The organism is Yersinia alsatica, assembly GCF_902170305.1.
In the GTDB taxonomy this organism is placed as follows: Bacteria; Pseudomonadota; Gammaproteobacteria; order Enterobacterales; family Enterobacteriaceae; genus Yersinia; species Yersinia alsatica.
In genome coordinates this window covers 1-57,671 of sequence record NZ_CABHWW010000007.1, presented here as the reverse complement: position 1 = coordinate 57,671, position 57,671 = coordinate 1, and the positions used below count along the sequence as shown (strand labels likewise).

Genomic DNA, 57,671 nt, shown 5'->3' with positions numbered 1-57,671 from the left:
CAGAATTTATGGCGCGGTTACCTGCAACGTTACCCATAACAGTGGTGCGTAATAAAGCCGATATTACAGGTGAAACCTTGGGTTTAACCGAAGTGAATGGTCACTCACTAATCCGCTTATCAGCACGAACTGGCGAAGGTATTGACCTGCTGCGTAACCATTTGAAGCAGAGCATGGGCTTTACCAGCAATACAGAAGGTGGTTTCCTGGCTCGTCGCCGTCATTTGCAAGCACTGGAAACAGCCGCACAGCATCTGGTACAGGGCCATGAACAGTTAGTAAGTGCTCGCGCCGGTGAGCTACTGGCTGAAGAACTACGTTTAGCACAACAATCGTTGAGTGAAATTACCGGTGAATTTAGCTCGGATGACTTACTGGGGCGCATCTTCTCCAGTTTTTGTATCGGAAAATGAGTGTGACGCCACAGAGCCAACACAGATTATCGCTAATTTTGATAGTCTTGCTCTCTGGGTCTAAACAATTATACCCAAAGAACTTAGAGTGGCAGGCAGCAAGCCTCCTGCACTTTCAAGGATAAAGGGTATAGGCGCTCGAACACTTAACTCTATCTATAAATTGAGGTATCCATGATTATAAAACCACGTGTACGCGGCTTTATCTGTGTGACTGCTCATCCGGCGGGCTGTGAAGCCAACGTCAAAAAGCAAATCGACTACGTCACCGCAGAAGGCGCAATCGCTAATGGCCCAAAACGAGTATTAGTGATTGGTGCGTCAACTGGATACGGGCTGGCAGCTCGCATTACAGCAGCATTTGGTTGTGGTGCCGATACTCTGGGCGTTTTCTTTGAACGTCCTGGTGAAGATGGCAAACCAGGTACCTCTGGTTGGTACAACAGTGCCGCGTTCCACAAATTCGCGGAACAAAAAGGCCTGTATGCGAAAAGTATCAATGGCGATGCTTTCTCTGATGAAATTAAGCGCCTGACTATCGAAGCTATCAAGCAAGACTTGGGTCAGGTTGATCAGGTTATCTACAGCCTGGCCTCACCACGCCGTACTCATCCGAAAACCGGTGAAGTGTTTAACTCCACACTGAAACCAATCGGTCATGAAGTGAAGTTCCGTGGTCTTGATACTGATAAAGAAGTGATCAAAGAAGCAGTGCTGCAACCAGCAACTCAGGCTGAGATCGACAATACCGTAGCCGTCATGGGCGGCGAAGACTGGCAGATGTGGATTGATGCACTGCTAGAGGCTGGCGTGCTGGCTGAAGGTGCGCAAACAACCGCCTTTACCTATCTGGGCGAAAAAATTACCCATGATATCTATTGGAACGGCTCCATTGGCGCAGCCAAGAAGGATCTGGACCAAAAAGTTCTGACTATTCGCGATAGCTTATCTGCCCATGGCGGCGGCGATGCTCGGGTTTCAGTACTAAAAGCGGTGGTGACTCAGGCCAGCTCCGCCATTCCAATGATGCCGCTGTATCTGTCACTGTTATTCAAAGTGATGAAAGAGAAAGGGACTCACGAAGGTTGTATCGAGCAGGTGTATTCACTGTATAAAGACAGCCTGTGTGGCAATGCGCCACATATGGATCAAGAAGGTCGTCTGCGCGCTGACTACAAAGAGCTTGATCCTGAAGTGCAAAACCAGGTACAGCAGCTGTGGGACCAAGTCACCAACGACAATATTTACCAGTTGACCGATTTCACTGGTTATAAGACCGAGTTCTTAAATCTGTTCGGTTTTGCTGTTGATGGCGTTGATTATGAGGCTGATGTTAATCCTGCGGTAAAAATCCCTAATCTGATTCAGGGCTAATTAACTTCAAGCTTTATTATCAGAAAACCCGCTGTGCCCTGTACAGCGGGTTACTCACTCTCTCATTATTGCCTTTCGTTATACTCTTCTAATACCCAATCACAAATCTCTTATACCCATAGTGGATAAGCTAAGGTCATTTTCTTCGTTTACGGATCATCCCGGCAATGTTTGAATAATTTCATTCTTAGTTATTCAGTTTATCGCTAACAGAATAGCCCAGCCTGCAAAAAAATAAGTTCTTATTTAAATATAATTATACAGGGAAATTATGATGAAGATGCGCTCATTGGTGATACCACTATTCAGTTTAATTATTTTAACCTCAGTGAATGCCCATAGCGAAGAGAAGAAAATCATTAAACTGGGGTTTAATCCCGGTCCCTATAAAGAACAATTTGAGCACGGTGTGGCGCCTTATTTAATAAAGAAAGGATACAGTATTGAATATAAAGATTTCAATGATGGTATTCAGGTAAATAATGCCGTCAGCACCGGTGAGATTGATGGGAATATCATGCAGCACCCGATTTATCTACAAGCAATAAATGATCGGCTACGCATTGATAACACGGGTATTGTTCAGGTACCAACCCCGCCAATGGGGCTGTATTCAGCTAAGCACCAAAAGGAGGATAAACCCAAGGAGGGCGCGTGGATTTCAGTTCCTAACCAGCCATCAAATGAATACCGTGCAGCACTTTTACTGCAATCTATTGGTTGGATAAAATTAAAGGAAAAGATTGATCCAGTGACTTTCTCGCAAAAGGATATTACAGAAAATCCGCACCATTTAGTCATCAAAGAAATGGATAATGCTCAGCAAGTCAGAGCGTTGCCTGATGTCGATTTTGGTGCTATTCAAGGCAATTTTGCAGTCTCTAATGGCATAAAGCTCACTTCTGCCCTGCAACTTGAAAAACCCACCACTCAATTTGTTAATGTGGTCACTGTTGCCGGAAAAAATAAGAATGCAGAGTTTGCCAAAGATATTATTGCTGGCTATCACTCACCTGAATTCAAAAAATACATTCTGGAAAACGAAAAGTATGCCGGTTATATGCTGCCTGATTATCTGAAATAGTGGAATAACCTGATGATTGAGCTTCAGCATATTTTCAAAACCTTTGAACGTAAAGATATCAAACTCCAGGCACTTAATAATGTCAGTTTAACCATCGACGATGGCGATATATTTGGCATCATCGGTTACAGCGGAGCGGGAAAAAGTACATTACTGCGGATGGTCAACGCCCTGGAAAGTCCAACCTCGGGAAATGTCGTGATTGATGGGAAGAATTTGCATGACTTTAGTTCTGAACAGCTTAGGCTGCTGAAAAAGAACATTGGCATGATATTCCAGAACTTTAATTTACTGGAATCAAAGACAGTTTTTAAGAATGTCGCTATGCCACTTATTTTATTAGGAAAAAACAAAAAATTCATTCAACAGCGGGTGGCTGAACTACTGGATTTCGTCGGGCTGGGAGATAAAAGTCATAGCTTTCCTAATGAGCTATCAGGCGGTCAGAAGCAGCGGGTCGGTATTGCACGCGCGCTGGCAACCAATCCCTCAATTCTATTGTGCGATGAAGCCACATCATCACTGGACCCGCAAACTACCGCCCAAATATTGTTATTACTGAAGAAGATTAATCAGCAATACAATATTACCGTGCTGCTAATTACTCATGAGATGTCAGTCATTCAAAAAATATGCAATAAAGTGGCTGTTATGGAAAATGGCCAAATTATTGAACAGGGTTCAGTATTAACGGTTTTCGGCCATCCAACTCATCCCACCACGATTAATTTTGTTCGTACCGTAATAAAAGACAGCTTACCGGAGAGTGTGAAAAAGCTGCTGGATAAGAGCCATGCCGGGCGTCAATTCAGGCTAGCCTTTATGGGGAATATCGCCACACAGCCGGTTATCAATCAGTTAATCAAGCAATATGATGTTGGCGTCAATATCCTATTTGCCAACATGTCAGAGATACAGGACACCACGCTGGGCCATATGGTGCTGCTATTAACCGGTGAGGACCACCGGATTGATAGCGCCGTCGCTTATCTGGCGGAAACCGGAATTGATATACAGGAAATAAATTGATGATCGAAACCGCTATTACTCTGGAGCAATTTATCCAAGCACTGCATGACACTTTGGTGATGGTCAGTATTTCATTGGTGATCGGTTCTCTTATTGGTATTCCTTTGGGTATTTTACTGGTCGTGACCCGCCCGGGAGGGCTAATTAAGAATCGTGTTTTCTACAATATTCTTAACCCTATTATCAATATCATCCGATCCCTGCCCTTTATCATTTTGATGGTGGCTATCATCCCTCTCACTCGCCTGATTGTGAATACCACCATCGGGACGCCGGGAGCGATTGTGCCGCTGATTATCTTTATTGCGCCTTATATTGGTCGGCTAGTAGAAAACTCATTGCTGGATGTTAACCCCGGAATTCTGGAAGCAGCAAAATCGATGGGAGCCACTCCGCTACAAGCTATTTGGTATTTTTTGCTACCAGAGGCACTTTCATCACTTATATTGGCGCTGACCACAGCAACCATTGGTTTAATTGGCGCGACAGCGATGGCCGGTACTGTGGGGGGCGGCGGGATTGGTGATTTGGCTATCACTTATGGCTATCAGCGCTTTGATACTTTCGTAACGGTGACCACCGCCATTGTATTAATTATTACCGTGCAGTTAATCCAATCATTGGGGAATTTATTTGCCCGTAAAATTCGCCGTGAGTAATTAAAAAACCCCTTTTGCTAAACAAAAGGGGTTTCGATTTTTTTTAGCCTCAAGACTATATGATATTAAACCTTAAAGCCGCTGATGACAGTTTCCAATTGCACGGTTTGATCCTGCATGGCTTGCGCTGCCGCAGCCACTTGTTCCACCAGCGCCGCATTTTGCTGAGTTGAGTTATCTAACTGACTAATCGCCAGATTAACCTGCTCAATCCCCAGACTTTGTTCCTGACTGGAGGCCATGATTTCATTCATTAATGCCGCCACATTGGAGACGCCGCTCATCAGGTCATCCATCGTGGTGCCAGCATCTGCCACCAAGCCAGTACCAATCGCAATATCAGCCACTGAGTCTTCAATCAGCTTTTTAATTTCACGGGCGGAAGTGGCAGAGCGCTGAGCCAAGTTGCGCACTTCAGAGGCTACAACGGCGAAACCGCGCCCCTGCTCGCCCGCTCTGGCTGCTTCTACTGCTGCATTCAGTGCCAGAATATTAGTTTGGAAGGCGATGCTATCAATCACACTGATGATATCGACAATTTTCTTCGATGAATGATTGATTGAACCCATGGTATCTACCACTTGTTTCACCACTGTGCTGCCTTTTACCGCAACAGTGGAAGCATCCATCGCCAGTTGGTTGGCGTGGCTGGCGTTATCCGCATTTTGTTTCACGGTACTGGTCAATTCATCCATTGAAGCCGCAGTTTGCTCAATGGAACTGGCCTGATCTTCAGTTCGGGCCGATAAGTCCAGATTACCACTGGCAATTTGACGTGACGCCGAAGCAATCGCCAGACTGCTCTCGCCGACCTGCCGCATCATTTGCTGCAAATAGTCGATAAAATCATTGAAGCTCTGGTTAATGGCGTTGAATTCCGGGCTAGTGCTTTGCGGCAAGCGCTGAGTTAAATCGGCCCCACCCGCAGACAGCGCGGTGATATTCTCTTTCAACACGGCTAACCGTTTCATAAAGACACGGATAGAGAACACCAGGAACAACAGCAATAACAACATGATAGGGATCTGCACTAACCCCAGGTGCAGCAGAATACTGTGGCTCTGTTTGACCAATAAACTAGTGGGCAAGTCAGTGACTAAATACCACGGGCTATTGGCAATCGGGCGGATAAACAGGGTGTGAGAGGTTCCATCGACATCAAATTCACTTTCCAGTGATTGTTGATCTTTCATCTGCGCCAGTAACCGCTGTGTCTCTGCGGCCATCGGCAAACTACCGGCAAAGTCTGACAGATTTTTTAACTCGGCTTTGCCATCGGCTAAGGCGCTACTACCAACAATCTTGCCATCAGCTTCAACAATCAGAATGGTGCCATTCACTTTCTGTTCCATCTCTTTAACCAGCCGGTTAAAGAAACCTAATGTGACATCAATGGTTGAAACACCATAAACATCGTCACCTTTATAAATCGCCATCGCACAGTTAGTTCTTGGCTGCGGGCTAGCATCATCCTGATAAGCTTTAGCCCAGGCACAGAAGCCTTTAGGCGCATTTAAGCCCTCTTTATACCAAGGCTGTTCAAAATAATTTTGCGATTCCGGTGAGTTCCAATGGGTGTTAACCGTTAACTTATTTTCTCCATTGCGAGCAAAAAACGTGCTGAATTTAATTACCCCTTGCTCACGCTTATTCGGTAATGGCCAAATCCCACCACCAAATACATTACTGTCACCATACTGATCCACTAACCCAGGTAATAATTGGTCGATGGTATTACTGTCCATTATGGCAACAGCCTGCGTAATACTGCGGGCTTGTGCTTCTACCTTATTCATTTGCGCGGTTATGGCTGTCGCGATTTGGTCAACGCTATTGCCAATAATGGTGCTTTCAGATTGCTTGAGTTGTGGTGTCACAAAAAGCTGAATAACCACCACGGTGATTATCAGCAAGAAAATGAAAAACGCACTAACGAGTAAGGTGAATCGGGCTTGAGTGGTTTTTAGCATTATCGTGTCGCTCAATGTAAGAGAGCTGGATAGCTCCAGATCTATTAACGGCATTTCGCGTACAGACTTGATAACGGGAAGAAATGATTTTTCCGTTCCTCTCCAGGGATCACAATTTCAGTGTAATAAATCTGCGAAAAACACTGATTTAAGTGAAATTTAAAGGGGTAGCACGATATATAGTCATTGTTTTGTCGTGCAGTCTTGGCCTAATCTTGATGAAGAACGATACTATTTTTTAACGCAACGGGAGTATGTCATGTCACAGCAATCCCTTAAAATTGTTACCCTGCTGGGTAGCCTACGTAGTGGTTCCTACAACGCCATGGTGGCACGCGCGCTACCAAAATTAGCACCTGCGGGTGTCACGATTGAAGCACTGCCTTCTATTCGCGACATTCCGCTTTATGATGCTGACGTGCAACAGGAAGATGGGTTCCCAACCACAATTCAGGCCATTGCTGAGCAAATTCGTCAGGCGGACGGGGTTATTATCGTGACACCGGAATATAACTATTCGGTGCCCGGCGGATTAAAAAATGCCATCGACTGGTTATCCCGTTTACCTAACCAGCCACTGGCTGGCAAACCGGTTGCCATTCAGACCAGCTCGATGGGGCCAGTGGGAGGCGCACGTTGCCAATATCATCTGCGCCAGATTTTGGTCTTCCTCGACGCAATGGTAATGAATAAACCTGAATTTATGGGTGGTGTCATTCAAAGCAAAGTCGATGAGCAAGCCAAGGAATTAGTTGACCAAGGCACATTGGATTTCCTAACCGGCCAGCTTTCTGCCTTTGCCACCTATATTGATCGTGTTCGCGTAAAATAGCGGATTCCCAACCGCCCCTCACTGCCCGATGGGCGCTGGGGGTTTCCTCCACCCACTCACCCATGTTATCAATAGCCACCTTCTCTGTTGTGGATACCCTTGACCGATGGCCATTAAAATCATGCTCTGGCTTATCTTGACCCTGATATCCACATTCTGGCTGGGTTGGTTCGGGTTGAATACACAACAAGCGGAGCGGGAAGCCGAATTTCGCACCACGCATCGCGAACTGAGCCAGCAGTTAGCTCAGCAGCAGGCTATTTTGTTTTTGGCGCTGGAACCGAGCCAACTGGTGCAATTGCAGCGCCACTTTCCTCAGTTAGTGGCGATAAACCAAACACCCGCAGACCAATCAAAAGCCGGTCAGCTAACCTTGCAAGTTCAGGGGGGCGATTACCGCTTATCTAACTCCTACAGTGGCAGCGGTTTACAGGTTAACGGCCAAAAACTCCTGCAAGTGGTGGGCTTACCGGCTAATTTTGACAGTTTGGTCTTACTCTATCAGCAGCATCAATTGGCGGTTCTGGGCCATTCATCAGCCAAAAGCTTCTGGCAGTGGCAAAAGCCCTTAGGAGAAGGGGAACAATCTTTCACCTTAATCGGCCATGCCACTCCCGTTTGGCGTGATTTACCTTGGTTGACCGCCCTACTGCTTTCACTGATCGCCGCCGCAGTGCTGTATGGCTGGCATCGCTGGCAACAGTTGGCGCTGTATCGCGCACATGCCGAGCAGCGGGCTAAATTTGCTGATCAAGCCAGACTGAATGCCATGGGGGAAATTGCGACCGGCATCGCCCATGAATTAAACCAGCCACTGACCGCGACGCTGACCTATAACCAGACTGCGCTAAGGTTATTACCGCCGCAGGATGAGAAAGTTACGCCATTGCTGGTGGCTTCAGTTGAACAAATCAAACGGATTGCCGCTTTACTGGATCGCCTGCGCACCTTACTCAGCCGTGGGCAGGTAAATTTACAACCGGTGATAGTGGCAGACATCTGGCGGCGGGTTAAGGTGCTTTTGAACCATGAAATTGCCGCAGCTAACATCATAATATTAAATAATATTCCGGCTCATTTGCCGCCCCTTCAGAGTGACCCTTTATGGCTAGAGCAGGTTCTACATAATTTACTCAGCAACGCCATTCACGCAATACAGCAATCCCCCAAGCCAACCGTCTATTTTACTGTTAGCCAGCAAGCCAAACAGTGGGTTATTCAGATTGAAGATAATGGGCCGGGACTAAGTCAGCAGCAACTGGACAACCTGTTTACGCCTTTCTATACCACCCGTGAAAGTGGGCTGGGATTGGGGCTAACCTTGTGTGAAACATTGGTACAGCGAATGGGTGGTGACATAAAAGCAGGGAACAGTGTGCATGGCGGAGCCAGCTTTACCCTGACTTTTCCTCTGATTATCGGGAGCACGCATGACAAAACACATTTATCTGGTTGATGATGATGAGGGCGTACGTGCCGCATTGACCGCGTTGCTCACCACCATGGGCTGGGAAGTTAAAACATTCAGCGGCGGCCAAACTTTCCTCGATACTTTGGCCGTGACTCAACCAAGCTGTGTACTGCTGGACATTCGTATGCCGGGTAAAAGCGGGATGACGATATTAGAAGCCATTCAATCTCGTGATAGCACCCTCCCGGTCATCATTATGACCGGGCATGGCAATGTTGAATTATGCCGCCGGGCTTTCAAAGGTGGCGCGCTGGAATTTTTAACCAAACCCATTGATGCCGATGTATTAATTGAAACCGTCAGTATGGCTCTGGAGCAGCATGAACAGGCGCTAGCTGCCCAGCAGCAACAGGCAAGTTATCAACAACGGCTCAACCAACTTTCCGCGCGCGAACGAGAAGTGGCGGCCCTGATTATTCAAGGGGAAACCAGTAAACAAATCGCCCACCTTTTGTCACTGTCACCACGCACTGTGGAGGCGCACCGCGCTAACCTCTTTGCCAAGTTGGAAGTGAGCTCTCTGGCGTTGCTTATTCATCATTATGCGCCCCTGATAGCCAGTCATTCATCACTGATGATAGGTAGATCTACGGAGTAAAACGGGTAGTTAGCCGAATGTTTTTTCACCACTTTTCGCCGTAGGATGGCGACACAGTGATGAAATCACTTCGCTAACAATAAGGATTTTATATGATCAAGCCTATTGCCCTGACCTCCGCCTTATTCATTGGCCTGATAACTCAAGCCTCTGCTGCGGGTTTAAACACTGAACGCAATCTCTCTCTGGCGCTGGCCACTGATTTAGCCAGCCGCACCCTCGCAATTTGCCAGGCTGATGGCTATAACGTTGCGGTAACCGTGGTGGATCGTGCGGGCATCATCAAAACCGTGCTGCGCGCGGATAACGCCGGGCCACATACCGTCAAAGCCAGTGAGCAAAAGGCTTTTACCGCGCTATCGACCAAGACGCCAAGTGGACAAGTGATGGAAAACAGTCAAAAAACACCTGCGGCCAATAACCTGAAAGATATTCCCGGTTTCTTGCTGTTAGGTGGCGGAGTGCCGGTGAAAGCAGGCGACGAAGTGGTTGGTGCGATAGGGGTTGCCGGTGCGCCGGGTGGTCATCTGGACGCACAATGTGCCACCCAAGCATTGGAAAAAATCAGTGCTCAGTTGAAAGCATAAGACGATAGATAAAGAGTTTTAAGTAAAACGCCCCCATCCTCGGTACTGAGAATGGGGGCGTTTTTACAATGCATTGCTAATCATGCACGATTAATGATCAACAAAAGCAATTTTCAGCACAAACAGTAGCGCGACCACCACTACACATGGGCTGATTTCACGCCAACGGCCAGTACCCAACTTCATCAAGCAGTAAGAAATGAAGCCCAGCGCGATCCCTTCAGTGATAGAGAAGCTAAACGGCATCATCACCGCAGTGACAAATGCCGGAACAGCTTCAGTCAGGTCATCCCATTTCACGCGGGACAGGCTAGAGGTCATCAGCACGCCAACATAAATCAATGCACCGGCGGCGGCATAGGCAGGAACCATCCCAGCCAGCGGAGAAATAAACATCACCAGCAGGAACAAAATCCCGACCACGACTGCGGTTAAACCTGTACGGCCACCCACAGACACGCCGGAAGAGCTTTCGATATAAGCAGTGACTGACGAGGTACCGATAAAGGCACCGGCAACAGAGCTGATGCTGTCCACATACAGCGCTTGTTTCATGCGCGGGAACTTACCTTTATCGTCGGTCAAACCGGCCTTATCCGTCACACCAATCAATGTGCCGGATGAATCAAACAGGTTAACCAGCATGAAGGAGAAAATAATCCCCGCCATACCGATATTCAGTGCGCCGGCTAAATCGACCTGTCCAACCACAGAAGTGACACTTGGCGGCATGGAGAAAATACCGGAGTAATGCACATCACCCAGTGCCCAGCCAATTAAGGTTGTCACCACAATAGAAACCAGCACCGCGGCATGAATATTGCGTGATGCCAGTACCGCGATAATAAAGAAGCCCAGCGCCCCCAGCAGCACACTGTGCGAAGCCAGATTACCCACCATCACCAGCGTATCCGGGTTGGCAACGACGATCCCGGCATTTTTCAGCCCCATCATGGCAATAAACAGACCAATACCGCTGGTAATCCCCACCCGTAGGCTCAATGGGATGTTAGCAATCATCCAGTAACGGATGCGGAAAATGGTCAGCAAAAGGAAACCGATTGCGCCCCAGAAGATAGCACCCATGCCAACTTGCCATGAAATACCCATCGCGCCAACCACGACAAAAGCGAAGAAAGCGTTAAGCCCCATCGCTGGTGCCAGCGCGACTGGCAAGTTAGCCAGTAAGCCCATAAAGATACTGCCAAATGCGGCGATCAGGCAGGTGGTGACGAATACTGCCTGCACATCCATCCCGGCAACCCCTAAAATCTGTGGGTTGACGAACACGATGTAGACCATGGTCAGGAAGGTCGTGATGCCCGCAATTAATTCGGTCCGTGCGGTTGTACCATGTTGTTTCAGTTTAAAAACACGTTCGAGCAGCCCCTGCTCAGTATCAAGGTTTGGTTTACTCATTCGAGGAGTTCCACAGAAGGGAGTGATAGTTGGGGATATCCTATAACAAAAAAACTGTTGTTTAGAGCGAGATCACCGTCTTTTTGGCTATTTTTTATCTGCCCTGTTGCGCAACAGATCCCCTTGAGTTCCCCTGGTTTTATTCAACTTATTGAATTTTATTCATTTGGTATTAGTTATATTGCTAGTAGGGTGATTATTTATCGCATTCTGGGGCAGGATGGTTAAAGTGAGGTAAGCCGTAATTTAGACAATTCGTGATTTATACCATTAAAGGATGAGATGTGTGAGCCAGATAGAATGCGTTATGTTCGATTGCGACGGAACCTTGGTCGACAGTGAAGTTCTGTGCTGTCAGGCATACGTTGTGATGTTTGCCCATTATGATATTCACCTGTCACTGGAAGAAGTGATTAAGCGTTTTAAAGGCGTAAAGCTCAATGAAATCGTCGCGCTGGTTAGTCAAGAAAATGGTCTGGATGAGCCGATAGATGCGCTGGAGAAACTCTATCGAGCGGAAGTCGCCCGTTTGTTCGATGCGGAGTTGCAGCCTATTGCCGGTGCCAAGGCGCTGTTAGAGCAAATTACCTTGCCGGTTTGCGTGGTTTCCAACGGGCCAGTAAGCAAAATGCAGCACTCCCTTGGCCTGACTGGTTTATTGCCTTTCTTTGAAGAAAGGCTGTATAGCGGCTACGACATTCAACGCTGGAAGCCAGATCCAGCACTGATTTATCATGCCGCCGAAGAAATGCACGTTGCCGCTGAGCACTGTATTTTAGTTGAAGACTCGGCGGCAGGAACCCACGCTGGAATCGCGGCAGGTATACCGGTGTTTTATTACTGTGCCGACCCGCACAATCAGCCGATTCACCACCCACTGGTCACCATGTTTGATGATATGCAGCAATTGCCAGAGTTATGGCGCGCCAGAGGCTGGCACATTACTCGCAACTAATTATCGCCACATATTGATGACGCAGGTATATAACACCGGCGTCATCAGTAAGCTAGCGGGGCGCCAGTGCTGATAAGGGTTTATTCTATAAAACCAAGTTTGAATACTTCCTTACCTGCCAAAGACTCTAAATTTGGTCGCTCTGGATAAAAGGGCAATAGCGGGAAGAAAACCGAGCCACCAATAATGCTTCTGCTGCTCGAATCTTTAGGGCGCAATCCCCAAATATTCTGATACGTCATCGGCACCTCCTCTCCATTAACCGTAGCGTTACCGATATACAGCATAATGTGGCCCTTAATATAAATCAGAGTGGTAAAAGGTTTACCGTGATCTTTTAGATACTTTATTCGCTTATTAAGTGGCTGTTTGCTGAGGTCAACCACTCTGATTTCTTGTATCTGTTGTGCCGCATTTCTGGGTAGAAATAGACCAAAGGGCATCATCAGGCTGCGTATTTCTGCTGAACAGTCATTATAAAAATTATAATTTCCCCAACCATATGGCCTGCCACTCATTGATTTCATTAAAGTTGCTATATTGGCGGGCGTCATTTTCCACGGCATGGCGGTGAATTGATCTTTTTTCAGGGTAACCCAGTTAATTTCCACATGGCTATCACCTTTTCGGACTGGAATGGCGACCTGATAACCACCTGATTTCTCACTTCTGAAAGGTAGGATAGTCCCGGGACGGGCAGTAAAATAGAACTTTTCACCTTGATGCACAGATACGGGCTCTTTGATAACAGCGCCCAGGTTTTTCTCCGCCAGTGATATCCATTCAGCAATAAACTTCGGCCCCACAACAGCGACATCATCACTTTTTACCCATCCCGTTACAGTGGGAGAGGTAATGTATTTCCAGTTTTTATCCTGGCTGGTGGCAAAAATATAAATGGGAGTGCCGGGCCTGACCGAAGAATCCTGCAAGTTATCAAAAGGATATCCCTGCCCCGCCTCACGAGGGTCATCATAAGCCGGATCGTCCGTTGGTAACATTCTCACTAACGTCTCTCTGAGAGTGATACCCCGGCCTGAAGGGTGATAAATGCCATCAATATTGATATCGGCATTATTTCTCACCGTCTCTTTCCAGACGGAAGAGTTCACTCTGAAATTTTCACCATAAGAAATACTGTCTTTACTCAGAAACTCTTTTATTATTTTATCATTCTTAATTATGACAGAATCACTTCCACTCAGAATGGATGATATATAATAGGGATTCCAAGGAGAATGATCCTCTTTATTCATTCCGAAATAATGCGATTTTAAGTTAGCGAAATTTCGCGTCTGAGCCGCTCCATCCATAACCGGAATGTTTATTTTCTCCGATTTGGGGGATATCCATTTATCAATAGATTGCGAATAATTATCCATCGGGAAAATAGCCTTGGTTGGGTCAACATAATCTAATCCCTCCGAATTTTTAGTGGTAACAGTGCCGACTTCCAAGCCCTGTGGCTCTTTCCCGGTCAAGGAACAAGAGACAAGACAAATAGACATCAGTAAAAGAAAATAAATTTTCATTGCTGCATCCCTGTAATGTAAAAACCAATTTACCTTACTATAAGAATTTTCTGGGCAACGCAAATTCTATTCTTATTTCATTTAGCTAATATTTATTTATCAAGTGAAATTCACAAAAATGATAATCATCATGGAAATTATTATCTCCATGATGATTATCATTTATTAAAATCTGGTAGCATTTCTTAGATAGGCATTACTTTTGAATTGCCGGTTAATAACCGTTTGATGGTATTTTGCTTCTTAATTACATGTTGTGGGCTAAACCGACGATTAAGGCCATTTGCCAGCAGATCCAACGCCAGACATAAGACAAAATAGATAAGTGCCACAAACAGGAAAACTTCCATCGGGTAAACCATGCTGCGATTATTAACCTGAGTGGCCAAAAACGTCAGTTCATTGACCCCGACGATATAAGCCAATGAAGTATCTTTAATTAAGGAAATCCATTGATTAATAAATGACGGCACCATCATGCGCAGTGCTTGTGGCAAGATCACAAACCACAATACTTGCCAGCGATTGAAGCCTAGCGATAGGCCTGCTTGCCATTGACCCGCCCCGATAGCGACAATGCCTGCTTTTACTGCATGGGCTAAGTAGGCTGAAGCAATCAATGCCAGCGCGCACACCACGGTAGTGATTTCTGGGATATCCACACCAAATACAATTGGCAGCAGGAAGTAAGTCCAAAAAATCAGCATTATCACCGGAATTGCCCGGAAAAAGCCTAAAACAGCAGCTAAGATGCCAGCCCAAACACCGCGAGACATCGCCAGCAAGACCCCAAAAAGAGTGCCTAATATAGCCGATGCGACCCCAGCCATGAGGCTTATCAGCAAGGTTAATGCCGCGCCCCCCAAGGGGCCATCAGGGAAAGTCCCCCACAGCAGATAACGCCAGTTATCGGCGATAATGGTAAAATCCATTTCAGTGCCCCCTGATTGCGGTTCGCTGTTGACGCCACATACCCCAGGCTTCAATCAGCGCAATAATCGCGATATACAACACTGTTGCCACACCAAATGCCTGGAATGTCCGCAATGTTTCCGTCTCAACCTGACGTGATGCATATGAAAGCTCGGCCACACCAATCGCCATGGCTAATGATGAATTTTTAATAATATTCATGTATTGACCAAGCAATGGCGGCAGCGCGATTTTCAGTGCTTGTGGCAAGACGACATGGCGCATGGATTGCCACCCGGTAAGCCCCAAAGCATGGGCAGCATATTTTTGCCCTTTTGCCACTCCGCTAATCCCAGAGCGCAACTCCTCAGCAATAAATGCCGTGGAATAAAGCGTTAGCCCGATAAAACCGGCTAAAAACTCAAATGAAGGCCAGCTCAGAGTTAACCCGAACACATTGATTTCATGGGGAGTATTCAGCCAGGGTATCCAAGAGGCGGGTAAAAATTGACTCGCCGCAAAGTACCAAAAGAACAGTTGGATTAGCAGCGGAGTATTGCGAAATAGCGTGCTGTAACCAATAGCAAACCACTGCAACGCTTTGAGCTCACTGTCTCTGGCCGCCGCCAGCAGAAAACCCAAGAGTGTGGCAGCGACCACCGTGCAGGCAGAAATCCACAATGTCAGTAGAAATCCGTCCCACAACCAGCTGAGATATTGCGGGGCCAGCAGCCAATCAGTGAGATGATGTAGATTCATATTTTCCTATCAGCTTTAAAGCAAACAGCCCCGCATTATGATGAATGCAGGGCTTATGTCTTCTCATTTCAACACTGATCACGCTTTAGGCTGTTGATCCAATGGCGCAAATTTAAAGTCGCCACGTGGCTGAGCTGCGTTGGTTGCCGGGCCAAACCAGCGGTCATAAATCTTCGCGGCTTCACCGTCTTTTTCCAGCTTAACCAGTGTCTCATTCACACTGGCGGTTAAACGATCTTCACCTTTAGGAATACCGACACCTTGATACTCTTTGGTAATGCTGAATGGCGAGATTTCAAAATCAGCTTTTTGTGCCTCTGGCAGATTACCCAACAAACCCACTAATTTGGCATCATCTTGAGTGATTGCCTGCACATTCCCATTACGCAGGGCAGTAAATGCCAGCGGCGTATCATCATAGGAAATAACTTTAGCTGTTGGATAATGCTCACGCAGGGTTATTTCCTGTACGGTGCCTTTATCCGCACCGATACGTAACTTACCGATGTCTTCCGGTGTTTTTAGCACGCCTTTATGGGCGATAAATTTCTGCCCGGTAGCAAAATAAGGCAGACTGAAGTTCACTTCTTTGGCGCGCTCATCGGTAATGGTGAAGTTGGCAGCAATCAGATCCACTTTTTTAGCTGTCAGCAATGGAATACGGTTAGCCGGGTTGGTGGCGCGTAATTCAACTTTGACACCTAAATCTTTAGCAATGGCATTTGCCACATCCACGTCATATCCCACCAGCTTTTTAGTCTGTGGGTCAATATAACCAAACGGTGGGTTGCTATCGAAAACAGCAATCCGCACCACTCCAGCTTGCTTGATATCATCCAGTTTATCAGCATGAGCCGCACCAGAAAGTGTCGCCAAACCGGCTAACAACGTTAATGCCAAAGCCGTTTGTTTCGTGGATAGAGATTGCTTCATTGAAAGCTCCTAACAGGATTAAGATATTGCGATGTGTGTAAGCTAGCAATTCGGCGTTAGGTCAGGAAATAATATAAAACGATATATTTATAACCAATTAATCTCAGTGAATTATTTACTGCTCCCGTTAACTTCAGCTGTGTCTGTTTCGGGGACTATCTTTTTAAGATTAACGACCTCAGCAGGTTTTATTTTACTCTTGGGTTGAGCCACAGACTCGTCAGCAATCTCTGACTGACCAATGAAGATACCGCCTTTTTTGATGGAGAAATTACCGCCTTTTACAATGCCATTTAAACGGCCATTCTCTAAAATTTCCAGATGCTGGGAAACACAAACCCCATCAATACGCCCATCGACCGTAATATGCGGTGCGGTTAAATTCCCTTCAATATGGCCACTGCGCATCAATCTAATTGTGCCGTCAGTAACAGCAATATCACCGATTACCACGCCATAAATTTGAATATCGCCATCAAGGGTAATGTCGCCGTTTAATTTTGTACCCACGGCGATAATGGTATTTGTCTTCGCGGTATCAGAGGGAGGATTAGAGATTGGCGCGGCAGTATTTAGAGGAGAATGAGTCACCGGTGATACCTTTTCATGGTTACTTGATTTCTTTTTAAACATAATATTTATCAGTATGAAAATGAGGAATAAAGTCGGGGCAAGAAGAAGATAAAAAAACAAATTGTAGGCGATATAGCCAACCAAACATGTAGTCCATAGCACCCAGAACAGGCTAAGTGCAATATTATTTGGCCTATATAGACTTATATTCACTCATCCCGCCCAGTGTGAAACAATTAAATAAGACCTTGGTATTATGGCAATCAATGGAGGGTGAAATATAAACGGATGTAAAACTAACGGATAAGGAGAATAAAAGTGGGGTTAATACCTGAGGGAGGATGTTAATAAAGCGGCCCCAATCAAGCATAAATGCTCAACCTGATTGGGGAAGTCGTTATTTTTCAGTCTTACTCGAAAGCAGTTTCTCTAAATCATCACCACCAAGGTGGCGGAAATCTTGCCCTTTGACGAAGTAGAAAATGAATTCACAAATATTCTGGCAGCGATCCCCAATACGTTCAATTGAGCGAGCGCAGAACAGTGCCGTCAATACGCTGGGTATGGTGCGCGGATCTTCCATCATATAAGTCATCAACTGGCGCACTATGCCTTCATATTCTTGGTCAACTTTCCTATCTTCACGATAAATCCGGATGGCTTCATCTAAATCCATACGGGCAAAAGCATCCAGAACATCATGCAGCATCTGTACAGTATGACGGCCCAAAGACTCCAGACTGACCAATAAAGGTTGGTGCTGATGGGAGAACTTTTCCAGCGCTGTGCGGCAAATTTTATCCGCCACATCACCAATACGCTCTAATTCAGAAATAGTCTTGATGATCGCCATTACCAAGCGCAAGTCGCTAGCTGTTGGCTGACGTTTGGCAATGATGCGCACACAAGCTTCATCAATGGCCACTTCCATCATATTGACCTTTTTATCGCCAGCAATAACCTGCTTTGCTAATTCACCGTCCTGATTATGCATTGCGGTGATCGCGTCAGATAATTGTTGTTCCACCAGCCCGCCCATGGTTAACACTTGGGTGCGGATATGCTCGAGTTCGGCATTGAACTGGCCGGAAATATGTTTATTAAGATTCAGGTTATCCATGATACTTCCCGTACGTATAAGTAGGCGAAATGAATGTGATCGGCTCCAAAGCCATCAACCATAGCGACCAGTAATATAATCTTCCGTCTGTTTTTGCTGTGGGGCGGTAAACAGGGTGTCTGTATCACTGAATTCAATTAGCTCGCCCAGATACATAAATGCTGTGTGATCTGAACAGCGGGCTGCCTGCTGCATGTTGTGCGTAACAATCACCACGGTATAGTCAGATTTCAGCTCGCTGATCAGCTCTTCAATGCGACCGGTAGAGATTGGGTCAAGCGCTGAGCAAGGTTCATCAAGCAACAATACGTCCGGGCGAATAGCGATACCGCGGGCAATGCACAAACGCTGTTGTTGCCCGCCTGACAAGCTGTAACCACTCTGGTGCAGCTTATCTTTAGTTTCATTCCACAGTGCAGCTTTGGTCAGAGCCCATTGCACGCGCTCATCCATATCGGCGCGCGACAAGTTCTCGAACAGTTTCACACCAAAAGCAATGTTATCGTAAATTGACATCGGGAACGGCGTTGGCTTTTGGAAAACCATGCCAACTTTTGCCCGCAACAACGCGATATCTTGTTTATCGGTCAGGATATTCTGCCCATCCAATAAAATATCGCCTTCAGCACGTTGATCCGGATACAGCTGGTACATTTTGTTAAAGGTACGCAGCAGCGTCGATTTACCGCAACCTGATGGCCCGATGAATGCCGTGACCTGGTTTTTGGCAATATCCAGCGAGATGTTCTTCAGCGCATGGAATTTGCCGTAGTAGAAGTTCAGATCGCGAACCTGAATTTTGCTGTTGTTGATGTCAGTAGCCATACTCATCAAGACTTCTCTCTTTTAGCCAATGCCGCCGGAGCAGCATTTTGGAATTTATTGGCGAATCGGTATTTTCATGACTTATTGCTGATGTTCTCTCAGCCAATCAATGCTTTTTCTTCGCGAAAACAACCCGAGCCAGAATATTCAGTAACAGTACGCACAGGGTAATCAGCAGCACCCCTGCCCATGCCAGTTGTTGCCATTCAACAAACGGGCTCATGGCAAACTTAAATATGGTGACCGGTAAGTTGGCGATAGGCCGGCTCAGGTCGGTACTCCAGAACTGATTGGAAAGCGAGGTGAACAGCAATGGTGCTGTTTCGCCCGCAATACGCGCCACCGCCAGCAAAATGCCGGTCAGAATGCCGGAGATTGAGGCTTTCAAAGTAATAGCCGATATCATGCGCCACTTTGGTGTCCCTAATGCATAAGCCGCTTCTCGCAAGCTATCGGGCACCAGTTTCAGCATATTCTCGGTGGTACGAATAACAATCGGCACCTGTAACAGCGCCAGAGCAATCACCCCTGCCCAACCGGAGAAGTGCTCCATCTTGGCCACGACAATGGTGTACACAAACAGGCCGACCACGATGGAGGGCGCGGATAACAAAATATCGTTGATAAAGCGGGTAATTTCCGCCAGCCAGGATTTGCGACCATATTCGGCCAGATAAATCCCTGCCATGATACCCAGTGGGGTACCAATGACTGTCGCCCACAGAATTAATAGGCCACTCCCGGCAATGGCATTGGCTAACCCCCCACCCGCGGTATTCGGTGGCGGCGTCATCTCGGTAAACAGTGCCAAAGACATGCCGTCGATACCTTTGGTCACTGTAGAGAATAAAATCCACACTAACCAAAACAAGCCAAATGCCATGGTTGCCATTGAAAGTATTAAGGCAATCCGGTTCTTTTGACGCCGCCAAGCCTGCTTTTTACGGCGGGTTTCTAACAGCGTCGCATCACTTCGCATATCCATCGTTGCCATCTTAGCGCCCCTCTTTCTTAGCCAGACGCAGAATCATAAGCTTAGATAAAGCCAGTACAATAAAGGTAATGACGAACAAGATCAGACCCAACTCCATCAACGCGGCGGTATGCAAGCCGGACTCAGCTTCAGCAAATTCATTCGCCAGCGCGGAAGTAATACTGTTGCCCGGCATAAACAGCGAGAAGCTGTCGAGCTGGTAGGTATTACCGATAATAAAGGTCACCGCCATGGTTTCACCCAATGCACGACCCAGCCCCAACATCACGCCACCAATAACACCATTTTTGGTATAAGGCAGCACAATGCGCCAGATAACTTCCCAAGTGGTGCAGCCAATACCGTAAGCCGACTCTTTCATCATTACTGGGGTTTGTTCAAACACATCGCGCATCACTGCCGCAATGTAAGGAATAATCATGATGGCTAAGATGACACCGGCGGCCAGAATACCAATACCGAATGCTGGGCCTGAGAACAGCACACCAACAATGGGGATACCGGACATCACGTTACCGACAGGCTCTTGAAAATAACGGGCAAAGAGGGGAGCGAATACAAACAAACCCCACATACCGTAAACAATACTTGGGATTGCCGCCAGTAACTCAATAGCCACACCCAGTGGGCGTTTTAACCAGTTTGGTGCTAACTCAGTCAGGAACAGGGCAATACCAAAACTGACGGGAACCGCAATGAGCAAGGCAATAACAGAGGTCACAATTGTGCCGTAAATTGGCACCAATGCACCGAACTGCTCAGCCGGAGGATCCCACTCTTTGGTCCACAGGAAAGCAAAACCAAACTTTTCGATACTTGGCCAGGAAGCCACAATCAATGAAACGATTATGCCGCCCAACATAAATAGGGTAATCAGCGCTGCCAGCTTAACCAGCGCACTGAAAATGATGTCACCGTATTTACTCGGTGCTTTGATCGTCGGCTTATAAGCAGCCATAGACTCTCTTCTCATCGGGGTATTATTTCCCTCCCCAAATAGGGAGGGAGCAATTGATTAAACCAATCTTGTATAAATCACTTATTGGAGCAAAAGCATCGAACGCAAACTGTATTCAATCAGAACAGTGGCTTACCGCTGCTGTCTTTAATCTGAGTTTTCCAGGCTGCACGCACTTGCTCTACAACTTCATCTGGTAATGTTGCGTAATCCAGTGCGTTAGCTTGTTTAGCGCCGTTTTTATAGGCCCAATCAAAGAACTTCAGCACTTCAGTGCCGCTAGCAGGATTTTTCTGCTCTTTGTGCATCAAAATGAACGTTGTTGATGTAATTGGCCATACATCATCACCTTTTTGATTGGTCAAATCTTGAGCGAATGTTTTGCTCCAGTCTACACCTTTTGCCGCAGAGCTAAAGCTGTGCTCAGTCGGGCTCACTGGTTTCCCATCAGCAGAAATCAGTTTGGTGTAAGCCAGATTATTCTGTTTGGCATAGGCATATTCTACGTAGCCAATAGCACCTGGCAGACGTTGAACGAATGCGGCAATACCATCGTTACCTTTACCGCCCAAACCTGTTGGCCAGTTAACAGTAGAGCCCGCGCCCACTTTTTCTTTCCAGTCTGCATTCACTTTAGCCAGATAGCTGGTGAACACGAATGAAGTACCGGAACCATCAGCACGACGTACGACAGCAATATTTTGATCAGGTAGTTTAACGCCCGGATTCAGCTTCACAATCGCCGGGTCATTCCACTTTTTCACATTGCCCAGGTAGATATCACCCAGTGTTTTACCATCTAATGTTAGCTCACCGGACTTAATGCCAGGGATATTCACGGCTAGCACCACACCGCCAATCACTGTTGGGAATTGGAACAAACCTTCAGCAGCCAATTTGTCATCTGCTAATGGCGCATCAGAAGCACCGAAATCAACAGTATTGGCAATGATTTGTTTCACGCCACCTGAAGAACCGATCCCCTGATAGTTAACTTTGTTACCTGTTTCTTTCTGATAAGAATCTGCCCACTTGGCATACACCGGCGCGGGGAATGTCGCACCTGCACCTGTCAGGCTTGCAGCAGCGAACGCGGACACAGTGGTCATAGATAAAGTCGCTGCCACAATGCTGGCTACGGTGGTACGCATCAGTTTCATAATCCCTCCTAATGGGATATTAGAATTAACTCTAAATTGTTTTCATCAGATTAAGTATGGTGCAGGAGGGAAAATAGGACAGTTTAATGACAGAAAAATGTACGTAATATTACAGTTATATGACAAGGAATTAGGGCGGCCATAAAAACATTAATTATCAAAAACTTAGTCGTTATTTTTTATCTTTAATTCATGAATAAGTTCATTTTATCATTTATAAGGCAGCAAAATACCTGATTATTTTTTCATCGAAAGTGACAATTTATTACTGAGTGGCGAAAGACAAAAAAGCCGACAAATGCCGGCTTTTATTCATGGGATACTGGTTATGCGTTATTCAACCGTTACCGATTTCGCCAGGTTGCGTGGTTTATCCACATCAGTACCTTTAATCAGCGCAACATGGTAAGCCAGTAGCTGTAGCGGCACGGTGTAGAAAATTGGCGCAATAATCTCTTCAACATGAGGCAATGGCACAATCTTAACCCCTTCGCTGTTGGTAAAACCGGCATCTGCATCAGCAAACACATACAGCAAGCCACCGCGAGCGCGAACCTCTTCAATGTTGGATTTCAGTTTTTCCAATAATTCATTGTTAGGTGCCACCACGATAACGGGCATATTGGCATCAATCAAAGCTAATGGGCCGTGTTTCAACTCACCGGCAGCGTAAGCTTCAGCATGAATATAAGAAATCTCCTTCAGCTTCAGTGCGCCTTCCATTGCGATCGGGTATTGATCACCGCGACCCAGGAACAATGCATTGTGCTTATCAGAGAAACCTTCGGCTAAGGCTTCAATGGTTTTATCCAGCGACAACATTTGCTCAATATGGACAGGTAAGGATTGCAATGCTTCAACAATTTCTTGTTCCAGCTTCAAGCCGTCCTTAATGCCTTTCAGTAAACCAATACGGCCGACCAACATCAATAATACGGTCAATTGAGTGGTAAAAGCTTTGGTTGAGGCAACGCCAATCTCAGTCCCGGCTTTGGTCATCAGAGCCAAATCTGATTCACGAACCAATGATGAACCTGCAACGTTACAAATTGCCAGTGAGCCTAAATAGCCCAGCTCTTTCGACAAGCGCAAAGCCGCCAAGGTATCGGCCGTTTCACCCGATTGTGACAACGTGATTAACAGACTATTCGGGCGCACCGCAGGTTTGCGATAACGGAATTCAGAGGCAATTTCAACATCACAAGGCACGCCAGCCAGAGCTTCAAACCAATAACGTGAAACCATGCCCGAGTTGTAAGAAGTACCACAGGCTATGATTTGAATATGTTGGACATCAGCCAGCAAAGCATCAGCGTTCGGGCCTAGCTCAGACAAGTCAATTTTTCCGTGATTTAAGCGGCCTTCCAACGTATTTTTAATTGCTGTTGGCTGCTCATAAATCTCTTTTTGCATGTAGTGGCGATAAACACCTTTGTCGCCCGCATCGTACTGCAACTGAGATTCAGTTTCCGGACGCTCAATGGCATTGCCTTGTTTGTCAAAAATACTGACGCTGTGGCGAGTCACTTCAACCACATCACCTTCTTCAAGGAAAATGAAACGGCGGGTAACAGGTAACAGAGCAAGCTGGTCAGAGGCGATAAAGTTTTCACCAATGCCACAACCGATAACCAATGGGCTACCTGAACGAGCGGCAACCAAGCGGCTTGGGTCACGGCTATCCATCACCACAGTGCCGTATGCGCCACGCAGTTGTGGGATAACACGCTTCACCACTTCCAACAAAGAACCGCCTTGTTGCTGTTCCCAATGGACCAGGTGAGCGATAACTTCAGTATCAGTTTCAGAGCTGAAGCTATAGCCACGGCTCGCCAGTAACTCACGCAAAGGTTCGTGATTTTCGATAATGCCGTTATGAACCACGGAGATATAATCAGAAACATGCGGGTGAGCATTCGCCTCAGATGGCGCACCATGAGTGGCCCAGCGGGTGTGCGCAATGCCGGTACCACCGTGCAGATCTTGCTTTTCAGCAGCATCCGACAGTTCTTGTACCTTGCCCAACCGACGCAAGCGCGTCAAATGGCCTTCAGCATCAACGACGGCCAAACCAGCAGAGTCATAGCCACGGTATTCCAGACGACGTAAACCTTCGATCAGAATCTCAGCGATATCACGTTGCGCTACTGCGCCAACAATTCCACACATCTGTTTTATTCCTATGTAAGGTTCTTTAAGAACCTTGTCGATGTCAGTGACCTGATTGATCCGGATTTTCCGGGTTCCCCGAGCCTGTAGAGTTGGGGATTATTATGTTTTGTTCTGTATTCTCGGCAGAGATGAATAAGCCAAAAACACAGGGCAAAACATCCCTTCAAAGCATAATAAATCGCATTGAAGAGCTGTTTTTTAATCAATTTATAATCTTAAATATACCCGGTAAAACTCAAGTTACCGCTCGGCGGCGACTGAATAAACCCAAGACGTTGAGACACTCAATGTCTTGGGTGACTGATGGCAGCCAACAACCCAGTATCTTGAAAGATGACGGGGATAGATTATTTTTTCTTCACCGGACGTTGCCACCCCTGAATATGAACTTGCTTGATACGGCTGAGTACTAATTCATTTTCGGCGATATCACGTGTCACAGTAGTACCTGCAGCGATAGTGGCGCCATTAGCGACAGTGACGGGAGCAACAAGCTGAGTATCGGACCCGACAAAGACATCATCGCCAATTATAGTTTTAAACTTATTAGCTCCATCATAGTTGCAAGTTATAGTTCCTGCGCCAATATTTACGCCAGAACCAATTTCAGCATCACCTAAATAGGAGAGATGGCCAGCTTTAGATCCTTTGCCCAAGCGGGATTTCTTGATCTCAACAAAGTTACCGACATGTGCACCTTCTGCTAACTCGGCACCCGGGCGCAAGCGGGCAAATGGCCCAACAGTACAGCCAGCATCCAAGCGAGAATCTTCCAACACAGTATAGGGGCTGATTTCTGAATCATCGCCAATCACACAGTTTTTAAGCACGCATCCGGTACCAATACGGACCCGATCGCCTAAAGTCACATGACCTTCAATGATGACATTGGTATCGATAGTGATATCGCGACCATGTGTTAATTCTCCGCGCAAATCAAAACGCGCCGGATCCAGTAACATCACCCCAGCCAATAGCAGCTTCTCTGCTTGCTCGGATTGATATACCCGCTCAAGGGTCGCTAATTGCAGGCGATTATTGACCCCTTCAACTTCACTCAGACGAGTGGGGTGTACCGCAGCAATCTTCTTACCATCAGCATGAGCCAATGCAATAATATCAGTGATATAAAACTCGCCCTGCGCATTGTTGTTATTCAGCAATGATAGCCAGCGCTTTAAATCACGACCATTCGCCACCAGAATCCCGGTGTTGATTTCATTAATTTCACGCTGTGCATCGCTGGCGTCTTTATGCTCAACAATCCCGACCACATCGCCGTTCTCGCGCACAATACGACCATAACCACTTGGGTTATCCAGTTTTACCGTCAACAGTCCGATACCGCCTTGTGGTTTTGCGGCTAACAATCGTTGCAGAGTATCAACGGAGATCAAAGGCACATCGCCGTAGAGCATCAGGACGTCTTCATCATCAGCAAAATGCGGTGCCGCTTGCTGCATCGCGTGCCCAGTACCTAACTGTTCTGACTGTAATACCCAATTCAACGCCGGGTCGGTCAGTGTTTTTTTCAACAACTCGCCACCGTGCCCATAAACCAGATGAACATGTTGTGCACCCAACTTCATGGCCGCATCAATAACATGCTGAACCATCGGCTTACCTGCCAATGGGTGTAACACCTTAGGAAGGTCGGAATACATACGAGTCCCCTTACCTGCGGCAAGGATGACTACACTCATTGAGCTGTTAGACATAAGCAACCTGATAACTCCAAATTAATAGACGGAAGTAAACCTGTTTAGCGAAATAATTACTACATATTTCTCAACGAAAAACGTACTCAACCCGCGTGGTTAAAGGGTTGTAGCTATGTGCCATGTAACAAAAAAATGTAGCGAAAAGTGTCTGCGATCGGCGACGTTTTCTGAGCTGTTTTTGCCGAAATTCAATCACTCATGCGAGTTATTAACCACTTATTTTACGACAAGAAACAAGAGTTTTCAGAAAGAAACGTTATTAGTTTAGCTTAGGCTTAATTAAATGCAGAAGAGGTGGGTGGGAGACTGATATTGCAAAGGATTAAGTATTCACCAACTGGGGATAAAAAAAATGCCAATCAGTTTTCACCAATTGGCATTCTATCGTTCTTTATATGATAACTTTATAAATCAATGAATTAATAACCCATTAAATATAAAATTACATCGCTTTCCTGGTCAGCTCGATTACGCGTAGTTTCGCAATCGCCTTCGCCAATTCAGCGGATGCCTGAGCATAGTCGACATCGCCGTGGGAACTGTTGATATGAGCTTCTGCTTTACGCTTAGATTCCAGCGCTCTAGCTTCGTCCAGATCTTGTCCACGAATAGCAGTGTCAGCCAATACGATCACAACGCTCGGTTGCACCTCAAGGATGCCGCCAGAAAGATAAATGAACTCTTCCTCACCGAACTGCTTAACGATACGTATCATGCCAGGCTTAATGGCAGTGAGCAGTGGGGCGTGACCAGGGAAAATCCCCAGTTCACCTTCACTACCCGTCACCTGAATTTTTTGTACCACGCCTGAGAACATCTTCTTCTCTGCGCTCACAACATCCAGATGGTAAGTCATTGCAGCCATGTCACCCTCCAGTCAACAGCGTTACAGTTTCTTGGCTTTTTCCACTGCTTCTTCAATGGTGCCAACCATGTAGAACGCCTGTTCCGGCAGGTGGTCATAGTCGCCGTTCATGATGCCTTTGAAACCACGAATGGTGTCTTTCAGCGATACGAACTTGCCCGGTGAACCGGTAAAGACTTCTGCCACGAAGAACGGTTGAGACAGGAAGCGCTGGATCTTACGCGCACGGGATACAACCAGTTTGTCATCTTCTGACAACTCGTCCATACCCAAGATCGCGATAATATCTTTCAGTTCCTGGTAACGTTGCAGAATAGACTGCACGCCACGCGCTACATCGTAGTGCTCCTGACCAACAACCAGTGGATCGAGCTGACGGCTGGTGGAGTCAAGTGGGTCAACCGCCGGGTAGATACCCAGAGAGGCGATTTGACGACTCAGAACGACGGTTGCATCCAAGTGAGCAAAGGTGGTTGCTGGTGATGGGTCAGTCAAGTCATCCGCAGGCACGTAAACGGCCTGAACAGAGGTGATTGAGCCCGTCTTGGTGGAAGTAATACGTTCCTGCAACACACCCATCTCTTCTGCCAGCGTTGGCTGATAGCCTACCGCAGATGGCATACGACCCAGCAGTGCGGATACTTCCGTACCGGCCAAGGTATAACGATAGATGTTATCGATGAACAGCAATACGTCACGACCTTCATCACGGAATTTCTCCGCCATGGTCAGACCGGTCAGTGCAACGCGCAGACGGTTACCTGGTGGCTCATTCATCTGGCCATAAACCAAGGAAACTTTGTCCAGAACGTTGGAGTCAGTCATCTCGTGGTAGAAGTCGTTACCCTCACGAGTACGTTCACCTACACCAGCAAATACGGAATAACCTGAGTGCTCGATCGCGATGTTACGGATCAGCTCCATCATGTTTACCGTTTTACCCACACCAGCACCACCGAACAGACCGACTTTACCGCCCTTAGCGAACGGACAAATCAGATCCATTACCTTGATACCGGTTTCTAACAGATCTTGCGAGCTGGCAAGCTCTTCGTAAGAAGGCGCTTCGCGGTGGATTGCCCAACGCTCTTCTTCACCGATAGGACCTTTCATGTCGATTGGGTCACCCAATACGTTCATGATACGGCCCAGAGTTGCTTTACCAACCGGCACTTCAATTGGGTGTTCCAGGTTGATAACTTTCAACCCACGGCTCAAACCATCGGAAGAGCCCATTGCGATACAACGAACAACACCACCGCCCAGCTGTTGCTGAACTTCCAGCACTAGCTTCTCAGCCGTGCCTTCAACCTCAAGGGCGTTGTACACTTTTGGTACAGCGTCTTGGGGGAATTCGACGTCCACTACGGCGCCGATTACCTGGATAATCTTTCCAGTAGCCATCTTGAATCCTCTACGTAATACGTTTACCCGTCATATTTCAAATTACTGGCGCGTTAGCCGCCTGCCAGCAATATGAACTACTTAGGGTAATAGCCTGGTTAAACCGCGGAGGCTCCCCCGACGATCTCGGTGAGTTCCTGAGTGATGCTGGCCTGACGAGCTTTGTTGTAAACCAACTGCAGCTCTTTGATCAGGCTACCGCCGTTATCGGTGGCGGCTTTCATCGCTACCATTCGCGCGGCCTGTTCGCTGGCCAGGTTTTCAACGACGCCCTGATAAACTTGCGATTCCACATAGCGACGCAGGAGAGTATCCAGCAATGCTTTTGGATCGGGTTCATACAGGTAATCCCAGGATTTCTTCTTCAGCTCACCATCTTCCGCTGGCGGAAGAGGTAACAGCTGCATGATCCGTGGTTCCTGAGACATCGTATTGATAAACTTGTTATTCACGATATACAGTTTATCCAGACGACCTTCATCGTAGGCTTGCAACATCACTTTTACTGGACCGATAAGTTCTGACAGAGAAGGGTTATCCCCCATGCCAGTAACCTGAGCAACAATCTTGCCGCCCACGGAACCAAAGAAAGATGCTGCTTTTGATCCAATCAGCGCTAAATCGCATTCAACGCCTTTTTCAGACCAACCTTTCATCTCAGCTAACAGTTTTTTGAACAGGTTAATGTTCAAACCACCACACAAGCCACGGTCTGTAGAAACCACCAGATACCCAACACGCTTAACGTCGCGCTCTTCCAGGTACGGATGTTTATATTCCAGATTACCTAGCGCAAGGTGACCAATCACACTACGCATTGTTTCTGCATAAGGACGGCTGGCCGCCATGCGTTCCTGCGATTTACGCATTTTGGAGGCGGCGACCATCTCCATGGCTTTGGTGATCTTTTGCGTGTTTTGCACGCTGGCGATCTTGGAACGTATCTCTTTTGCGCCGGCCATTTCTGCTTCTCCTCATTGCCAGACGGCCTGCTTTCCTAATGAAAAGCAGGACCGTATAGCGTTACCAGGACTGGGTTGCCTTGAATGTATCGAGGATGCCTTTCAGCTTGGCCTCGATCTCATCGTTATACGCGCCAGTTTGGTTGATTTGTTGCAGAAGCTCGGCATGCTCACGGTCAGCAAATGCTAACAGTGCGGCTTCAAAGCTACCTACCTTCGCCAACTCGATATCACCCAGATAACCACGTTCAGCTGCGAACAGAACCAGAGATTGCTGCGCAACAGACATCGGTGCGTATTGTTTCTGTTTCAGAAGCTCGGTCACTTTCTGACCATGGCTCAGCTGTTTACGTGTTGCATCATCCAAATCGGATGCGAACTGGGAGAACGCAGCAAGTTCACGATACTGTGCCAGAGCGGTACGGATACCACCGGACAGTTTTTTCATGATCTTGGTCTGCGCTGCACCACCCACACGGGATACGGAGATACCTGGGTTAACCGCAGGACGAATACCGGCGTTAAACAGGCTGGATTCCAGGAAGATCTGACCATCGGTAATAGAAATTACGTTGGTCGGAACGAACGCGGAAACGTCCCCTGCTTGGGTTTCAATGATTGGCAATGCGGTCAAAGAACCGGTTTTACCTTTCACTTCACCCTTGGTAAAGGCTTCAACGTAATCCGCGTTAACACGCGCAGCACGCTCCAGCAAACGGGAGTGGAGGTAGAATACGTCGCCAGGATATGCTTCACGACCTGGTGGACGACGGAGCAGCAAGGAGATTTGACGATATGCAACAGCCTGTTTAGACAGGTCATCATAAATAATCAGAGCATCTTCACCGCGGTCGCGGAAATATTCACCCATGGCACAACCGGAGTAAGGTGCCAGGTATTGCAATGCTGCAGATTCAGATGCAGTAGCCACAACCACGATGGTGTTAGCCAATGCGCCATGTTCTTCCAGTTTACGCACTACGTTTGCAACAGTAGAGGCTTTCTGGCCGATAGCAACATACACACATTTGATGCCTGAATCGCGCTGATTGATGATCGCATCAATCGCCAGAGCAGTTTTACCTGTCTGACGGTCACCGATGATCAATTCACGCTGACCACGACCGATTGGAATCATGGCATCGACAGACTTATAGCCTGTCTGAACGGGTTCATCAACGGATTGACGTTCGATTACGCCAGGTGCGATAGCTTCAACAGCTGAGAAGCCGTCATTTTCTACCGGACCTTTACCATCAACAGGTTCACCCAGAGTATTGACGACGCGACCTAGCAGGCCACGACCGACAGGAACTTCCAGGATACGGCCAGTACATTTAACCTTCATGCCTTCGGCAAGATCGGCGTACGGACCCATAACTACTGCACCAACGGAGTCGCGCTCCAGGTTCAGTGCGATTGCGTAACGGTTGCCAGGCAGTGCGATCATCTCGCCTTGCATAACGTCGGCCAGACCGTGTACACGAATGATCCCGTCACTAACGGAAACAATAGTACCTTCATTGTGAGCTTCGCTCACTACATTGAACTGAGCAATGCGCTGCTTGATCAGTTCGCTGATTTCGGTGGAATTCAGTTGCATATGCTCCAGTCCCCTTAAGACTGCAAGACGTCTGCCAGGCGTTCAAGACGACCGCGAACGCTGCCATCTATCACCATATCGCCTGCACGTATTACTACGCCGGCCATTACAGACTTATCAATTTTGCAATTCAGCTTAACTTTGCGTGACAGACGTTTTTCCATCGCAGCGGCAATTTTAGCCAGCTGTTCGTCGTTAAGTGCTCTCGCTGAGGACACTTCAACGTCGACGGTAGACTCCAGTGAGGCACGCAGTTGAATAAACTGCTGCAACACCTCAGGAAGAACCAGTAAACGGCCATTCTCCGCCATAACTCGAATGAAGTTCTGTGCGGGTTCATCGAGCTGATCACCACAGACTGCAATAAACGTCTTAGACATTGTTTCTGGCGCAACAGCACCGGAAAGCAATTCAGCGATTTGTTCATTGCAAGTCACTTGGGCAGTAAACGCCAGCATATCCTGCCAACGATCAACCGCCTGGTGCTCAACAGCAAAGTCAAAAGCTGCTTTGGCGTAGGGGCGAGCTACAGTTACAAATTCAGACATCAGCCCCTCCCTCCTTACAGTTCAGCGACCAGTTTATCAACGATGTCGCTGTTAGCAGCTTCATCCACGGAACGTTCGATGATCTTCTCGGCGCCAGCTATAGCCAACATCGCGACTTGCTTACGCAACTCTTCACGAGCACGCTTACGTTCGGCGTCGATCTCTGCCTGCGCTTGCGCCACGATTTTGTTACGTTCCTGTTCAGCTTCAGCTTTAGCTTCATCGATGATCTGAGCTTTGCGTTTACTTGCCTGCTCAATGATCACCTGTGCTTCTGCTTTGGCCTTCTTCAGTTGGTCGGTCGCATTGGCTTGCGCTAAGTCCAAATCTTTTTTGGCACGCTCTGCAGAAGAGAGACCGTCAGCAATTTCTTTTTGACGCTTCTCGATGGCTGCCATAATTGGCGGCCATACATACTTCATACAAAACAGGACAAACAGGACAAACGCGATGGCCTGGCCGAGGATTGTTGCGTTAAGATTCACAGCACAATGCCTCTTTAAAAGTTAATAGTTTGGTGTAGTTCACAGTAGAGAAAACTCTACTTACGCGACAGCAAACATCACGTACAGACCCAGACCAACAGCGATCATTGGGATGGCGTCAACCAGACCCATGACGATAAAGAACTGTGTACGAAGCAGAGGAATCAGGTCAGGCTGACGTGCAGCGCCTTCCAAAAATTTACCACCCAGGATGCCGATACCGATCGCAGCACCGATTGCCGCTAAACCCATCATTATAGCGGCAGCCATGTACAGCAGATCCATATTCAGGTTTTCCATGACAGTCTCCAGTTTATTTCAGTTAAAACGCAGTAGTGTTATAAGAAAATCAGTGCTCTTCGGATGCCATCGACAGATAGACAATCGTCAGAACCATGAAGATAAAGGCTTGTAACGTAATAATCAGTATGTGGAAGATAGCCCAAGGTAAACTGAGCATCCACTGTGACCACCACGGCAACAGACCCGCAATAAGGATGAAGATCAACTCACCCGCATACATGTTGCCGAACAGTCGCAGACCGAGTGAAACCGGTTTGGACAGCAGGCTGACACCTTCCAGAATTAAGTTAACTGGAATGAATATCGGGTGATTGAACGGCTGCATCGTTAATTCTTTTACGAAGCCGCCTACACCTTTCATTTTAATGCTATAGAACAGGATCAGGATGAAGACACCCAATGCCATGGACAAGGTAATGCTCACGTCAGCAGTTGGTACCACACGTAGTGCTGGTAACCCAAAGACATGTTCACCGATGTAAGGCAGTAAATCGATTGGCAGCAAGTCCATCATGTTCATCAATAGAACCCAAACAAACACGGTCAGGGCCAATGGTGCGATGACTTTACTTTTGCCGTGGTACATATCCCGTACACTGCCATCGACAAAACCGATAATTAACTCAACGGCAGTCTGCAATTTGCCGGGCACACCACTGGTGGCGTTTGCTGCAACTTTGCGGAACACAAGCAGAAAAGCTAACCCCAGCACGACAGAGAAGAACAGAGAGTCAATGTTCAACGTCCAGAACGTCGCAGGGCCAGGTGAGTGGGGATTGACCAACTCAAAGGTACGCAGGTCCAACTGAAGGTTATTCAGGTGGTGACCTATGTAGTCCCTTGGAGTAGAGATTTCTCCTGATGCAGACATGATGCCTCTTACCCTTTTGTAGTTAAATACGATAACTGTTAAGTACGGTAGCCGCTCATCACGGCCGGTGCCAATATCTGCACAATCAGCACCGATAAGTAGGTTAAACCGAGTGGCGCAAACGCAGCTTTAAACAGCCCTAGTGCAACAATCAGCAAAATTATCGTCACGATAACTTTTAACCCTTCGCCAATGGCAAACGACCACGCAACACGACCTGGAGCAGCTGTTTTTGCCTGATGGCGGCAAGCGAACAACATAAACATGGCACTGGGCAACCAGGCTGCCAATCCTCCTGCCAAAGCAGAAGCACTCCATTCCAGGCTTTTAAAACCAAAAGCAGCACTGAGAACAACAAAAGTCATTAACTGCAACAACAGCAACTTTCGTGCAATTTTCCCACTGTAAAGGGATACAGGCATGACGTTTGTTCTCTCCGAACCACACTAAGGGTATGCTGAGTGAGGTATAAAACTGCCTTTTACCCCATTGAGTCAAGCAGCAAAAAACGAGCAAATTATACGGGCCACTCAAACGAATTCAATCGATAAGTAGCGAAAAGGTGAACAATTATTTAAATTTTCTACTTTCGAGCTATTTTCACAAGAAAAGCCTCGGAATAAAGCCCTTATTTAATTGTCTGACGATTCCAAACATTATCAATAAAGCGTGGAACCGATCACATAACTAAAAACAAACTGATTTATATCCCATAAGACTTCGCTTTGTCTTTAACGAAAAGAGCCATTAAAACTTTTACAAATCATAATTTTAAAATTAAAACTATTATCAAACAACTCATCTACTTAGTAAAAACTTCCCATTGACATTTCAGATAATAATTTGGCAACAGTTCGGATACATAAAAAGAGTGATGTCGATGAGATAATAATGACCAAAGTGACTATTTGGTCCCTTTCAATATTGTTATGTCACTAACTACCGCTGTTTTTGTAAACAATAGGTGAAATATTATCTACGCATACGATAATCAGCGAATAAATACCCACCAATATTAAAAACACTAAATGTAATAAAACTCGGCGTCTCGACTAAGAATTTATTACATTTTTTTGATAAATAACAAAGTTAGTTTGACTTAAGAATAACCAGATGACGCTCACCATCCAACTCAGGAACTTGCAGTCGAATAACCGACTCAAGAGTAATACCCGCAGGCAGTATAGCTAATTCATCATCCGGCCTAACCCCTTTAAGCGCATAAAAACGCCCTTCAGGCTTAGCTGGTAAGTGGTGGCACCAAGACAGCATATCTTGTAAGGATGCAAATGCACGGCTTATAACCCCATCAAATGGGGGTTCTGCGACAAAGTCCTCAACACGGCTTTGAACTGGTTCGATATTATTTAGACCTAATTCATGCTGAACCTGACGCAGGAAGCGAACACGTTTACCCAAGCTATCAAGCAAGGTGAAATGTGCATCGGGACGCACTATGGCCAAGGGTATCCCAGGAAGCCCCGGACCAGTGCCGACATCGATAAACCGGCTACCTTGCAAATGTGGGTTTACCACAATGCTGTCCAGAATGTGCCGAACCAGCATTTGCATTGGGTCACGGACAGAAGTCAGGTTATAAGCTTTATTCCACTTATGCAGCAGCTCTACATAGCCTATCAACTGATGTTTTTGCTGATCGGGCAGCGCAATATCTGCTGCACTCAGCAGGGAATCTAATTTTTTTAACACCACAATTATCCTCTGACAGAGATATGTTCTGTCAGCATGTAAAAGGCCGATATACGAATACGATAATCTAGCTTAATGTTTAGTTATAGCTTGAATACAAAGCAAAATTGCCTGCTTAGCTTTGAGCTACACAGGCAATTATTAGGTCGTTAGGCGCTGCGGCGCAGCAATCCTTGTTTTTTCAACCAAACCAGTAAAATAGAGATCGCCGCTGGTGTGATACCTGAAATACGTGAAGCTTGCCCGATCGAGTTAGGTTTATGATCATTCAATTTAGCGATCACTTCGTTTGATAAACCAGAGACTTGGCGGTAATCAAGATCAGCAGGCAGTAAGGTATTTTCATTGCGCAGCTGCTTTTCGATCTCTTCTTGCTGCCGAGCAATATACCCTTCATATTTCACCTGAATTTCAACCTGATCAGCAGCTTGTGGGTCTGTTAATGCCGGACCAAAAGAGGGTAAGGTTGTCAACAAACGATAATCGATTTCAGGGCGGCGCAGCAGCTCTTCACCATTGGCTTCTTTCGATAATGGGGCTTTGAGCAACGCATTGATTTCGGAAACATTCTCAGAATGAGGATGCACCCAGATATCACGCAGGCGCTGGCGTTCTTTCTCAATCAGCTCGATTTTCTTGCTGAAGTGTTCCCAACGAACATCATCGACTAATCCTAATTTGCGGCCCATTTCGGTCAGACGCAGATCGGCGTTATCTTCACGTAGCATCAAACGATATTCAGCTCGTGAGGTAAACATACGATAGGGTTCTTTGGTGCCCAAGGTGCTTAAATCGTCCACCAGCACGCCAAGGTAAGCTTCATCACGACGAGGTGACCACCCATCATCATCATTAGCGAAACGCCCCGCATTGAGGCCTGCAAGCAGCCCTTGGGCCGCAGCTTCTTCATATCCGGTGGTGCCATTGATTTGCCCAGCAAAGAACAAACCGTGGATATATTTGCTTTCCAGCGTAGGTTTCAAATCACGCGGATCAAAGAAATCATACTCGATGGCATAACCAGGTCGAATAATACGTGCGTTTTCGAGCCCTTTCATTGAACGGACTATTTGCATCTGTACGTCGAAAGGCAGACTGGTAGAGATACCGTTCGGATAGATCTCATTGCTGGTCAAACCTTCCGGTTCAAGGAAGATCTGATGTGAATTGCGATCAGCAAAACGCATGACTTTATCTTCGATCGATGGGCAGTAACGTGGCCCGATCCCTTCGATGATCCCCGCATACATCGGGCTGCGATCCAAGTTATTGCGGATCACTTCATGCGTTTTCTCATTGGTGTATGTGATATGACACGCCATTTGCTCAGGGTGCTGCTCGGCATTGCCAAGGAAGGAGAATACCGGGATTGGGGTATCACCTAACTGAGGGGCCAATTGGCTAAAATCTATGGTGCGTGCATCGATACGAGGTGGTGTACCGGTTTTAAGGCGATTGACGCGCAGCGGCAGTTCACGCAGGCGTTGCGACAATGAGATTGATGGTGGATCACCAGCGCGACCACCACTGTAGTTCTCAAGGCCGATATGAATTTTTCCATCCAGGAAGGTACCGACGGTGAGTACCACGGCTTTAGCACGGAATTTCAGACCCATTTTGGTCACAGCGCCGACCACATGATCATTTTCAACGATGAGATCTTCAACAGGTTGTTGGAAGATCATCAAGTTAGGTTGATTCTCCAATGCGGTACGTACTGCCTGGCGATACAAGACGCGGTCTGCCTGAGCTCTGGTCGCTCTTACCGCTGGCCCTTTGCTGGCGTTTAGTATCCTAAACTGAATACCGGCTTGGTCAGTTGCCATCGCCATTAAGCCACCGAGAGCATCGATCTCTTTTACCAGATGCCCCTTACCGATACCGCCAATCGCTGGGTTACAAGACATTTGTCCCAGTGTGTCGATATTGTGCGTCAGCAATAAGGTCTGACGTCCCATGCGTGCCGCTGCCATTGCAGCTTCCGTGCCGGCATGGCCACCACCAATGATGATGACGTCAAATTGATCTGGATAAAACATGGTACTGCACCTCGCCGTTATGCGAATTTCTGTGTTTGCCCTGGGGTGGGGGATTCTACTCAAGTTTAGACGATCGACCAAGCAGCTTAGGATCGCCCTTAATTAAAAGAAGATCTTTTTATTTAAAGATCTCTTTATTAGATCTCTTATTAGGATCATGATCCTCTGTGGATAAGTGATTATTCACATTAAAGATCATGAGATTAAGGAGGATCGTTTGCTGTGAATGATCGGTGATCCTATTGCGTATAAGCTGGGATCTAAATGGCATGTTATGCACAGGTACTTTAAGACACCAAGGTTGTTATGTGGATATGTACCGCTTTTACCCTGCTTTTAAGCCTACTTATCCACATTCGTTCGCGTGATCTTTAAGCAAATTAGAGCAAATTAATCCAATTTTTAACCCAAACCTCGGCCGGATCTTCGGGAATTTCATGTTGGATGACGTCTATTTCTAAAATATCACCCAGACGTTTGGCTCCCAACGCTATCAACTGTTGATCCAGTTTTCTTACTGCACCGCAGAAAGTGTCATATTCAGAGCTGCCCAAACCCACTGCCCCAAAACGGACTTGGGAGAGATCCGGCTGCTGTTCTTCTATTTGGTCTAATAATGGTTGTAGGTTATCGGGTAGATCACCTGCGCCATGCGTGGAGGTAATGATTAACCACATACCTTCCGGCGTGAGCTCGTCTAGCTCTGGGCCATGCAGTGTTTCTGTGGAGAAACCTGCTTCTTCTAATTTCTCAGCTAAATGTTCAGCAACATATTCAGCACTGCCAAGTGTACTGCCACTGATCAAGGTAATGTCAGCCATAAAGAACCCAACCGAAGTAATGAACCGGTATTGTACGCTGTGAATCAGCTGGGATCTACCTGTGGATAATGTGGGTATAGTTATTTAGCGGTCATGGCACGATGGTACGCATAATGGGGTTCTGCAAGGAAATGAGTGTCTCTGTTGACTGTATCTCATCAATTGTCTGGATCTTGTTGATAAGTACCTGTTGGAGCGCATCTATTGATTTACACATGACCTTAATAAAGATGCTGTAATGCCCAGTTGTGTAATAGGCTTCTACAACTTCTTCTAAACTCTCTAGTTTTTTCAATGCTGAAGGGTAATCTTTGGCGCTTTTCAAAATAATGCCGATAAAACAGCACACGTCATAACCCAGTTGTTTTGGATTCACGTGAACACAAGCCGCCGTGATGATCCCAGCCTGGCGCATTTTCTCGACTCGCACATGAATCGTCCCCGGGCTGACTCCAAAGTTTTTCGCCAATTCAGCATAAGGAGTGCGTGCATTTTCCATTAATGCGTTAAGGATGCCGCGATCGAGATTATCGATTTGATAAATTTCACTCATATTAACCCCCTTTTTTTATCGATTATCTAATTATAGCCCCATAAAAATGAATGATTAAAATTGAAATGGCAATATTGTTTATTGGATATTGAATTTAACCCTCATTCTGTTGCTTAATCGATGACAAGCCCAACGGCATAACGACTATTTGCACAACACAATAACAAATTGAGAAAACGGCAATGAAAAAACAATTTATCGAAAAACAGCAACAAATCAGCTTCGTAAAATCATTCTTTTCCCGCCAATTAGAACAGCAACTGGGTCTGATTGAAGTGCAGGCTCCGATCCTGAGCCGTGTTGGTGATGGTACTCAAGATAACCTTTCTGGTTCCGAGAAAGCGGTGCAGGTCAAAGTAAAAACTTTGCCAGACGCAACTTTTGAAGTTGTTCATTCATTAGCTAAATGGAAACGTAAAACCTTAGGCCGCTTTGACTTTGGGGCTGACCAAGGGATTTACACCCACATGAAAGCATTACGTCCAGATGAAGATCGCCTGAGTGCCATTCATTCCGTGTATGTAGATCAGTGGGATTGGGAACGTGTAATGGGTGATGGCGAACGCAACCTGGCTTACCTGAAATCCACAGTTAACAAGATTTATGCAGCAATTAAAGAAACTGAAGCGGCAATCAGTGCTGAATTTGGTGTGAAACCTTTCTTGCCAGACCATATTCAGTTTATTCACAGTGAAAGTCTGCGCGCTCGTTTCCCTGATTTGGATGCTAAAGGTCGTGAACGTGCGATTGCCAAAGAGCTAGGCGCGGTGTTCTTGATTGGTATTGGCGGTAAATTAGCTGATGGTAAATCTCATGATGTTCGTGCGCCAGATTATGATGACTGGACCTCTCCGAGTGCGGAAGGTTTTGCTGGGCTGAACGGCGACATTATTGTTTGGAACCCGGTTCTGGAAGACGCTTTTGAAATTTCATCCATGGGGATTCGTGTGGATGCTGAAGCCCTGAAACGCCAATTGGCTCTGACTGCTGATGAAGATCGTCTGAAACTGGAATGGCATCAATCTCTGCTGAGTGGCGAAATGCCGCAAACCATTGGTGGTGGCATCGGTCAATCGCGCTTAGTGATGTTACTGCTGCAAAAACAACATATTGGCCAAGTGCAATGTGGGGTGTGGGGACCGGAAATCAGTGAGAAAGTTGCTGGGCTGCTGTAAAATTTAATAGCGACAATGACGATATTGATAATATGACAAAAGACACCTAAGGGTGTCTTTTGGTTGTTTTTATCCCAGTGATACCAGCTTAAACCAGATCAGAAGTTGTATTTCACCCCTAACATCACTGATGTATCGCTGTAGCCTTTATTGCCCACTTGCTGGCCAACATTACCCCAAACATTTACTTTCTTGCTTATCTGGCCTTCTACACCCAGTTTCAACTCACCGATGTTGGCGGCACCGTCTTGTTTGACTGTCATACCATCCATTGTGGTACCGAAGTCTTTAGTATTGTGGATCCAGTTTGCTTCAACAAATGGCTGGAATGCGCGATTTTTGTCTTTATCCTGCTCGCTATACCCTTTCATAAAGGCTTTCACTCCCAGGCGGGTCTGGATATTACCATTCCCCTCACTAGACACATTAGTACCATTAGCCTCTTTATGATCATCAGCTTTAACCCCCATCCAGGTGGCTTGGGCTTTAGGTTGGATAAAGTAGCTGGCACTCTTCGCGGCATTTTCACCCACTTTAAAGGTGTAGCCAGTTTCTACCGAAGCGGTAACCCCTTTGGATTTGTACTCTTCGGTATTCAGGAACTGACCATCAACACTGTTGTTGAACCAGCTGTACTGTGCCCAGCTATCAATATACAAACCGGATTTATCGGCATCATTGGCATACCAAGTACCATATAAACCGGTGCTGTAGCCGTCGACAGAGGCACGGGCACTATAACCAGACAGGCGCGACTCAGTTTTGCTCTTGCTGCTACCGTAGCCAGCCATGACGCCCAAATGGAAGCGATCCAGGCCATTATTACTCCACTGTGCTATATCGCCGCCCAGTTGCAGCACATAGCGGTTAGCTAGCGTGCTTAACTGATCTTGAGTATCACGCGAGCGGTTATGCCCACCTTCATTGCGCAGCCACATACTGGTGACTTTCTGTTCGCCAGTCAGAGCATCGATATACTGAGTCTCTCCCAAACGATCATGCAAACGAGTGACAAACATATTATTGGCCGCAGCCAGGTTAGCACTGTAAGAACTGGCTTCAGGGCGTTCAATCATGATTGACTGATCCGCTGGCACTGATGGATCTGCGGGCATAGGTATCACAGCTGGTATTGCATCTGGCTCTTCTTCCGGCTCTGGTTCAGGAATAGGTGCCGGAGCCACCAGTGGAACCGCGCTGGTCAGATACCAATTACTGGCTTGAGTGTTGGCGCCGCGCGCCAAAAAGTAATCAAAAGCACCCGCAACAATACGTCCGCTCTGGATAAATTCCCCGGTTGAATTCCCGGCAACATTGATTAACTCAATACCATTAAGAGTTTGCGCGCCGCTCCCCCCTAGGTTATTTACCTGCACATAGGTGGTGCCTGAGCTATTGCCGCCGATATTAAGCTTGTCAGTCACTGAGCTGTCATCACCCAGAACTGAATTCATATTAAGCAAACCATTATTACCGGTGTAATCACCAGTAATCGTTAATGAATTTCCTCCCGTTCCACCAAAGTTAACGACACCAGCATTATCTAAAGATTGCAGAGTTTGATGGTAACCGCCTAAATCTAACGTAGTGCCAGCACGAGAAATATAGTCAGAATAAGCACTGAAGAAATTATTTCCCCCTGCTTTTAACGTCCCTTCACTCAGGATAGTAGAGCTGCTGTAGTTATTTGCGGCAGTCATCAGCACAGTCCCGGTACCTGTTTTATTAAAGACTGTCGTGCTGTCGCCATTCAGTTTATTCACGCCAAGTGTGACGCCCGCATCGGTATTGATAGTGCCAGTTAATCCGGAAGCCAAGTTCACGTTGACCCCGCTATTGTCAGCCACAGCCCAGAGCGTATTATTTGCGCCACTGGTTATATCGAACAGACTGTTGGTTGCGAACTTACTGGCATCCAATTTGGCGGTGCCACCTTGCATTTTCAGGCGACCACTAAAAATATCATTCCCGGTTGCGATGGTCATAAAACCATTATTAGCCAGAGTCAGATTAGTGGTATTAGCAATATTGCCCGTTAAAGTACCGCCAGTGTTACTGCCTGCACTACCGGTAAAGTTTATTTGGGCATTTTCGAGTGCGTCATGAACATACCCACCTGACATATCCATTATCTTTGCATTACCTAATAATGAATCAATTCCAGCGCCGGTCATATTAAGAATTAATGCATCACCATATACTGAGCCAATATTTCCACCGGTCAAATCAGTTATTTTAGCATTATCATAGACTTTGTTAATTTGGCCTTCAGACATAGTGACGACTTGCGCATCAGCATATACGGAGCCAATAGTTCCGCCAGACATATCTGTGACACTAGAATTACCATACATGCTATCTATTGAGCCCGATAACATATTAATAACTTGAGAGTTATTATACATACGACCAATCCCACTATCGGACATATTAGTGATTTTGGCGGTGCCATACATATAGTCAACTGAACTATTAAGCATATTAGTGATGGTAGCTTTGCCATACATCGGGCCGACTGTCGCCCCTGACATATCATTTATATAAGCATTGCCATACATTCTATCAATATCACCCCCAGTCACCGTGGTGATTTGGGCATTACCATACATGGGGCCTAATGTTCCCCCTGACATTGTCGTAATTTGAGAGTCAGCGGACATCGAGCCAACATCTCCCGCTGACAGTGAAGTGATTGTTCCACCCAGCATGTCACCTATTGTCCCGCCCGACATATCCGCAATTTTTACCCCATCAGTGATGAAACCAAGTCCTCCTCCTGAAAGAGTGGTGATTGAACCACCATAAACTCTGTCAATATAACCGCCTGACATATCAGTAATTTTGGCATCATTCATCATGTAGTCAATTTCACCACCTGACAGAGTATCGACAGTATGTGAGATACTGAAACCACTATAATATTGGCCGCTGGTTATATTCGTCGTGCCAGCATCAACATCAGCAGCATATATAGGGTGAGCTAACAGCAAGCTCACCGGAGCAATTATTAAGACTAAAGAATGTATTTTCATGTAAATTTATGTCCAGTGTTGATATAGCAAAAACTCATATAGGAACAGCGCTCTATATGGAATTGGTATTAATGTAGAGACAGTTAATAAATATTGTTTTTATTTTGTATTTTTAATGTTAATTCAATAAGGCTAATAATTACTTTTGGGATATAACAATTTAAATGAACTTAATTAACTATTATTTTACATTATCTTTAGAGGGAACAGTTCTAAGATAAAAGTAATCATATAGAGTTAGTTTTGAGGCGAATATAAGACAGGGAGTGAGATTGTTGTAGGATGATTCCCACATATTTGATGGAGGTTATTGAAGAGGGTTGTGTGAAATATTCGTGTTGTAAATGTTATTATTGAACTGGCTTTTTATTTCTTATTGATATTGTTGATTTTAGTGAAAGCATATTTAGTTATAAATAAATGACTCACTATTAATATAATATTATCTGCATAGGTAAATATTATTAATTAATAAATATTCCAACTAGTTAGGCATCTTATAGTTTAAGCCGCTTACTGACTGAGTTATCGCTGGTTTGCCGCTTTCCTGCAACTTGATAACTATTGGTGTATATTCAATATAACTATCAACAAGGTCATTGATGTTATGCTTCTATTTCATCCAATTAGACACTATTTACATGCCCGCCCAAGGTTGTTGTTTTCTGTTGGTGCTGGGGTTGCCACTTATTTTCTGTTACCAATACATTACACTGTTTTATTGCGGCTGATGGTCAGTTGGAATGTTTCTGCCTGGCTCTATTTGCTCTTTTTATGGCTGCAACTATTACGTACTGATCCAAAAAAAATCAGCAAAATAGCCCGTGTACAAGATGAAAGCGCCAGCATGGTGTTGTCGATTGTCAGCATGGCGTGTCTGGCCAGCATTTTGGTTATATTGTTTGAGTTGAGTACTGCAAATCAGTTAGCCGGTTCAGCCAAGGCGGTTCATTTGATACTGACGGGCATGACTTTATTAGTCTCGTGGCTACTATTACCCACCGCTTTTACTATGCACTACGCCCACCTGTTTTATATGCGCCGTGATGAGTCAGAAACCACGTTGCCGTTACTTTTCCCTAAGGAGATAACCACGCCTTCCTATTGGGATTTTCTTTATTTCTCATTCACTATTGGTGTGGCTTCGCAAACCGCCGATGTGGCAACCGGCACATCTGATATCCGCCGCGTGGTGTTATTGCAGTCGGTATTATCCTTTATTTTCAATATGACAATATTGGGACTGTCGATAAATGTGGGGGCCGGCCTACTAAACTAAAATACGTTATCGCTTCCAGCGGCGCATCAAGCGGCTTTTTAAACCGGTATCAAAGCGCCAGATATGATCGAAAATGCGCATGATACCGGGCTTGCCATATGCAGACATCGCCACGGCATGGAATCGGTGTTGATGGGCTTGCTGTTGAATTTTAATCTTGCGGATTAATTCTTCGGGTAAGCGCTGGGCAATAAAGTCCGAAATAATCACCGCATCGGCGTCATACCACTCTCTCTCTTCCATTTTGTTTAAGGTGTTGGTTAGGCAGGCCGCCAGATCCGTCCCCCCACGAAAATGTTGGCTGAGAAAACGTATTGCTTGTTCAATGCCGCTGGCCGCAGAGAGTTCGTAGTGAATTATTTCTGTCGCAAATAACATGATGTAACAGCGGCGGTTATCCGCCAGCGCAATACGGAGCAGAGCTAAACAGAAAGCTTTGGCACATTGCTCGTTAAACCCGCCCATCGAGCCAGAAGTATCGACACAAACGATAAAGGGGCCACGTGGCTGTTCATCATGACTTTTAAGGCTAACAGGGCGCTGTAAGGTTTTTTCCTGCCAGTTATCCCCTTGTAAGCGATAGGTGAGCAAGCGACGCTCGAGTAAGCGGCGGTAAAATTCAAACTCCAGTTCACTCATCCCCAGCATAACCAGCTCTGTTGGGAGCAATCGCAGAATGTCATTGCTCAGGTGAATACCACTGACCTCCTCCGGTACCGCATCAGGTTGGCGCACCATTACTGTGTAAGGTTCATAGCGAGCATCGGGGGTAGGTTGTGCTTTGGCTGAGCGGCTACGGCCTAACTGTTCTGCTAACTGCTGCAATTCCGGTTGTTGCTGTAGAAAATCACCGTATTGCAGTAACAATTGATAATCACCGCGCTGTAAATGGCCCTGAGTCATATCCCAAAGCCGCCCTGCGGCCCCGTCATTGGTCGCCAAAATCGGCTCCAATGCGCCACTGAGTGCTAGTCGCTGCTGTAATTCGGCTAGCAGTTGCTCTCGCTCTTGTTCCAGCAACTGATGATGAATAGTGATGGTTTGTAGCGTCAGACTGACACGCCAGCGCTGTAAAAAGAGAGTTTGTAAGCTATCGCCAGTCTGTGGGTTTCTTTCTAAATCAGCGGTTTGTAATAATGTTTTAGCTTGTTCGGCAAAAGGAGAATGCCATTGCTGTAGCTGCGCTACGATATCGGGAAGATGGGCATAAAATATCGGGCTACTCTCTAATTGGCTCTGTTGGTATAAGTAAAACTCATCAGCCAATCCTGCCGGAACTTTTGCTTCTTGGATACGCTGCTGTAAGTTTTGCTTCCAGCCGGGAATATCCTTCATTAATGCGCGCTTAATTCGCGGAAATTTTTCAAAAAATATCGCTAGCTGAGGAGAGACCAGCAATCCCACCACCATCTCTTCGATAAGCTCATTTTCGCTTATCGATAACAGCAAATCTAATGTTGCCAAGCTCAGCATCTGTCAGTGCCCGCGCAGTTTTTGTTGCTGCTGTTTCAACTGTTCTGCCACCTGCAACAAGCTCGCTTCTATTTTCGCCAACCAAGAGGATGGCGTGAACAAGCATGGTTGGTGCTGATTGAATAACCGCCGTTGCTCGGACAGATTATTTTCCAACTCGGTAAGCTCCACCAGCAACTCGGGGGGAACGCTGGTGGTCGTGGCTCCGGGTTGTGAGAGTATTGATGACTGGCGACTAACATCTAACACCGTGATATGGAGCTGTTCATCAATTTCTGCATCAATAGATTGGGCATAACCGACGCCATTTAATTTGGCGCGTAATACTCCACCCTTGTTCAACCATTGCGCCAGAGCCTCTTTCTCTATTTGCAGATGATTAACTTGAATGTCATGCAAGTTAAGAGGCTTTTGCAGTAACAGCGTTAACGTACTATCAGTCAGTGTCTCTGGCAGGGCATATTGCGCTTTACGGCTGAACATGCCGCTTTGCTTGGTCACCGTCAGTGCTTGATGGTCACTTTGCTGCTGTTGGTGCTGCAACCATTGACCATTAATATGTTGTAGCTTCATTAATAGACTTTGCTGCTGATATCCCTGCTCGGTTAACAACTGCTCTAACTGATGCTGTAGCAGCTTCAGCGAGCTAAGGTCATGCCATAGGCAATCCTTCAGTAAAATGAGGTCGATAGGGGTGATTTCATTTCGCCCACTGAAAAAGGCGCTAGCTTGCAGTAGACGCATAGCCTTCTTCCAACGCCGGTCAGAGACATACGGTGCCTGCTCTTGTGCACTGAGTCGTTGACGTAACTGAAAAATAAGCTCAAAACAGTGATCCGGCAGAGTGATTTTATCGATTAAGGGCTGCCACTGATAAAACTCTTCATCGCTGATACTGAGATTTTCCGCCACCGGATTATGGTTTTCATCTTGCCGGCTAAGCAGCAATGAGCGGAAATTCTGTTTTTCTTGCACGCGATCCAGCCAGATACGGATCAACATACGGTCATAAAGTGCCTCTAGACTGCTGTCTGCATCGGGTAATTCATTGGAAGCTGTCACCAGCAAGCGCATTGGGATTCTGTCTTCCCGATCACCATTACGAAAACGTCGTTCATTAATGGCGGTGAGCAGGGTATTCAGAATCGCCGGGCCAGCTTTCCAGATTTCATCAAGAAAGACAATTTCAGCTTCAGGCAAATAGCCCCCGGTCATGCGCTGGTAGCGCCCTTCTTCTTTCAGTGCTTGAATAGAGAGTGGACCAAACACTTCTTCAGGGGTTGAAAAGCGGGTCATCAGATATTCAAATGCCCGGGCATTTCGGAAGGCAAATTTCAGGCGGCGGGCAATCAGGCTTTTGGCAATCCCAGGAGGGCCGAGCAGAAAGACGCTCTCGCCACTGAGGGCCGCCAGCAAACACAAGCGGATAGCTTCCTGTCTTTCATACAGACCGCTTTCAAGGGCACTGCTCAAGCGGGAGATTCTTTCAGCTAATTGTGATGATTGCGCCATAATTGCTCTATATGTTCCGTTAGTTAATTGATTTTTACCTGATCACGGGAAATAAATCCTCTTTTTCTTAAGGGAATAGATTGTTGAATAGTCATATTTTTATACATTTTTACTCTTGCTGTTGCTTGATTTAAGGGTAGGCAATCCATTGAAATCGTGCATACTGTGCGCCTTTTGATGAGCGTATAAAGACGACAGGATCTGTTAAAGTTGTTCTTAAACGCACGCAGCAGCTTATGGATGTTCTAGCAAAAAGAAATCAATTATGAGCACAGAGCATAAACAGTCTTTATCGGCGGTAACCCTGGCGGCAATAGGGGTGGTTTACGGTGATATTGGTACCAGCCCGCTCTATACCTTGAGAGAGTGCTTTTCTGGTCATTATGGTTTTGATGTCCGTCCAGATGTGGTGTTTGGTTTTTTATCGCTGATATTCTGGATGCTAATTCTGATTGTCTCGGTTAAATATCTGACCTATGTCATGCGCGCAGATAACGCCGGTGAAGGGGGTATTTTAACGTTAATGTCTTTGGCCGGGCGCAATACGTCTTCCAGAGCCACGTCTATTTTGGTGATACTCGGCTTAATTGGCGGCAGCTTCTTTTATGGTGAAGTCGTCATCACTCCAGCTATTTCGGTTATGTCGGCCATTGAAGGGTTGGAAATTGCCGCTCCTGCACTTGATCCCTATATTGTTCCCTGCTCGATTGCGGTGTTAACCCTACTGTTTATTATTCAAAAACACGGTACCGGTAGCGTCGGTAAACTTTTTGCCCCGGTAATGTTGGTGTGGTTCCTGACCTTGGCGCTCCTTGGCCTGCGCAGTATTATCGCTAACCCAGAAGTTCTGGCTGCACTGAATCCTAAGTGGGCAATAAGCTTCTTCACAGAATATAAATCAGTTTCATTTTTCGCCCTTGGCGCTGTAGTTTTGGCTATTACCGGGGTAGAAGCGTTATATGCCGATATGGGGCATTTTGGTAAATTTCCTATTCGGTTGGCATGGTTTACTGTGGTTTTGCCGTCATTAGTGCTGAATTACTTTGGTCAGGGCGCGTTATTACTGAAAAATCCAGAAGCCATCAAAAACCCCTTCTTCCTACTCGCTCCTGACTGGGCGCTGATCCCACTGTTAATCTTGGCAACATTAGCGACAGTTATTGCCTCGCAAGCGGTTATCTCCGGTGTGTTCTCACTGACCCGTCAGGCGGTTCGTTTAGGCTATTTGCCGCCAATGCGAATTATTCATACGTCAGAGATGGAATCAGGCCAGATATATATCCCAGTGATTAACTGGACACTGTATCTGGCGGTGGTGATGGTTATTGTTGGCTTCGAACGCTCCAGTAATTTAGCTGCGGCTTATGGGATTGCCGTGACCGGTACCATGGTGATAACCAGTATCCTGTTCTGCACCGTAGCGCTGAAAAACTGGCATTGGAATCGCGTTTTTGTCGGCTGTCTGCTGGTGATCTTACTGATTATCGATGTGCCGATGTTTTCTGCCAATGCTCTGAAATTGTTCTCCGGCGGTTGGTTGCCACTGTCTCTTGGTTTAGTGATGTTTATCATCATGACCACTTGGAAGAGCGAGCGTTTCAGTCTGCTGCGCCGTATGCATGAGCATGGTAATTCATTGGAGGCGATGATTGCCTCATTGGAAAAATCGCCTCCGGTACGAGTAACAGGGACGGCGGTGTATATGTCGCGGGCAATGAATGTCATTCCATTTGCCTTGTTACATAACCTGAAACATAACAAAGTGTTGCATGATCGGGTGGTGTTGCTGACATTGCGCACCGAAGACGCGCCTTATGTGCATAATGTTAATCGGGTGACTATCGAGCAACTCTCACCGACATTCTGGCGAGTGGTCGCCAGCTATGGTTGGCGAGAAACGCCAAATGTAGAAGAGATTTTCCATCGCTGTGGTTTAGAGGGCTTGCCATGCCAGATGATGGAAACCTCATTCTTTATGTCGCACGAGTCACTCATTCTGACCAAACGCCCTTGGTATCTGTTCCTGCGCGGCAAGTTGTTTATTGCCCTCAGCCGTAATGCGCTACGTGCAGCCGATCAGTTTGAGATCCCGCCTAACCGGGTTATTGAGTTAGGGACGCAAGTCGAGATTTAGATAGGGAGGCCGTTATGATTAACGGCCTTTTTCTTGCTGATTAGGTTTCCACTAAATTGGTGGGATAAGCAAACTGGAAGAAGACGAAGTTGAAGTCTACTGTGCGTTCGCAAAAGACTTCCTAAATATGTCTAATGCCATCAGGCAGGAATTGAATAAGAATAAAGAATAGATAGAGGTAAAATGCGATGACTGATCGTTTGAAATATCTTCAGAGTATGGCTAGACGTTATAACAAATTGGGTGCGGTCTCCGATGAAACTGTAGCGAGTATTGATTTTTCATAGGTTCAGCGAAACGTTTCGATGGCGATCACATTTTCACCAAATTGGGTTTGCCTTCTGCTGCCATTTTTCTAAACTCAGTATCAGCGAAACGTTTCGCTGTTGGAGTAGAAAATGAAAAAAGGCGCATTACTGAATTCTGATATTTCCGCTGTTATCTCCCGTCTGGGTCATACCGATCAGCTGGTGATAGGTGATGCGGGGCTGCCAATACCGGCAACCACCACACGTATCGACTTGGCATTGACACGAGGCGTTCCTGGTTTCCTCCAGGTTCTTGAGGTGGTAACGCAAGAGATGCAGGTTGAGAGTGCCTACCTCGCACAAGAGATTGTTAAAAATAATCCGCAACTCCATGAAGCGTTACTCGCCCAACTCACACAACTTGAACAACATCAGGGAAACCAAATTGTTTTGCGCTATATCAGCCATGAGGCTTTTAAAGAGCAAACCAAACAAAGCCGGGCAGTGATTCGTAGCGGGGAATGTTCCCCCTTTGCTAACATCATTCTCTGCTCCGGCGTAACTTTCTGAGGCATTTATGCAACCTTTGCTGCAACTGAAAGGGATTGATAAAGCCTTTCCCGGCGTCAAAGCACTCTCCGGTGCTGCACTGAGTGTCTATCCCGGCAGGGTAATGGCACTGGTGGGCGAAAACGGGGCTGGAAAATCGACCATGATGAAAGTGCTGACTGGCATCTACAGTAAAGATGCCGGCAGTCAGCATTTCTTGGGTAAAGAAGTGGTGTTTAATGGCCCAAAAGACTCGCAAGAAGCGGGGATCGGCATTATTCATCAGGAACTTAACCTGATCCCGCAGTTAACCATCGCAGAAAACATCTTTTTAGGGCGTGAATTTGTTAATCGTTTTGGCGGCATCGATTGGAAAAAGATGTATGCCGAAGCCGATTTACTGCTAGCCCGCCTGAATATCAGCTACAGCAGCCATCGGCTGGTGGGCGAACTTTCTATTGGTGACCAGCAAATGGTGGAAATCGCCAAGGTGCTGAGCTTTGAATCCAAAGTCATCATTATGGATGAGCCAACCGATGCACTGACCGATACCGAAACCGCCTCTTTATTTAACGTCATCAAAGAGCTGAAGGCCGAAGGGCGCGGCATTGTTTATATCTCCCACCGCTTAAAAGAGATCTTTGAGATTTGCGACGACGTCACGGTATTTCGTGATGGGCAATTTATCGCGGAAAAACCGGTGAGTGACCTGACTGAAAACTCACTGATTGAGATGATGGTGGGCCGTAAGTTAGAAGAACAATACCCACGCCTGAACTTACCGCGTGGTGAAAAGCGTTTACAAGTCAAACAGCTATGTGGCCCCGGGGTGAAAAATGTCAGTTTCACCCTTTATAGTGGCGAGATCTTGGGAGTTGCTGGCTTGATGGGCGCAGGCCGTACCGAGTTGATGAAAATCATCTATGGTGCATTGCCGCGTAAATCTGGTTTTATCATGTTGGATGGCCGCGAAGTCGTGACTCATTCACCACAAGACGGTTTAGCAAACGGCATCGTTTATATTTCCGAAGATCGTAAACGGGATGGCTTGGTGCTGGGTATGTCGGTTAAAGAAAATATGTCTTTGACTGCATTACGTTATTTTAGCCGCAGCGGCGGTTCCCTCAAGCATGCCGACGAACAGTTGGCAGTAGCCGATTTCATTCGTTTATTTAATATCAAGACGCCATCCATGGAACAACCTATTGGTTTGTTATCCGGTGGTAATCAGCAGAAAGTCGCTATCGCTCGCGGTTTGATGACGCGGCCAAAAGTATTGATCCTTGATGAACCGACCCGTGGTGTGGACGTTGGGGCCAAAAAAGAAATTTATCAGTTAATTAACCAATTCAAACAAGAAGGGCTGAGCATCATTTTGGTTTCTTCGGAAATGCCAGAAGTGCTGGGCATGAGTGACCGCATTCTGGTTATGCATGAAGGTCAGCTAAGCGGCGAGTTCTCTATTGAAGAGGCGACCCAGGAAGTATTGATGGCAGCCGCCGTCGGCAAGCGTGATTCATTTATAAATAATAGCTCGACAAGTCATAGCGTGCAGAGCAGGAGTGATCAGATATGAGTTCCCAGACTATCCAGACAAAACGCTGGTTCAGTAAAGAATGGTTGTTAGAACAAAAATCACTGATTGCGCTGCTAGTGCTGATTGCTGTGGTTTCGTCCCTAAGTCCGAACTTCTTTACCCTTAATAACATGTTTAACATTCTCCAGCAGACTTCGGTTAACGCCATCATGGCGGTGGGGATGACACTGGTTATTCTGACTTCAGGGATTGACCTGTCGGTAGGTTCATTACTGGCGCTGACTGGTGCGGTAGCGGCCTCGATTGTCGGGCTGGAAGTTAATGCATTGGTTGCCGTAGGTGCGGCATTGGCATTGGGGGCGTTTGTCGGTGGGATCACCGGGGTGATTGTTGCTAAAGGCAAAGTGCAGGCATTTATTGCCACGCTGGTCATGATGCTGTTATTGCGCGGTGTCACCATGGTTTATACCAATGGTAGCCCGGTAAATACCGGTTTTACTGATGTGGCAGATACTTTTGGTTGGTTCGGTATTGGCCGCCCATTTGGGGTACCGACCCCAATCTGGTTGATGGCAATTGTCTTTATTGCTGCCTGGTACATGCTGCATCACACTCGCTTGGGGCGCTATATCTATGCATTGGGGGGGAATGAGTCAGCCACTCGTCTCTCTGGTATCAGCGTCGATAAAGTTAAAATTATTGTTTATTCGCTATGTGGGTTGTTAGCGGCATTGGCAGGGATTATTGAAGTCGCCCGTTTGTCGTCAGCACAACCTACCGCCGGTACCGGCTATGAACTGGATGCCATCGCAGCCGTGGTTCTGGGAGGTACCAGCCTTGCTGGGGGGAAAGGGCGGATTGTTGGCACCCTGATCGGCGCATTAATCCTCGGTTTTTTAAATAACGGTTTGAATTTATTGGGTGTCTCCTCCTACTACCAAATGATCGTCAAAGCAGTGGTTATCCTGCTAGCGGTGTTGGTAGACAATAAAAAGCAGTAGGCTATTTTACTGGCCATTTTGGTATTGGGCAGTGCTCAGAATCCTCACGTACTTGGTGTACGTTCCGGTTCTGTGTGCTGGCCGCGCCCAAACTGTCTGCGACAATAGCGCCTACTAAATTGAATTAGCTAACTCCCTACAGGAAATTGCGACCATGAAAATGAAGAAACTGGCTACATTGATCTCTGTTGTTGCACTGAGCGCTACCGTAAGTGCTAACGCGCTAGCAAAAGACACGATCGCGCTGGTAGTTTCCACGCTGAATAACCCGTTCTTTGTTTCAATGAAAGACGGCGCACAAAAAGAAGCGGATAAGCTTGGCTACAATCTGGTGATATTGGATTCTCAAAATAACCCGGCCAAAGAGCTAGCTAACGTGCAGGATTTAACAGTGCGTGGCACTAAATTGCTGTTGATTAACCCAACTGACTCCGATGCAGTTGGCAACGCAGTTAAAATGGCCAATCAGGCTAATATCCCAGTCATTACCCTCGACCGTCTGGCTAACGCGGGCACTGTCGTGAGCCACGTGGCCTCTGATAACCGTTTCGGCGGCAAAATGGCCGGTGACTTCATTGCTAAGAAAGTCGGTACCGATGCCAAAGTGATTCAGTTGGAAGGGATTGCCGGTGCCTCTGCTGCCCGCGAACGTGGCGAAGGCTTTAAGCAGTCAATGGAAAAAAACAAGTTCCAGCTGTTAGCTAGCCAGCCTGCTGATTTTGACCGCACTAAAGGTCTGAATGTCATGCAGAACCTGTTGACGGCTCACCCGGATGTTCAAGCTGTCTTTGCGCAGAATGACGAAATGGCTCTGGGTGCACTGCGCGCCTTGCAGACTGCGGGCAAAACTGATGTGTTAGTGGTTGGTTTTGATGGTACAGACGATGGTATCAAAGCAGTTGAAAGCGGCAAAATGGGTGCAACAATCGCTCAACGCCCTGATCAAATTGGTGTTATTGGGGTGCAAACTGCGGATAAAGTACTGAAAGGTGAAAAAGTACCAGCGGTTATCCCGGTTGACTTGAAGTTAGTGACTAAGCAATAACGTTATTCATCAAAGAATAATTATTTAATAAATCCAAGGTAATTGAAGTTGCAGGTAGGCAGCAAATGAACTCATCCCGATGAACTTACTGAAGTAAGTAATTCGGGGGAGCGAATGTAGCTAACAACCCTGCAGCTTCAAGTACAAAGGAATACATGTGATGGAAACAGGTAAATTAGTGGTCTTAGGCAGCATCAATGCCGACCATATTCTGAATATTGAGCAGTTTCCGCGTCCAGGTGAAACGGTGATCGGGAAGCAGTATAAAGTTGCTTTCGGTGGTAAAGGCGCTAATCAGGCGGTTGCTGCTGGCCGTAGTGGGGCGAATATCGCGTTTATTGCCTGTGTGGGTGAAGATGATATTGGTGACCGGGTGCGTCAGCAGTTAGCCAGCGATAATATTGATACTGCACCCATCGAGGCGGTAGCCGGCACCACAACAGGGGTTGCGCTGATCTTTGTTAACGGTGAAGGCGAGAATGTCATTGGTATTGATGCTGGCGCAAACTCAGCGGTCACACCGGCGTATCTTAGCCGCTACCAACAGCAGGTTATTGATGCTGATGCATTATTGATGCAACTGGAATCGCCACTTGAGACAGTTATCGCCGCTGCTAAACTGGCAAAGCAGCATAAAACCCAAGTAATTCTTAATCCAGCCCCAGCTCGCGCGTTGCCCGATGAGTTGTTAATGCTGGTGGATATGATAACACCCAATGAAACCGAAGCTGAGCGCTTAACCGGCGTGCATATTGAGCAGGATGATGATGCCGCTAAAGCTGCGCAAATTCTGCATGATAAAGGGATTGCTACCGTCATCATTACCTTGGGTAGCCGTGGTGTTTGGCTCAGTGAACAGGGTAAAGGTCAATTGGTTGCTGGCTTCAAGGTGAATGCAGTGGATACTATTGCTGCCGGCGATACATTTAATGGCGCATTGCTGACTGCTTTATTGGAAGGTCAATCGATGGACTTAGCCATTCGTTTTGCCCATGCTGCGGCTGCTATTGCGGTCACTCGCCCTGGCGCACAACCTTCCATTCCATGGCGGGCCGAAATCGACAGTTTCTTACAAGACCGGATATAACTTTGGCCACCATGAAAGATGTCGCCCGCCTAGCGGGCGTATCAACATCAACAGTCTCGCATGTTATTAATAAAAATCGTTTTGTCAGCGATCCTATTCGCGACAAAGTGCAAGCTGCCATCAAGCAACTCAACTATGCCCCTTCTGCGCTAGCGCGGAGTTTAAAACTCAATCAAACCCGTACCATAGGTATGTTGGTTACCGCCAGTAGCAACCCGTTTTATGCCGAAGTTGTACGTGGTGTTGAACGCAGCTGTTATGAGCGCGGCTATAGCTTGATTCTGTGTAATACCGAAGGTGATATCGATCGCATGAGCCGCAGCATTGAAACCCTGATGCAAAAGCGTGTCGATGGTTTGCTATTAATGTGCACCGAAAGCCACCGCCCATCACAAGATATTCTGCGTTGCTACCCTTCATTGCCGATCATTATGATGGATTGGGCTCCGTTCGAAGGGGTGAATGATGTTATTCAGGACAACTCATTATTAGGTGGGGAAATGGCAACCTCATATTTGATTGCCAGAGGATATACCCGCATCGCCTGTATTGCTGGCCCACAAGATAAAACACCAGCCAAAGAACGTTTGGAAGGATTCCGCCAGGCAATGGATCGTGCTGGTTTACCGGTGCTACCGGGATATGAAGTGGCGAGTGATTTTGAATTTAGTGGCGGTTTGGTTGCCATGAAACAGTTACTGGCATTGGCCGAGCCACCTGAAGCCGTTTTTACCAGCAACGATGCCATGGCTGTTGGGGTTTATCAGGCTTTGCATCAGGCAGGGTTATCAATTCCGCAAGATATGGCCGTCATTGGTTACGATGATATCGAAATCGCACAATATATGACGCCACCGCTGACGACCATTCATCAGCCAAAAGACTCTCTTGGTGAACTTGCCATTGATACTCTGATTCATCGGTTAAATAACCCGGAAGCGGAACCTCAAGTTCTGATTCTCACTCCCGAGCTGGTCGAACGTGGGTCAGTCGCTACCCATTAAACTTCGCTTTCTGCGGGTTGCGCGACTTTTTTCACTGCTCGGCCCTTAATGAGATTATTGCCATCTTTGGGTTTGAGTAATAAGAACACTGCAGAAGACAATAATGTCACCATACCCATAGTAATAAAGGTGTAGTGGAAGTGATCAACATTATTGCCCACGGATAACCCATCGTAAAAGCGCAATACAACCGCACTGATAGCCACACCAAAGCTAATGGCCAGTTGTTGGGTTACTGCCAAAACACTGTTGCCCGAGCTGGCATTATTATCTGTTAAGTCAGCCAGCGTGATGGTGTTCATCGCAGTAAACTGTGTGGACATCGCCATACCCAATATAAAGAGTGGCAATATCATCAACCAAGGCGACATACCCGGTGATTGCAGTGAAAACAAAGCAATCAGGATGCCGATAATCACCGTGACCCCCACTAACACTTTACGGTAGCCCAACGAACGCAATACTTGCGTCACCACAGATTTTGCCATCATCGAACCAATGGCTGTGGGGGCCATCATGCAACCAGCAATAATCGCTGAATAACCAAATCCAACCTGCAACATCAATGGCATCAAGAAAGGTACGCAACCGGTGCCCAGACGTGACGCGACGTTACCGGCAATCCCGACAGAGAATGTTCTGGTCTTAAATAGCGGTAATCCGATTAGTGGATTAGGGTGATTTTTGGCATGGAATACATAAAAGAGCAGCATCAATAAGCCGCCGACCATAGTTGCGGCGGGGAGATAGTCGGCGATATCAGGCCGTCCCATGATTTCCAGGCTCACGGATATCATGACTAAACTGCTGCCGAATAGCAGGAAACCAATAAAATCAAAGGCACGTTTAGGCATGGTGAAGTCAGGCATGTATTTACGAGCATAAAAAATGCCCAACAAGCCGATAGGTATATTAAGGATAAAAATCCAATGCCATGTGGCATAGGTTACTAGCAGCCCACCGAGTAATGGCCCCATTACCGGACCGACTAATCCGGGGATAGTGACAAAATTTAATACGGGGAGTAATTCACTTCGTGGATAAGCCCGGATAAGTGCCAATCTGGCCACGGGCATCATCATCGCACCGCCGACGCCCTGAATCACTCGGGACGTCACTAAAAACGGCAGTGAATCTGAAAGCGCGCACAGAAACGAGCCGAACGTAAATAATGACACTGCCACAATGAAAACCCGCCGAGTTCCAAAGCGGTCGGCCAGCCAGCCACTCACCGGAATCAACATGGCAACCGTAAGGGTATAACTGATAATGGCTGATTGCATGGTCAGCGGTGAGCGGTTAAGGCTTTCAGCTATTGAAGGGAGTGCCGTATTCAGTATGGTGGCATCCAAAGCCTGCATAAAGAAAGCCATGGCGGCTATCCAAGGAAGGCCCGCCATGCTGCGTGCAGATTTTATCATTGTCTGTCCTGGTTATCTTGGGAGGAATACCCTCTCTATCTATATAGATATAAATAACATTTAGTCGCTAATCTTTCTCTGTTAATAACACTTGGCAGGCTAATAAAGCACCTTGACTGTCGCCCGCTAGAATGGTGTCGACAATATCCTGATGGTGTTGCAGTTTTATCACCTCATCACCGGTAATGGCGCGAAAGTAACTGTGATAAACCGAACTGAACAAATTCGCGAACGATGTCAGAAATGGATTGCCGCTGGCTTCATAGATTAATTGATGAAACTGAGCATCCACTTGAATCCATCGTTCACGATTAAACTGAGTATGCAGTGCTCGCATCTCTTCTATTAATGAAGTTAATAATGCCCGTTGCTTTTCATTAGCATTGATAGCTGCCAGTGAACAAGCTTGAGGTTCGAGTGACCTCCTTAATATAAGGAAGTGCTGCATGACTTCATCGAAATTCTCTCGGTTCATCCACCAGGTCAATAACTCCTGATCGAGATAGTTCCAATTGGCTTGCGGCATCACCCGAGTACCAATCCGTGGGCGGGGTAATAGCATCCCTTTTGCGGCGAGCATTTTTACCGCTTCGCGAACAGCAGTTCGGCTAACACCAAATTGTTCTCCCAACTCTATCTCGCCAGGCAATATGCTGCCGGCTTCATATTCCCCGGCGAGAATACGCTGGCCAATCTTTTCGGCCAACAGATACGAAAGATTACGCTGGGCGGCCTGTTGTTGGGTATTTAGTTGCATGGTGTTTTGTCCTATCTGTCTTCTTATAGTTCTATTTTACTCTACTGTTTAGCACCGGTACTGAATGTTTAGCTTAATAATTGTTTAAATACTGGCCTTTTACCCCATTTTTGCTGAAAAAAAGCACGGTTGAAAAGTTTTTTCAAATTAGGGGTTGCAGGCTGTCAGGAACTCCCTATAATGCGCCTCCACTGACCGGGAAC

Annotated in this window: 51 protein-coding genes (1 of these 51 running past the window's edge); 19 read left to right on the top strand and 32 right to left on the bottom strand. The window is 46.6% G+C overall.

What is annotated here, in order from left to right; all coding sequences use genetic code 11:
- The 5 genes from mnmE to FTA96_RS02195 all read left to right on the top strand — a co-directional run.
- Positions 1 to 413, top strand: the 3' portion of a protein-coding gene (gene mnmE / locus FTA96_RS02215; protein ID WP_050151843.1) for a tRNA uridine-5-carboxymethylaminomethyl(34) synthesis GTPase MnmE. 952 nt of this gene lie to the left of the window's left edge; only the last 413 of its 1,365 coding nucleotides appear in the window; its start codon lies beyond the left edge, outside the window; it ends in the stop codon at positions 411 to 413.
- Positions 414 to 587: 174 nt separating this feature from the next.
- Entirely contained in the window at positions 588 to 1,787 is a 1,200-nt protein-coding gene (fabV, locus tag FTA96_RS02210; protein ID WP_050123848.1) for an enoyl-ACP reductase FabV, read from the top strand.
- Positions 1,788 to 2,061: 274 nt separating this feature from the next.
- Complete coding sequence (locus FTA96_RS02205; RefSeq protein ID WP_186372844.1) at positions 2,062 to 2,871, top strand: MetQ/NlpA family ABC transporter substrate-binding protein; 810 nt, start codon at positions 2,062 to 2,064, stop codon at positions 2,869 to 2,871.
- Positions 2,872 to 2,883: 12 nt separating this feature from the next.
- Positions 2,884 to 3,900 (top strand): methionine ABC transporter ATP-binding protein, encoded by a 1,017-nt coding sequence (locus tag FTA96_RS02200; RefSeq protein WP_145505446.1) that lies wholly within the window; start codon positions 2,884 to 2,886, stop codon positions 3,898 to 3,900.
- A complete protein-coding gene (locus tag FTA96_RS02195; RefSeq protein ID WP_186372839.1) occupies positions 3,900 to 4,559 on the top strand; it encodes a methionine ABC transporter permease in 660 nt (219 codons plus the stop codon). Before FTA96_RS02200 ends, FTA96_RS02195 begins: the two co-directional genes overlap by 1 nt.
- A gap of 65 nt (positions 4,560 to 4,624) precedes the next feature.
- Here the strand turns inward: FTA96_RS02195 and FTA96_RS02190 are convergent, their stop codons facing one another.
- On the bottom strand, positions 4,625 to 6,529 hold the full coding sequence (locus FTA96_RS02190) for a methyl-accepting chemotaxis protein (RefSeq protein WP_186372838.1): 1,905 nt from the start codon (positions 6,527 to 6,529) through the stop codon (positions 4,625 to 4,627).
- 259 nt (positions 6,530 to 6,788) lie between these two features.
- Between FTA96_RS02190 and FTA96_RS02185 the strand changes: the two genes are divergently transcribed.
- The 4 genes from FTA96_RS02185 to FTA96_RS02170 all read left to right on the top strand — a co-directional run bounded on the left by FTA96_RS02185 (position 6,789) and on the right by FTA96_RS02170 (position 10,017).
- Entirely contained in the window at positions 6,789 to 7,361 is a 573-nt protein-coding gene (locus tag FTA96_RS02185; RefSeq protein ID WP_050109286.1) for an NADPH-dependent FMN reductase, read from the top strand.
- A 106-nt stretch (positions 7,362 to 7,467) separates the two neighbouring features.
- Positions 7,468 to 8,817, top strand: a complete 1,350-nt coding sequence (locus tag FTA96_RS02180) for a sensor histidine kinase (protein WP_145573093.1) — start codon at positions 7,468 to 7,470, stop codon at positions 8,815 to 8,817.
- On the top strand, positions 8,792 to 9,430 hold the full coding sequence (locus tag FTA96_RS02175) for a response regulator transcription factor (protein WP_050135166.1): 639 nt from the start codon (positions 8,792 to 8,794) through the stop codon (positions 9,428 to 9,430). Before FTA96_RS02180 ends, FTA96_RS02175 begins: the two co-directional genes overlap by 26 nt.
- Positions 9,431 to 9,522: 92 nt before the next feature.
- Positions 9,523 to 10,017 carry a GlcG/HbpS family heme-binding protein gene (locus FTA96_RS02170; RefSeq protein ID WP_004707304.1) on the top strand — a complete coding sequence of 165 codons (495 nt, stop codon included), beginning with the start codon at positions 9,523 to 9,525 and terminating at the stop codon, positions 10,015 to 10,017.
- Positions 10,018 to 10,107: 90 nt separating this feature from the next.
- Here the strand turns inward: FTA96_RS02170 and FTA96_RS02165 are convergent, their stop codons facing one another.
- Positions 10,108 to 11,436, bottom strand: a complete 1,329-nt coding sequence (locus tag FTA96_RS02165; RefSeq protein ID WP_050109289.1) for an NCS2 family permease — start codon at positions 11,434 to 11,436, stop codon at positions 10,108 to 10,110.
- A 286-nt stretch (positions 11,437 to 11,722) separates the two neighbouring features.
- Between FTA96_RS02165 and yieH the strand changes: the two genes are divergently transcribed.
- A complete protein-coding gene (gene yieH / locus FTA96_RS02160) occupies positions 11,723 to 12,391 on the top strand; it encodes a 6-phosphogluconate phosphatase (RefSeq protein ID WP_145532998.1) in 669 nt (222 codons plus the stop codon).
- A gap of 80 nt (positions 12,392 to 12,471) precedes the next feature.
- On the opposite strand, the gene FTA96_RS02155 is transcribed toward yieH, so the two are convergent.
- The 25 genes from FTA96_RS02155 to asnC all read right to left on the bottom strand — a co-directional run bounded on the left by FTA96_RS02155 (position 12,472) and on the right by asnC (position 38,214).
- Entirely contained in the window at positions 12,472 to 13,923 is a 1,452-nt protein-coding gene (locus FTA96_RS02155) for an SH3 domain-containing protein (RefSeq protein ID WP_145573091.1), read from the bottom strand.
- 185 nt (positions 13,924 to 14,108) lie between these two features.
- Positions 14,109 to 14,855 carry an amino acid ABC transporter permease gene (locus FTA96_RS02150; protein ID WP_145530611.1) on the bottom strand — a complete coding sequence of 249 codons (747 nt, stop codon included), beginning with the start codon at positions 14,853 to 14,855 and terminating at the stop codon, positions 14,109 to 14,111.
- A 1-nt stretch (position 14,856) separates the two neighbouring features.
- Positions 14,857 to 15,594: an amino acid ABC transporter permease gene (locus tag FTA96_RS02145; protein WP_050123855.1), complete on the bottom strand. Its 738-nt coding sequence runs from the start codon at positions 15,592 to 15,594 to the stop codon at positions 14,857 to 14,859.
- 78 nt (positions 15,595 to 15,672) lie between these two features.
- On the bottom strand, positions 15,673 to 16,527 hold the full coding sequence (locus FTA96_RS02140) for an ABC transporter substrate-binding protein (RefSeq protein ID WP_050145964.1): 855 nt from the start codon (positions 16,525 to 16,527) through the stop codon (positions 15,673 to 15,675).
- Between the two features lie 111 nt (positions 16,528 to 16,638).
- Positions 16,639 to 17,307, bottom strand: a complete 669-nt coding sequence (locus FTA96_RS02135; RefSeq protein WP_050146054.1) for a bactofilin family protein — start codon at positions 17,305 to 17,307, stop codon at positions 16,639 to 16,641.
- Positions 17,308 to 17,497: 190 nt separating this feature from the next.
- Entirely contained in the window at positions 17,498 to 18,220 is a 723-nt protein-coding gene (phoU, locus tag FTA96_RS02130; RefSeq protein ID WP_050109295.1) for a phosphate signaling complex protein PhoU, read from the bottom strand.
- 54 nt (positions 18,221 to 18,274) lie between these two features.
- Positions 18,275 to 19,051 carry a phosphate ABC transporter ATP-binding protein PstB gene (gene pstB, locus FTA96_RS02125; protein WP_004713904.1) on the bottom strand — a complete coding sequence of 259 codons (777 nt, stop codon included), beginning with the start codon at positions 19,049 to 19,051 and terminating at the stop codon, positions 18,275 to 18,277.
- 100 nt (positions 19,052 to 19,151) lie between these two features.
- Positions 19,152 to 20,039 (bottom strand): phosphate ABC transporter permease PstA, encoded by an 888-nt coding sequence (gene pstA, locus FTA96_RS02120; RefSeq protein WP_050109296.1) that lies wholly within the window; start codon positions 20,037 to 20,039, stop codon positions 19,152 to 19,154.
- 1 nt (position 20,040) lies between these two features.
- Entirely contained in the window at positions 20,041 to 20,997 is a 957-nt protein-coding gene (gene pstC, locus FTA96_RS02115) for a phosphate ABC transporter permease PstC (RefSeq protein ID WP_050135159.1), read from the bottom strand.
- Positions 20,998 to 21,116: 119 nt separating this feature from the next.
- Complete coding sequence (gene pstS / locus FTA96_RS02110; RefSeq protein WP_050109298.1) at positions 21,117 to 22,157, bottom strand: phosphate ABC transporter substrate-binding protein PstS; 1,041 nt, start codon at positions 22,155 to 22,157, stop codon at positions 21,117 to 21,119.
- Positions 22,158 to 22,490: 333 nt separating this feature from the next.
- Positions 22,491 to 24,326, bottom strand: a complete 1,836-nt coding sequence (gene glmS, locus FTA96_RS02105; protein WP_050109299.1) for a glutamine--fructose-6-phosphate transaminase (isomerizing) — start codon at positions 24,324 to 24,326, stop codon at positions 22,491 to 22,493.
- Between the two features lie 350 nt (positions 24,327 to 24,676).
- Positions 24,677 to 26,047, bottom strand: coding sequence for a bifunctional UDP-N-acetylglucosamine diphosphorylase/glucosamine-1-phosphate N-acetyltransferase GlmU (gene glmU, locus FTA96_RS02100; RefSeq protein ID WP_050145963.1), 1,371 nt, complete (start codon positions 26,045 to 26,047; stop codon positions 24,677 to 24,679).
- 445 nt (positions 26,048 to 26,492) lie between these two features.
- Complete coding sequence (locus tag FTA96_RS02095) at positions 26,493 to 26,915, bottom strand: F0F1 ATP synthase subunit epsilon (RefSeq protein WP_050109301.1); 423 nt, start codon at positions 26,913 to 26,915, stop codon at positions 26,493 to 26,495.
- Between the two features lie 21 nt (positions 26,916 to 26,936).
- Positions 26,937 to 28,319, bottom strand: a complete 1,383-nt coding sequence (gene atpD, locus FTA96_RS02090; protein ID WP_050109302.1) for a F0F1 ATP synthase subunit beta — start codon at positions 28,317 to 28,319, stop codon at positions 26,937 to 26,939.
- A gap of 98 nt (positions 28,320 to 28,417) precedes the next feature.
- Positions 28,418 to 29,281, bottom strand: a complete 864-nt coding sequence (gene atpG / locus FTA96_RS02085; protein WP_011817476.1) for a F0F1 ATP synthase subunit gamma — start codon at positions 29,279 to 29,281, stop codon at positions 28,418 to 28,420.
- Positions 29,282 to 29,342: 61 nt separating this feature from the next.
- Positions 29,343 to 30,884: a F0F1 ATP synthase subunit alpha gene (gene atpA / locus FTA96_RS02080; protein WP_005161175.1), complete on the bottom strand. Its 1,542-nt coding sequence runs from the start codon at positions 30,882 to 30,884 to the stop codon at positions 29,343 to 29,345.
- Positions 30,885 to 30,898: 14 nt separating this feature from the next.
- Positions 30,899 to 31,432: a F0F1 ATP synthase subunit delta gene (gene atpH, locus FTA96_RS02075; protein WP_050109303.1), complete on the bottom strand. Its 534-nt coding sequence runs from the start codon at positions 31,430 to 31,432 to the stop codon at positions 30,899 to 30,901.
- A gap of 14 nt (positions 31,433 to 31,446) precedes the next feature.
- Positions 31,447 to 31,917 (bottom strand): F0F1 ATP synthase subunit B, encoded by a 471-nt coding sequence (gene atpF, locus FTA96_RS02070; protein WP_050109304.1) that lies wholly within the window; start codon positions 31,915 to 31,917, stop codon positions 31,447 to 31,449.
- A gap of 60 nt (positions 31,918 to 31,977) precedes the next feature.
- Positions 31,978 to 32,217: a F0F1 ATP synthase subunit C gene (gene atpE / locus FTA96_RS02065; protein WP_004393045.1), complete on the bottom strand. Its 240-nt coding sequence runs from the start codon at positions 32,215 to 32,217 to the stop codon at positions 31,978 to 31,980.
- A gap of 49 nt (positions 32,218 to 32,266) precedes the next feature.
- A complete protein-coding gene (atpB, locus tag FTA96_RS02060; RefSeq protein WP_050109305.1) occupies positions 32,267 to 33,091 on the bottom strand; it encodes a F0F1 ATP synthase subunit A in 825 nt (274 codons plus the stop codon).
- A gap of 38 nt (positions 33,092 to 33,129) precedes the next feature.
- Positions 33,130 to 33,513, bottom strand: coding sequence for a F0F1 ATP synthase subunit I (atpI, locus tag FTA96_RS02055; protein ID WP_050109306.1), 384 nt, complete (start codon positions 33,511 to 33,513; stop codon positions 33,130 to 33,132).
- Positions 33,514 to 34,180: 667 nt separating this feature from the next.
- Positions 34,181 to 34,801 (bottom strand): 16S rRNA (guanine(527)-N(7))-methyltransferase RsmG, encoded by a 621-nt coding sequence (gene rsmG / locus FTA96_RS02050; protein WP_050123856.1) that lies wholly within the window; start codon positions 34,799 to 34,801, stop codon positions 34,181 to 34,183.
- A 149-nt stretch (positions 34,802 to 34,950) separates the two neighbouring features.
- Positions 34,951 to 36,840, bottom strand: coding sequence for a tRNA uridine-5-carboxymethylaminomethyl(34) synthesis enzyme MnmG (gene mnmG, locus FTA96_RS02045; protein ID WP_050109308.1), 1,890 nt, complete (start codon positions 36,838 to 36,840; stop codon positions 34,951 to 34,953).
- 380 nt (positions 36,841 to 37,220) lie between these two features.
- On the bottom strand, positions 37,221 to 37,661 hold the full coding sequence (gene mioC / locus FTA96_RS02035; RefSeq protein ID WP_050109309.1) for an FMN-binding protein MioC: 441 nt from the start codon (positions 37,659 to 37,661) through the stop codon (positions 37,221 to 37,223).
- Positions 37,662 to 37,752: 91 nt separating this feature from the next.
- On the bottom strand, positions 37,753 to 38,214 hold the full coding sequence (asnC, locus tag FTA96_RS02030; protein ID WP_005161192.1) for a transcriptional regulator AsnC: 462 nt from the start codon (positions 38,212 to 38,214) through the stop codon (positions 37,753 to 37,755).
- Positions 38,215 to 38,396: 182 nt separating this feature from the next.
- Between asnC and asnA the strand changes: the two genes are divergently transcribed.
- Complete coding sequence (asnA, locus tag FTA96_RS02025; RefSeq protein ID WP_050109310.1) at positions 38,397 to 39,389, top strand: aspartate--ammonia ligase; 993 nt, start codon at positions 38,397 to 38,399, stop codon at positions 39,387 to 39,389.
- Between the two features lie 98 nt (positions 39,390 to 39,487).
- On the opposite strand, the gene FTA96_RS02020 is transcribed toward asnA, so the two are convergent.
- Complete coding sequence (locus FTA96_RS02020) at positions 39,488 to 42,421, bottom strand: autotransporter outer membrane beta-barrel domain-containing protein (RefSeq protein WP_235897410.1); 2,934 nt, start codon at positions 42,419 to 42,421, stop codon at positions 39,488 to 39,490.
- A 607-nt stretch (positions 42,422 to 43,028) separates the two neighbouring features.
- On the opposite strand from FTA96_RS02020, the gene FTA96_RS02015 reads away from it, so the two are divergent.
- Positions 43,029 to 43,700: a DUF1345 domain-containing protein gene (locus FTA96_RS02015; RefSeq protein WP_145573089.1), complete on the top strand. Its 672-nt coding sequence runs from the start codon at positions 43,029 to 43,031 to the stop codon at positions 43,698 to 43,700.
- Between the two features lie 6 nt (positions 43,701 to 43,706).
- Here the strand turns inward: FTA96_RS02015 and viaA are convergent, their stop codons facing one another.
- Both viaA and ravA read right to left on the bottom strand, forming a co-directional pair.
- Positions 43,707 to 45,173 (bottom strand): ATPase RavA stimulator ViaA, encoded by a 1,467-nt coding sequence (gene viaA / locus FTA96_RS02010; RefSeq protein WP_050109313.1) that lies wholly within the window; start codon positions 45,171 to 45,173, stop codon positions 43,707 to 43,709.
- Positions 45,174 to 45,176: 3 nt separating this feature from the next.
- Positions 45,177 to 46,685: an ATPase RavA gene (gene ravA / locus FTA96_RS02005; protein ID WP_050109314.1), complete on the bottom strand. Its 1,509-nt coding sequence runs from the start codon at positions 46,683 to 46,685 to the stop codon at positions 45,177 to 45,179.
- Between the two features lie 265 nt (positions 46,686 to 46,950).
- Here ravA and kup point away from each other — a divergent pair, with 265 nt between their 5' ends.
- The 7 genes from kup to rbsR all read left to right on the top strand — a co-directional run bounded on the left by kup (position 46,951) and on the right by rbsR (position 55,290).
- Positions 46,951 to 48,819: a low affinity potassium transporter Kup gene (gene kup, locus FTA96_RS02000; protein ID WP_050109315.1), complete on the top strand. Its 1,869-nt coding sequence runs from the start codon at positions 46,951 to 46,953 to the stop codon at positions 48,817 to 48,819.
- A 398-nt stretch (positions 48,820 to 49,217) separates the two neighbouring features.
- Complete coding sequence (gene rbsD / locus FTA96_RS01995; protein ID WP_050109316.1) at positions 49,218 to 49,637, top strand: D-ribose pyranase; 420 nt, start codon at positions 49,218 to 49,220, stop codon at positions 49,635 to 49,637.
- Between the two features lie 7 nt (positions 49,638 to 49,644).
- Positions 49,645 to 51,192 carry a ribose ABC transporter ATP-binding protein RbsA gene (gene rbsA, locus FTA96_RS01990; RefSeq protein WP_050109317.1) on the top strand — a complete coding sequence of 516 codons (1,548 nt, stop codon included), beginning with the start codon at positions 49,645 to 49,647 and terminating at the stop codon, positions 51,190 to 51,192.
- Positions 51,189 to 52,154: a ribose ABC transporter permease gene (gene rbsC, locus FTA96_RS01985; protein WP_050109318.1), complete on the top strand. Its 966-nt coding sequence runs from the start codon at positions 51,189 to 51,191 to the stop codon at positions 52,152 to 52,154. Before rbsA ends, rbsC begins: the two co-directional genes overlap by 4 nt.
- A gap of 154 nt (positions 52,155 to 52,308) precedes the next feature.
- Positions 52,309 to 53,199: a ribose ABC transporter substrate-binding protein RbsB gene (gene rbsB, locus FTA96_RS01980; RefSeq protein WP_050109319.1), complete on the top strand. Its 891-nt coding sequence runs from the start codon at positions 52,309 to 52,311 to the stop codon at positions 53,197 to 53,199.
- Between the two features lie 160 nt (positions 53,200 to 53,359).
- A complete protein-coding gene (rbsK, locus tag FTA96_RS01975) occupies positions 53,360 to 54,286 on the top strand; it encodes a ribokinase (RefSeq protein WP_050123860.1) in 927 nt (308 codons plus the stop codon).
- Positions 54,287 to 54,288: 2 nt separating this feature from the next.
- Positions 54,289 to 55,290, top strand: coding sequence for a ribose operon transcriptional repressor RbsR (rbsR, locus tag FTA96_RS01970; RefSeq protein WP_050109321.1), 1,002 nt, complete (start codon positions 54,289 to 54,291; stop codon positions 55,288 to 55,290).
- Here the strand turns inward: rbsR and mdtD are convergent.
- Together mdtD and FTA96_RS01960 are read right to left on the bottom strand one after the other, a co-directional pair.
- Positions 55,287 to 56,711, bottom strand: a complete 1,425-nt coding sequence (gene mdtD, locus FTA96_RS01965) for a multidrug transporter subunit MdtD (RefSeq protein ID WP_050109322.1) — start codon at positions 56,709 to 56,711, stop codon at positions 55,287 to 55,289. The two genes, rbsR and mdtD, sit on opposite strands and share 4 nt — an antisense overlap.
- A gap of 67 nt (positions 56,712 to 56,778) precedes the next feature.
- Positions 56,779 to 57,468 (bottom strand): FadR/GntR family transcriptional regulator, encoded by a 690-nt coding sequence (locus FTA96_RS01960; RefSeq protein ID WP_050109323.1) that lies wholly within the window; start codon positions 57,466 to 57,468, stop codon positions 56,779 to 56,781.
- Positions 57,469 to 57,671 lie beyond the last annotated feature (203 nt).

Bases quoted from the DNA above. Each gene is read 5' to 3' on its own strand.
- fabV (WP_050123848.1), top strand. From the start codon at position 588: ATGATTATAAAACCACGTGTACGCGGCTTTATCTGTGTGACTGCTCAT.
- FTA96_RS02205 (WP_186372844.1), top strand. From the start codon at position 2,062: ATGAAGATGCGCTCATTGGTGATACCACTATTCAGTTTAATTATTTTA.
- FTA96_RS02200 (WP_145505446.1), top strand. From the start codon at position 2,884: ATGATTGAGCTTCAGCATATTTTCAAAACCTTTGAACGTAAAGATATC.
- FTA96_RS02195 (WP_186372839.1), top strand. From the start codon at position 3,900: ATGATCGAAACCGCTATTACTCTGGAGCAATTTATCCAAGCACTGCAT.
- FTA96_RS02190 (WP_186372838.1), bottom strand. From the start codon at position 6,529: ATGCTAAAAACCACTCAAGCCCGATTCACCTTACTCGTTAGTGCGTTT.
- FTA96_RS02185 (WP_050109286.1), top strand. From the start codon at position 6,789: ATGTCACAGCAATCCCTTAAAATTGTTACCCTGCTGGGTAGCCTACGT.
- FTA96_RS02180 (WP_145573093.1), top strand. From the start codon at position 7,468: ATGGCCATTAAAATCATGCTCTGGCTTATCTTGACCCTGATATCCACA.
- FTA96_RS02175 (WP_050135166.1), top strand. From the start codon at position 8,792: ATGACAAAACACATTTATCTGGTTGATGATGATGAGGGCGTACGTGCC.
- FTA96_RS02170 (WP_004707304.1), top strand. From the start codon at position 9,523: ATGATCAAGCCTATTGCCCTGACCTCCGCCTTATTCATTGGCCTGATA.
- FTA96_RS02165 (WP_050109289.1), bottom strand. From the start codon at position 11,436: ATGAGTAAACCAAACCTTGATACTGAGCAGGGGCTGCTCGAACGTGTT.
- FTA96_RS02155 (WP_145573091.1), bottom strand. From the start codon at position 13,923: ATGAAAATTTATTTTCTTTTACTGATGTCTATTTGTCTTGTCTCTTGT.
- FTA96_RS02150 (WP_145530611.1), bottom strand. From the start codon at position 14,855: ATGGATTTTACCATTATCGCCGATAACTGGCGTTATCTGCTGTGGGGG.
- FTA96_RS02145 (WP_050123855.1), bottom strand. From the start codon at position 15,594: ATGAATCTACATCATCTCACTGATTGGCTGCTGGCCCCGCAATATCTC.
- FTA96_RS02140 (WP_050145964.1), bottom strand. From the start codon at position 16,527: ATGAAGCAATCTCTATCCACGAAACAAACGGCTTTGGCATTAACGTTG.
- phoU (WP_050109295.1), bottom strand. From the start codon at position 18,220: ATGGATAACCTGAATCTTAATAAACATATTTCCGGCCAGTTCAATGCC.
- pstB (WP_004713904.1), bottom strand. From the start codon at position 19,051: ATGAGTATGGCTACTGACATCAACAACAGCAAAATTCAGGTTCGCGAT.
- pstA (WP_050109296.1), bottom strand. From the start codon at position 20,039: ATGGCAACGATGGATATGCGAAGTGATGCGACGCTGTTAGAAACCCGC.
- pstC (WP_050135159.1), bottom strand. From the start codon at position 20,997: ATGGCTGCTTATAAGCCGACGATCAAAGCACCGAGTAAATACGGTGAC.
- pstS (WP_050109298.1), bottom strand. From the start codon at position 22,157: ATGAAACTGATGCGTACCACCGTAGCCAGCATTGTGGCAGCGACTTTA.
- glmS (WP_050109299.1), bottom strand. From the start codon at position 24,326: ATGTGTGGAATTGTTGGCGCAGTAGCGCAACGTGATATCGCTGAGATT.
- glmU (WP_050145963.1), bottom strand. From the start codon at position 26,047: ATGTCTAACAGCTCAATGAGTGTAGTCATCCTTGCCGCAGGTAAGGGG.
- FTA96_RS02095 (WP_050109301.1), bottom strand. From the start codon at position 26,915: ATGGCTGCAATGACTTACCATCTGGATGTTGTGAGCGCAGAGAAGAAG.
- atpD (WP_050109302.1), bottom strand. From the start codon at position 28,319: ATGGCTACTGGAAAGATTATCCAGGTAATCGGCGCCGTAGTGGACGTC.
- atpG (WP_011817476.1), bottom strand. From the start codon at position 29,281: ATGGCCGGCGCAAAAGAGATACGTTCCAAGATCGCCAGCGTGCAAAAC.
- atpA (WP_005161175.1), bottom strand. From the start codon at position 30,884: ATGCAACTGAATTCCACCGAAATCAGCGAACTGATCAAGCAGCGCATT.
- atpH (WP_050109303.1), bottom strand. From the start codon at position 31,432: ATGTCTGAATTTGTAACTGTAGCTCGCCCCTACGCCAAAGCAGCTTTT.
- atpE (WP_004393045.1), bottom strand. From the start codon at position 32,217: ATGGAAAACCTGAATATGGATCTGCTGTACATGGCTGCCGCTATAATG.
- atpB (WP_050109305.1), bottom strand. From the start codon at position 33,091: ATGTCTGCATCAGGAGAAATCTCTACTCCAAGGGACTACATAGGTCAC.
- atpI (WP_050109306.1), bottom strand. From the start codon at position 33,513: ATGCCTGTATCCCTTTACAGTGGGAAAATTGCACGAAAGTTGCTGTTG.
- mnmG (WP_050109308.1), bottom strand. From the start codon at position 36,840: ATGTTTTATCCAGATCAATTTGACGTCATCATCATTGGTGGTGGCCAT.
- mioC (WP_050109309.1), bottom strand. From the start codon at position 37,661: ATGGCTGACATTACCTTGATCAGTGGCAGTACACTTGGCAGTGCTGAA.
- asnC (WP_005161192.1), bottom strand. From the start codon at position 38,214: ATGAGTGAAATTTATCAAATCGATAATCTCGATCGCGGCATCCTTAAC.
- asnA (WP_050109310.1), top strand. From the start codon at position 38,397: ATGAAAAAACAATTTATCGAAAAACAGCAACAAATCAGCTTCGTAAAA.
- FTA96_RS02020 (WP_235897410.1), bottom strand. From the start codon at position 42,421: ATGAAAATACATTCTTTAGTCTTAATAATTGCTCCGGTGAGCTTGCTG.
- FTA96_RS02015 (WP_145573089.1), top strand. From the start codon at position 43,029: ATGCTTCTATTTCATCCAATTAGACACTATTTACATGCCCGCCCAAGG.
- viaA (WP_050109313.1), bottom strand. From the start codon at position 45,173: ATGCTGAGCTTGGCAACATTAGATTTGCTGTTATCGATAAGCGAAAAT.
- ravA (WP_050109314.1), bottom strand. From the start codon at position 46,685: ATGGCGCAATCATCACAATTAGCTGAAAGAATCTCCCGCTTGAGCAGT.
- kup (WP_050109315.1), top strand. From the start codon at position 46,951: ATGAGCACAGAGCATAAACAGTCTTTATCGGCGGTAACCCTGGCGGCA.
- rbsD (WP_050109316.1), top strand. From the start codon at position 49,218: ATGAAAAAAGGCGCATTACTGAATTCTGATATTTCCGCTGTTATCTCC.
- rbsA (WP_050109317.1), top strand. From the start codon at position 49,645: ATGCAACCTTTGCTGCAACTGAAAGGGATTGATAAAGCCTTTCCCGGC.
- rbsC (WP_050109318.1), top strand. From the start codon at position 51,189: ATGAGTTCCCAGACTATCCAGACAAAACGCTGGTTCAGTAAAGAATGG.
- rbsB (WP_050109319.1), top strand. From the start codon at position 52,309: ATGAAAATGAAGAAACTGGCTACATTGATCTCTGTTGTTGCACTGAGC.
- rbsK (WP_050123860.1), top strand. From the start codon at position 53,360: ATGGAAACAGGTAAATTAGTGGTCTTAGGCAGCATCAATGCCGACCAT.
- mdtD (WP_050109322.1), bottom strand. From the start codon at position 56,711: ATGATAAAATCTGCACGCAGCATGGCGGGCCTTCCTTGGATAGCCGCC.
- FTA96_RS01960 (WP_050109323.1), bottom strand. From the start codon at position 57,468: ATGCAACTAAATACCCAACAACAGGCCGCCCAGCGTAATCTTTCGTAT.